Raw genomic sequence first — 57,671 nt, forward strand, 5'->3', positions numbered from 1 at the left:
TTAACCCAATCTCTGTTTCCTTGCAAAAGGGTTTCGTAACTGATGTTCTCTGTCTCTATTGTTTTTGCGCACATGGCTGTTATTTATTAATATCCTCTACTACTTTGTTGGTTAATTTCGGTACAGTATAATGTTTCTGTACGTTCTCTAATGTGACAATAATACCCTTGGTAAAGGCATTATGCTTGTAATTAAAAATGGTTTCCAAAACATCCGGGTCGATGTATCTGGCGTTTGAACCATCAATTATTACATTTGTTTCGCGAGGAATATTCGTTAAAACTACTTGTATCGCTGCTTTATTTAAGAAAGAGACTTCTTCTGCCAGTTTAATTCTGATGTTCTTTTTATCGCCTTCGTTGGTAATTCTGTAGAAGAAAGGATTACGCATGTTTGTACGCAACAGATAAAAGATCGACACCAACATGCCTATCGCAACACCTTTTAGCAAATCAGTAAACAATACGGCCACAACCGTAACTACGAAAGGCACAAACTGGTCCCATCCTTTGTGGTACATGTGTTTAAATAAACCGATTCTGGTGAGTTTATAACCCGTTACCAATAGAATTGCCGCCAGGCATGACAGGGGAATCATATTGATAACTTTCGGAATAAACAGCAATGAAAGCAGCAGCCAAACGCCATGAAAAATTGCAGACATTTTAGTTCTGCCGCCAGAGTTTACATTTGCAGAACTTCTCACAATTACGGAAGTCATTGGTAGACCACCAACCATACCGCTGGTAATATTGCCAATTCCCTGAGCAATTAACTCTCTGTTTGTTGGAGATACACGTTTAATGGGGTCAATTTTATCTACCGCCTCTATACTCAGCAGCGTCTCCAAACTGGCTACCACCGCAATCGTTAATGCCACAATGTAAACATTTTTGTTGCCTAGCTGATTAAAATCGGGCATGGTAAACAAACCTAAAAATCCGTTGAAACCATCTATCACTGGGATTTTAACCATCTGATCAGCCCTTAACGGATACGCAGTACCAGCAAAAATCATGGTTCCTATTACGCCGATTATTACTACAATTAACGGTGCAGGTACAATGGCCAGTTGCCTTATTTTCGGCCAGATGATTAGTATGGCAATGGACAATAAACTGATGGCAACCGCAGCGAGACTAAAATGACTGATTGCTGCTGATATAGCAGAAAATGTATTTTCGTGATCTTGCTGAAAAAAACCTTCATCACCACTGAAATCGGTATCAACACCCAAAGCATGCGGAAGCTGTTTTAAAATTAAAATTAAACCGATAGCGGCCAGCATTCCTTCGATAACACTTGAAGGAAAATAATTGCCGATGGTACCTGCTTTTATTAATCCTAAAATTAACTGGAAAACACCAGCGAGCACAACGGCTAAAAGGAATGTTGGATATGGCCCCAAAGAGGTGATGGCTCCAAAAACGATTACGGTTAAACCAGCGGCTGGTCCGCTTACGCTAAGCTGAGATCCACTAACAGAAGCAACAATAATCCCTCCGATTATACCGGTAATAAGGCCGGCAAATAACGGTGCACCTGAGGCTAGTGCGATACCTAAGCAAAGTGGCAATGCCACCAAAAAAACAACAATACTCGATGGAAGATCTTTCTTTAAATTCTTGGCAAGAAAATATTTCTTCACGTCCGAACCTGAAAAGGCCGGGTTAAACTTTTGCATAACGATATAATTATCTAGTAAATTTTAACGAATAAATCGCGGGGAGAGGTGTTGTTGAACCTGTTGAGTATTTGCTCAGCAGCTTAAACATGTTTGTATATTAAACCTATCCCAAGAAGAAAAAACTAGATAAAATTTGGTGGCGGTGTTGGAACTGCAGGGTGATATGGATCTACATACCGCTTGAAATGCTCAATAAAACTGCTCTTCAAAAAGAAATGACTGGAAGAGAACTCGTAAGAAAAGATGGGATGGTTTAGCTCGATAAGCTTGAAATCGGAGAATTTTGCAATGTCTTTGGCGGAGTCTTTACCGCCTTCATGCTCTAACTCGATTTGCATGATTACTGCGTTCATAATTTCTTTATCGATACTGGAACAAAACACAGGCGCACCAGAAATAGCCATCTTCGCGGAGAAGATAAGCATAAATGCTGCAACGATTGTGTATTTGTATTTCCTCAAAAACATTTGTTCTAATCTTATTCTAATGTTGTTTGCAAAAATAAACGGATAATTGGTTTTTCAAGCACAATGGGTTGTAAAATATTTGTAATACAACAATTTATTCGCTGATAAAACCCATATTCTTCTGATATTCAATTTAGTAAAATATTTTTGAAGCATCAAGCTAATGAGTCTTTACTTAAATTGCCCGGTTTAAAGAGCGCTTTATGTATGCTGTTAAAATTGGTTGCTTGCGCTATATTACTACAAAGAAATAAAAGTTTCCTCAGTTTTCGTTTTATAAACATTTAACTACAAGTGGAAACGTTAAGATCACTCTCCCACAAACTTCTCCAATTAAGCTTGCATTACCGTTGTTAATTTTTAATTTTAAATCCACATATTATCAGCAATGGATAAGAAAATAGCATTACTTCAAGATAAAATTAATCAGGCAAAGCTTGGTGGCGGTCAGGCTCGAATAGATAGCCAACACAAAAAAGGTAAACTTACTGCCCGGGAACGCATTCACTTTTTAATGGATGAAGGTAGTTTTGAAGAAATTGGTATGCTCGTTACCCATCGCAGTACGGATTTCGGAATGGAACGCGAAAAATTTCTGGGAGACGGTGTAGTCACTGGCTATGGAACCATTAACGGCAGGCTTACCTATGTGTTCTCTCAAGATTTTACTGTTTTTGGAGGATCGCTTTCTGAAACGCATGCCGAAAAAATTTGCAAGTTAATGGATTTGGCCATGAAAAATGGTGCACCTTTAATTGGCTTAAACGACAGCGGAGGTGCCCGAATTCAAGAAGGAGTAGTTTCTTTAGGCGGTTATGCTGATATCTTTTATAAAAATGTTCAGGCCTCGGGGGTTATCCCGCAGCTTTCTGCTATTATGGGGCCATGTGCCGGAGGTGCGGTGTACTCCCCTGCCATTACCGATTTCATTTTGATGGTAGAGAATACTTCCTACATGTTTGTAACCGGGCCAAATGTAGTGAAGACGGTAACGCATGAAGAGGTAACATCGGAAGAATTGGGTGGTGCAACTACGCATGCCACAAAATCGGGTGTGACACATTTTGCCTGCACCAATGAAATTGAAGCCATTAACCATGTTAAGCAACTCCTAAGTTATATGCCTCAAAATTGCGAGGAAATACCTACTCAACTTCATTACGAAAGTAGCGACGAAAGCAGAACTGCGTTAGATACTTTTATGCCTCAAAATGCCTCTCAACCTTATGACATTCGCGAAATTATAGCAGAGGTTACTGATCAAGATAGTTTTCTGGAAGTTCATAAAGACTTTGCGGAAAATATTGTGGTTGGTTTTGCCCGTTTGGCTGGACGAAGCATTGGCATTGTAGCCAATCAGCCTGCTTATCTGGCAGGCGTTTTAGATAGTAATTCTTCTACAAAAGCGGCTCGTTTTGTTCGTTTCTGCGATTGTTTTAATATTCCTTTACTGGTTTTTGAAGATGTTCCAGGTTTTTTACCAGGAACCGATCAGGAATGGAACGGTATTATTACCAACGGCGCAAAATTGCTTTATGCTTTTAGCGAGGCTACTGTACCGCGAATTACCGTAATTACCAGGAAAGCTTATGGCGGTGCTTACGATGTGATGAACAGCAAGCACATTGGCGCTGATATGAATTACGCCTGGCCAAGTGCTGAAATTGCGGTAATGGGCGCAAAAGGAGCTGCAGAAATTATCTTTAAAAAGGAAATTACTACTGCAGAGAACCCTAATGAGAAATGGCTGGAAAAAGAAAAACTGTATTCGGATATCTTTGCCAACCCTTACCGGGCCGCCGAACGTGGCTTTATTGATGAGGTAATTGAGCCTTCGCAAACCCGGATAAAACTGATTAAAGCTTTTAAGATGTTGGAAAACAAAGTGGTCAACAGTCCTCGTAAAAAACATGGAAATATACCTTTATAAGAGGAGTAAAGATAAAAGAGCAAACATTAACCTTTAGCTACCTTCGTCCCCCACACTTTGAACTTTTTACTTCGAACTTCTCCTTAACATGCTAAAACGCATAGACATCCTCCTGATGGCCTTCTGTACCGGCCTCATTGTTGCCAATATTTATTATTGCCAACCATTAGTTATTTTAATTGCAGAAGAGTTTAAGTTAACCGAAACTTATGCAGGTAGAATTACCTACACCACTCAGATTGGTTACGCTTTGGGTTTGTTTTTACTTGTGCCGCTGGGCGATATGTTTGAGCGCAAAAAGCAGATTTTGATTATAACAGCTATGGCTATTTTGGCGCTGTTAACAGCAGCCGTTTCACATTCTTTTTTCTTATTGGAAATCGCCTCTCTGCTGATTGGCATCTGCTCCATTGTACCTCAATTAATACTGCCTTTAGCCGCCAACCTGAGTACCGATGAAAATCGTGGCGCCAACATTGGCATGATTATGAGCGGTTTGCTGGTAGGTATTCTGGCCTCTCGAGCAGTAAGCGGAAGTATTGGTTTCTGGCTTGGCTGGAGGGCGGTTTATTATATTGCTGCAGGCATTTGTTTGTTACTTATTGCCTTAATGGCGAAACGCTTTCCTCAAAGCTTTCCGGCTTTTAAGGGAAGTTACAAGCAATTAATGGGCTCGATGTTTAGCTATATTAAATCTCAACCAGTGCTCCGCGAAACTTCCATTATCAACTTTTTGGCCTTCGCTATTATTAGTGCTTTCTGGACAACCATGGTTTTGTTTTTAGCCAATCCCCCGTTTAATTTTCAAACCTTGCAAATTGGTTTGTTTGGCATTGCCGGCGCTGCTGGTGCTTTAGCTGCGCCGCTTGTAGGGAAGTTAAGCGATGGCAACAACCCTCGTAAAAACTTAATGATCGGGTTTATCCTGCAACTCATCAGTGTAGCCTTATTTTACTTCACTGGCAACCACTTATACCTTTTTGTGATTGGCATTGTACTCATCGATATCGGTCAGCAAGCCATTCACGTGACCAACCAAACCCGAATCTACACCCTCATACCAGAGGCGAGAAACCGCTTAAATACTATTTTTATGTCGGTTAGTTTTATTGGCGCCAGTTGCGGTTCGGCCTTAGGCTTATGGCTTTGGGCACAAGGCGGCTGGGCCATTTTTTGCTACGGCATGACGGCAATTATCATCATCAATATTTTAATTTATCTATTCTACGGCAGAAAAAAATTATCTAAATCAATACTCAATACATGACATCTAAAAACGCAATCAAACTTACACTAGCTATTTTAATTTGTAGCTTATCTATTTCTAAATCTAAAGCCCAAGATAGTAAAAAGGTTACGCAACCGATAGAAGTAGTTTCTTTGAATAAAATAAGGCTATCGCTACTTGGTCTTAATTTCGAAAGAGAACAAAAAGTAGGCAAAACAACATCAGTTTACTTTGGTGGCGGTGCAGAGGGAACTTTTATCTATCAAACAGATATATTTTTCGATAACAATTTTAATTTCACCACTAATACAAAATCCGATTTTAAGATTTACCCAGTTTTGAATGCAGGATTTAGGCATTATTACAACTTCGAGAAAAGAGTAAAAAAGGGCAGAAAAACAATAAACAACAACGCCGGTTATCTAGGCTTGGATGTTTTAGGCGTTATTCCAACGGAAAGCGATACCATTTACGGCTATCAAATTAACGTAATGCCACAATGGGGTTTTCAAACCTGTATAGGCAGAAAAATAAATTTCGAATTAGCGCTTGGTCCATTGGTATCACTAACAAAAGTAGATACCTATTTCAATGTCGGGGGAAAGCTAGGATTCAACTTTCTACTTTAATTATGGCATTAGTACAAATCGAACAAATATTCCCTTCGCTAACCTGGCGTATCCGTCATGAAGTGATGTATCCGGAACTTCCCTTTGAATCTGTCAAACTTCATGAGGATTTTGATGGACTTCACTTTGGCTTATACGCTGATCACAAATTAACTGGCGTGGTTTCATTATTTCATGATGGCGATGTTTATCAATTTAGAAAACTCGCTATTTCAAACGAAGCACAAAAATCTGGTTATGGATCGCAATTAATGGATTATATCTTGGATTTTTGTAAAATTCAGAAAGCAAGCAAGCTCTGGTGCAATGCAAGGGTAAATGCTAAGGAATTTTATTATAAATTTGGATTCCATGAAACGGAAAAAACATTTTTTAAAGATGGTTATGATTTCGTAGTAATGGAGAAAGAATTTTAGATTGTAGATTGACGAATGACGATTTAACACCTCGCCTATTCGAATTTGTAAAGCTAAAATCATAAATATAATCTGATTGATGACTGGGGCTGCTACCCGCAAATCCGAAATTGTGAATCTAACATCATAAATAAATATGGCTAAGAAAAAAGAAGACGCTAACCTGCCAAAAACGCAGGATAAGAAAAAACATGTAACCGTTGTGACCAAAAAATCGTTACAATTTTTAGAAGAATACATTAACAATCCTGCTCCAACAGGTTACGAATGGGAAGGCCAGAAATTATGGCTAAACTATTTAAAACCATACATTGATGAGCATTTTGTAGATAACTACGGAACAGCAGTCGGTGTAATTAACCCAAAAGCCCCTTACAAAGTGGTAATAGAAGCCCATGCCGATGAAATTTCATGGTATGTAAACTATATTACCAGTGATGGTTTAATTTATGTCATCCGTAATGGTGGTTCTGACCATCAAATTGCGCCATCAAAACGCGTAAATATCCATACCGAGAAAGGCTTGGTTAAAGCAGTTTTCGGCTGGCCAGCTATCCATACCCGTCATGGCGAAAAAGAACAGGCACCAGAATTGAAAAATATTTTTCTGGATTGCGGTTGCACTACAAAAGAAGAAGTAGAAACATTGGGCATCCATGTAGGCTGCGTAATCACCTACGAAGATGAATTCATGGTATTAAACGATCGCTATTACGTTGGTCGTGCTTTAGATAACCGCGTTGGTGGTTTCATGATTGCCGAAGTTGCCCGTTTGTTGAAAGAAAACAAGAAAAAACTTCCATTCGGTTTATACATTGTAAACTCTGTACAGGAAGAAATTGGCTTACGTGGAGCAGAAATGATTGCGCAACGCATTAAACCAAATGTGGCCATTGTAACTGATGTTACCCACGATACAACCACACCAATGATCAACAAGAATACGCAAGGTGACTTATCAGCAGGTAAAGGTCCGGTGGTTTCTTACGCTCCGGCAGTCCAAACCAATTTGAATAAATTACTAATCAAAACGGCTGAGAAAAACGAAATCCCATTCCAACGTCAAGCTTCTTCACGCTCAACGGGAACGGACACTGATGCATTTGCTTACTCAAACGGCGGGGTTCCTTCGGCATTGATATCTTTGCCTTTACGCTACATGCATACCACAGTAGAAATGGTGCACAAAGAAGATGTTGATAATGTGATCAGCTTAATTTACGAAAGCTTGTTGAACATTAAAGACGGGCAGGATTTCAGAGAATTTAAATAATCCAAACAATCTTCATTGTCTTTTCCTCCGTGATGGGGAGAACCTAGCAAAGTAGCAATCTATTTCATAAAATATGGTCTAGGATTAATTTCTTAGACCTTTTTTTTATTTATACCGCAACTGCCTGTTTAAAATATTGTTGTGATGACACAATTTCCCTAACCTTTACTACATCACCTATTACAATAATGGCTGGATAAGATAACCCTTCTTTCAGCGCCATTTCCTGAATATCTTTAATTTCACAAGTTCCTTGTTTTTGATGAGGCAATGTAGCATGCTGAATAATTGCCGCAGGTGTTGATCCTAAACCGGCTAACTTATATGCCGCAGAAATTTCAGCGAGTTTTTTCATTCCCATATAAATCACTACGGTAGCCGAGGTTTTCATAGCACAAGCCAAATCTTTAGAAAGGCTTCCATCTTTTTTTGTGGCGGTAATAATCCAAACACTCTCACTAATTCCGCGGTGGGTTAAAGGCACATCAATAAAACCTAAGCCCTGCATGCTACTAATTCCTGGTATGTAATGCGATTTGATCCCATGTGCTTCAGCATACAAAGTTTCTTCAAAACCTCTACCGAATATAAAAGGGTCGCCACCTTTTAACCTCACCACAACTCGCTTTAGTTTGGCGTATTTAACAATTAATTCGTTAATTTTTTCTTGAGGCGTACATTTTTCATAAGGTTTTTTACCCACGTACACCATTTCGCAGCCTTTGGGCGCAATTTCGAGCAATTTTTGATTACTTAAATTATCATAAAGCACAACTTCTGCCCTTTTGAGCACATTATATGCTTTCATTGTCAATAATTCTGGGTCACCAGGACCTGCACCCATTATAAAAAGTCCAAATTCAGCCATTTTTTTGTCTGTTATTTTAATGATTTAATTATTAAGATATAAAAGTGATGATAAATTATTAAAAATCACAAAATTTTATGACAAAAATCATATTTAATAAACTTTTTACCAAAAAAAATCTATATTTGAATATAAAAAATCATATTAATTACAAAATGTACATAGAATTTTATAGTTAATTAAAAATTTATATGCCGAATTGAACTGTTTGAACATAAAATTTACAAAAACCAACCCTTAAAATCATCAATAAACTAAAATCACCTTAAATCATGAATAAATTAAAGATAATTATAATCGGAAATGGAATGGTTGGATATAAGTTCTGTGAAAAACTCAAATCCAAATCAGATTCGTTCAAACTAATTATTTTTGGAGAAGAGCCGCGCAGGGCTTACGACCGTGTTCATTTAAGTGAGTATTTTAACGGTAAAACAGCAGAAGACCTTTCTATGTCTACGGCCAGTTGGTATGAAGAACAGGAAATTGATTTACACCTTAACAATCCCGTTGTCGAGGTAGATAGAGCGGCGAAAACAGTTTCCACCTCATCTGGCGAAGTTTATCGTTACGATTTTTTGGTTTTCGCCACGGGCTCTTCTGCATTTGTACCTCATATAAAAGGCATAGAGAAAGAGGGTGTTTTTGTTTACCGCACCATTGATGATCTTGATCTTATCGCCGGCTACGCCAAAAACGCAAAAAAAGCTTCGGTAATTGGTGGCGGCTTACTAGGCCTCGAAGCCGCAAAAGCTTTAATTGATTTAGGAATTGAGGAAACCAGCATTATTGAATTTGCACCGCGATTGATGCCAAGACAAATCGACATGGCCGGAAGTGAAATGTTGAAATCGATGTTAGCAGATTTGGGCCTTCAGATCTACTTGAACAAAAACACCAGCAGCATTGAAGGCGAAACTAATATTGGCGGATTAAAATTTAGCGATGGTAGTGAACTGGCCACCGATATATTGGTTATTTCTGCCGGGATTAAACCCAGGGATGAGTTAGCTAGAAAGTGTGGAATAGATGTGGGACCAAGAGGGGGAATTATAGTGGATGCCGAAATGCAAACCAATGATCCCTGCATTTTCGCCATCGGAGAATGTGCCCTGTTCGAAGAAATGATTTATGGACTTATAGCTCCAGGTTACGAAATGGCTGAAGTGCTGGCTTCTAATCTATGTGCTCAATCGAAATCATTTAAAAGCTTTGATATGAGCACCAAACTTAAATTAATCGGCATTGATGTAGCCAGTTTCGGCGATCCTTTTATTAATGAGCCAGATTGCAGAACCATTGTTTTTGAAAATAAACACAAAGGAATTTATAAAAGAATAAACATTAGTAATGACGGGCAATACCTTTTGGGAGGTATTTTAATTGGCGACGCAACAGCATATAATATGCTGTTGCAAACCAGTGTTAACCAAATCTTGTTACCTGCAGATCCTGAAGAATTAATATTGGGTAGCCGCGGTGGAGAGCAAGTTGGAGCAGGGATTGAAAGCTTACCAGATGCAGCTTTAATTTGCAGTTGTGAGGGCGTAACAAAAGGGGGGATCTGCAGTTCAATAATCGATCAGGGCTGCGAAACTTTAGATGACATAAAAAAATGTACCAAAGCAGGAACAGGCTGTGGTGGTTGCATGCCGATGGTTAAAGATTTAATGCTTCACACCTTAAAAGCACAAGGTAAATATGTAAGGAATGTAATCTGCGAACATTTTAACTACAGCCGACAAGAGCTTTACGACCTGATTCACATCCATAATTTAAAAAATTATGATGATGTATTGAATGAATTTGGTCAATCTGATGGTTGTGAGGTTTGTAAACCATTGGTTTCATCGCTATTGGCTAGCCTTTGGAATGAAATGATCCTTAAAAAAGGAAATGACACTGCACAAGATAGTAACGATCGTTTCCTGGCCAACATTCAAAAAGGCGGATCATATTCGGTAGTACCACGCGTTCCAGGCGGGGAAATTACACCTGATAAATTAATTGTTATTGGCGAAGTAGCTAAAAAATACAACCTGTACACCAAAATAACGGGTGGACAAAGAATCGATATGTTTGGCGCTCACCTGAATGATCTTCCAATCATTTGGGAGGAACTGATTGCCGCTGGTTTCGAAAGCGGACATGCTTACGGCAAAGGACTGCGTACCGTAAAAAGCTGTGTTGGAAGCACCTGGTGCCGGTTTGGCTTACACGACAGTGTCAGTTTTGCCATTAGAATTGAAGAGAGATACCGCGGAATCCGAGCGCCGCATAAATTTAAATCGGCCGTAAGCGGTTGCATTAGAGAATGTGCAGAAGCCCAAAGCAAGGATTTTGGAATCATCGCGACAGAAAAAGGCTGGAACCTCTACGTTTGCGGAAATGGCGGAAGCAAACCGCAACATGCTTTATTGTTGGCTGCCGATTTGGACAGCGAAACCTGCATAAAATATATCGATCGCTTTTTGATGTTTTACATCCGGACAGCCGATCCATTAACCAGAACAGCAACCTGGTTAAACAAAATGGAAGGCGGAATGGAATATTTACGCAATGTTGTTATCAACGATAGCCTGGGAATGGCTGAAAAATGGGAAGCAGAAATAGAAAATCTGGTTTCAACCTACCAGTGTGAATGGAAAGAAGCGGTGGAGAATCCAGCTATTAGAAAGCGTTTTTCTCACTTCGTTAATGCACCAGAGGATAAAGACCCAACGATTGAGTTTGTAGAGATGCGTGGGCAGAAAAAAACTCCTGAATGGAAAAAAGTCTAACCAAATATAATCAACCAACAAATCATCAAACCCTAAACTAAAGATTATGACAGAAACAACAACTAATTGGTTAGCTGCATGCCGTGTGGAGGATGCAGTGGAAAATGGAGGTGTGTGCGTAAAATATGGAGAGGAGCAAATTGCACTCTTCTATTTTACCAGAAGAAACGAGTGGTATGCCACGCAGAATGAATGCCCGCACAAAAAACAAATGGCTTTAAGCCGAGGCATGATTGGAACCATTACAGACGAACCTAAAGTAGCATGCCCTTTTCATAAAATGAACTTTTCACTAAAAACAGGCGAATGTTTAAGTGGCGATGAATGCGCCATAAAAACTTATCCTGTAAAAATTGAAGATGGAACTGTATATATCGCGGTTAACTAAGATGAACCACAAAATCATCATTTGTAAACACTCTTAAAGCAAAAAATAGATAATGAAAATTAAGAAATATGTGGCTTTTTTAAGCTGCCCGGCCATAGCTATGCTTTCATTTCAGGGTAAAGCTCAAACCAAATTAGCACTATTTGATGGGATAATCGTAGCCGGATATGTAGATAAAAGCGCTTATATCAATTGCGTGGGGCCGAATATTAAATTTGTTAAGAAACCCTATTCCATAGCAGCAGGATTGCTGCCGAGTTTAAGAATCAAAGAAGATAAAGTAAATCCGGGAGCACCAAAAAATAGTTTGCTTACTCCCAATCTGGGCTTCGGCCTAACCGCAGTTTTTCATCATCTGGCCATTCAGGTGCCCTTATATTATAATGCAAAAACGGCTGTAAAAGATGGCGAATGGAATGTTGGTGCCGGAATCGGCTATAAATTTTAATAAGAACGAATTAAATCTAGACCCTTATGACAGCTCAAACTATAAATAAACCCCTAGAGAAACTTAATATCTTTTCGTTGAAAGGAGTACAGATGAAAACCTTTCATATTACCTGGCTCACCTTCTTCTTTTGCTTTTTTGCATGGTTCGGGATGGCACCATTAATGAAAATAGCAAGAGAACAACTACACCTCACCAAAGATGAGGTTGGCAACATTCAAATTGCATCCGTATCTGCAACCATTGTCGCCCGTTTATTAATTGGCAGGTTAATCGATAAATTTGGACCGAAAATTATATACACGTGGCTCTTAGTGCTTTGTGCCATTCCGGTCCTCTTAATCGGCACTAGCCAATCTTACACTTCTTTCTTGCTTTTCCGGTTAGCCATTGGCGTTATAGGCGCATCATTCGTCATTACCCAATTCCATACCTCTATCATGTTTGCGCCAAACGTTAAAGGGACAGCAAACGCTACTGCAGGAGGTTTTGGTAATGCTGGTGGTGGAGCTGCTAACGTATTTATGCCATTACTTGCATCAGCCTTAACTGCTTTAGGTTTTTGTAGCTCAGCAGATAGTTGGCGTTATGCCATGATTTTCCCTGGGATAATGCTATTAGTATGCGCATTTTTATATCATCGATATACACAGGATAGTCCACAGGGGGATTATAAAAATCTTAAAGACGAAATCATAAAAACCAGTAAAAACACATTTTTAATCGCTGCAAAAGATTACCGCACCTGGATTTTAACCATTGCTTACGCCGCCTGTTTTGGTGTGGAAATAACGGTTGATAATTTTGCGCCAATCTTTTTTACTGATTCTTTCGGAGCCACCATTGCCATTGCCGGTTTAGTAGCAGGAATTTTTGGATGGATTAACATTTTTGCCAGACCATTAGGTGGCATTTTCGCTGATAAAATTGGTAAAATATGGGGTTTTGACGGGAAAACACTTCTGTTATCGGTGCTTTTACTTATTGAAGGAATCGGTTTAATCTGGTTTGCTAAATCTGGCGACATCGGAATGGCTATCATTATGATGTTTGTTTTCGGTTTGAGCTTGAAAATGGCCAATGGCGCCACCTACAGCTTGGTTCCCTTCATCAATCCAGTGGCAGTTGGCAGTGTTGCTGGCATTGTTGGTGCCGGCGGAAACATTGGCGCCATGCTGATCGCTTTCCTGTTTAAATCGGAAGCCAGCCACTTAACCAAAAATGTTATCGAAAACGGGCAAACCATTCAAAAAGATTTAATCGATTATACTTCAGCATTTACGCTTCTTGGCTATATCATTCTCGTAATTGGTATCGCTGTGTTCATTTTCCGAACAGTGATGGCAAAAAAGAAATCTACAGTAGAAACCATGATACTCGCTGCAGGAAATTAAATTTATAATCCATTATTTGAGGCTTAGCAATTGAAAGAGAAATCGAACATTCCGGATAACAACACCACTACCTGCTGCTATTGCGGGGTTGGCTGCGGTATTGTGCTTGGCAAGGATAACCAACAACGGATTACAGTTGAGGGAGATAAAGATCATCCGGTAAATAAAGGAATGTTATGTAGCAAAGGGATGAATTTGCATTACACTGCGAATGATAAGAGCGATAGATTGCTTTATCCCGCTATGCGATACCATAAAAGTATGCCCTTACAACGCGTAAGCTGGGATACTGCTTTGGAGCGGACAGCGATGGTTTTTAAGGCGTTAATTGCTAAACATGGGCCTGATAGTGTTGCGTTTTATGCCAGCGGCCAATGTTTAACGGAAGAATATTATGTTGTTAATAAATTAATTAAAGGTTTTATCGGCAGTAATAACATCGATACCAATAGCCGTTTATGTATGAGCAGTGCAGTTGTGGGTTACAAGATGAGTTTGGGCGAAGATACCGTACCCATTAGTTATGATGATATTGAAATTGCCGATTGTATTTTCGTGGCTGGTGCAAACCCTGCCTGGTGCCATCCTATTTTATGGCGCCGGGTAGAGGCCGCAAAAGAAAAAAATCCAAACCTGAAAATTATCGTGAGTGACCCCAGGAAAACGCAAACCTGTGCGCTTGCCGATGTTCATTTACAGGTAAATCCAGGTACGGATATTACCTTGCATCACGCCTTGGGGAGATGTTTAATAGAAAACGGAAAAATAGATCAAGAATTTATCTCTTCACATACCAATGGATTTGAAGCCTATCGAACCACTGTCTTCGAGACTTCCCTGGCACAGGCGGCATTAATTTGTGGACTTGAAGAAAGCGATATTCGTTTGGCAGCCTCCTACATCGGCAATGCGAAAGGTTTTATTGCCATGTGGACCATGGGCCTTAACCAAAGTGTGGTGGGTACAAACAAAAACTTATCGCTCATTAATCTCAACCTGATTACCGGCCACATCGGTAAACCTGGAAGTGGTCCTTTTTCCCTAACCGGGCAACCCAATGCCATGGGCGGTAGAGAAGTTGGCGGCTTGAGTAACCTTTTGCCTGCTCATCGAAATCTGGCTAATAAAAACCATCGCAATGAAGTAGAAAAATTCTGGCAAATCCCTTTAGGAAGTATCCAGGCAAAACCTGGGTTAACTGCAACAGAAATGTTTGATGAACTGAATACCGGAAAGCTGAAAGCAATATGGATTTTGTGCACGAACCCATTAATTAGCCTTCCAGATGTACGTAAAGCGGAAGAAGGACTTAAAAGAGCGAAATTCGTAGTCGTACAAGACATCAGCAACAAAATAGAAACCTTGGAATATGCAGATGTAGTTTTGCCCGCCGCAGCATGGGCCGAAAAAGAAGGCACAATGACCAATGCTGGTCGATACATCTCTCACTTGAGCAAAGTTTTAGAAGCTCCTGGTGAAGCACTGCCTGACGCAGAAATCATCTGTCGCTTTGCAGAAAAAATGGGTTTCAAAGGCTTCTCTTTTAAAGATTCTGCTGCAATTTACAATGAACATGCTGCACTTACAGCGGGCACTAACATCGATATCAGCGGGTTAAATTATGCTATCCTAAAAGCGAAAAGAGCTGTTCAGTGGCCATACCCAAAAGACGGCAAAACCTTTGGAACTGCCAGGTTATTTACAGATCATCAGTTCTACACAGCCGATAAAAAGGCCAATATTGTTTCTTTTAATGATGAGAATCAATCGGAAGCGCTTACGCCCGAACATCCTCTTATTTTAACCACAGGCAGAATAAGAGACCAATGGCATACCCGAAGCAAAACTGGAAAAGTAAACAAACTCAACCAACATATCAGCGAATCGTTTTTAGAAATTCATCCCGCAGATGCGGAAAAAAGAAAGATCAAAAACAATGATGTAGTAGAAATGAACAGTTTGAGGGGAAATGTAAGATTGAAAGCAAAACTCTCTGACGATATTAAAGAAGGCGTGGTTTTTATGCCTATGCACTGGGGCAAAATTTTAAAAAACGATTTAAACCGGGCAAATAATGTTACCCATAATCTTATAGACCCATTAAGTAAGGAACCCGATTTCAAATATACTGCCGTCGAGGTAAGACGTTATCAAAAACAGCAGCAAAAAATTATTGTAGTAGGTGCGGGTGCAGGCGCTTGCGGTTTCGTAAAAAGCTACCGGGCACTAAATGCTGAAGACGATATTGCAATTTTTAGCAGGGAAAATTTGCCATTCTACAATCGGGTTTTGTTGCCCGATTACATTACTGGCACATTGCCCTGGCACAACCTGGTTAAAATGACCGATAATGAAGAAATTGATCTTCGCATTAAACTACACCGCGGAGTAGGCATAGAAAAAATTAATAAAGCTGAAAAAACTGTTGTAGATAGCAATGGCCAAATTCATTATTACGATGTGTTGCTTTTAGCTACCGGAAGCAGGGCCTTTATGTTGAAAGACCTTCCGCAGTTAAACGGAATTTTTACCATGAGAAGCCGCAATGATGCAGACCGTTTTACGCAACATGCCCATGTAGCAAGAGGAAAAGTGGTGATTGTTGGTGGAGGTTTGCTGGGTATTGAAATGGCCGCTTCACTGGCAGAGAAAGGCTCGCAGGTGGCTATTATTCAAAGAATTTCAAGGTTAATGGGGCGCCAGTTAGATGCCACAGGCAGTGAGCTGCTTCATGAAGAACTGATCAGCAAGGGTATTGAAATCTTTTATAACGATGAAATTGAAAGGGTAATCGGAGAAAGGAATGTTTCAGGGGTGCGTTTAAAAGGCGGATTGATGATCGATTGCGAATCGTTGATTATTGCCATAGGAACCGTTCCCAATGTTGAATTGGTTAAGAATGCGGGTATTGATTGCAAAAGAGGCGTTGTTGTAGACGAGTACTTGAGAACGAGTGAAGAGAACATTTACGCCGTTGGTGAGATAGCCGAATTTGATGGCCAAATGTATGGCATCACCGCAGCGGCAGAGCAGCAGGCCGAAATCGTAGCAAGATACCTTTGCGGTGATATTGCTAAATTTTATCAGGGCAGTTTGTTAATGAATATTTTAAAGATGCATAGCCTGGAATTATGCTCTTTGGGCCTGGCCGAAATACCTGGCAATGACCCAACTTTTGAGGAAATTATTTTTATTGATAAGGCAAAACGTTACTATAAAAAGTGTATTGTACAGAATGATAAATTGGTTGGCGCAATCTTAATTGGAGATAAAAGCGAATTTTTGGAGTTTAAAAATCTTATCGAAAATAAGATGGAGCTGAGCGAAAAAAGACTTCAGCTTTTAAGAAGTGGAAAAACAGCAGAATCCATTATTGGCAAAACAGTTTGCAGCTGTAATAATGTTGGTGAAGGCAATTTGATTAACAAGATAAAAGATGGATGCAAAGATCACCTGCAATTGTGCCAACTTACCGGTGCTGGTATGGGCTGTGGCAGTTGCAGGCCAGAAGTAAAGGCTATTTTAGATTCTTTTGTAAACATACCGAAAACCATACCTGAGGTTATTTTAGCATAAATTTTAATGATGATTAATGTAATAACAAGGCCCTCAGAATTTAAACACCTACAGGGCATCGAATATTTCGATTTTGAAGAAGATTTTATGGAAGAAAATATTCGTTGCATCCCGATGGTGGTTCGCTTTAAAATGGATTTGGCAGGCATTAAACTCAAACTCGGCGAATGGAGAAGATTCCATCCAGCTGAGCGGGTGGAACTGGCCTTGCTGCCAACTTCATCCTCTGAAGAAATTAAATATTATCGAAAAAATCTAATCCGGTTAATTACGAAGCATACCGGAAAAGAAGCTACCTCCATGCCAGTAGATAATCAGCCAGCCTGGCAAAACTTAACTGAAATTCCGAAAATACTCGAAGAAAAATTAAGTGAAGATAAGCTTGAAATTTCCATATCTCAATGGCACGTTTTAACAGACATCCAACGGTTTGCACTTTTAAAACTCTGTAGACCGGGGCACGAGAATAAGAATTTCTCGAAGGCCATGGTAGAATTCGGACTTATAAACCAGTAGAGATGGATCAAACAGTTATCATCAACTTTCCGGGCGGAATAATTTCTCCGGGCAACCTGTATAATATTCTGGTTGCTGCAACGAAAGTCAAGATCTCATTTGTACGTTTTGGCCTTCGGCAACAGCTGTTGGTTGATGCAGCGACGTATAATTTGGCAACATTTACCGGCGAACTGGATATGATTGGTATTGAGTACGAGGTTGGCAAAAACCAATTTCCGAACATTATTAGCTCCTATCCTGCTGAAGAAATATTCATTAGAAATACCTGGGTAACCGGTGGTGTTTATAAAGATATTTTAGATGATATTGATTTTAAGCCCCGTGTTAAAGTGAATATTTGCGATGGCAATCAGAGCTTTACCCCTATGCTTACGGGTAACATTAACTGGGTAGCCTCTGTACAGGCAGAACATTATTGGCATTTGATTATCCGTTTCCCTAAAACCAACGTAATTTATGAATGGAAAAAACTGGGTTATACCACACAAATTGCTAAGCTTACCAAAGCAATAGAAAAAATTATCATGGCCCATCCATCACTCTTTATCGACAATGAAATGGCCAAAGGAGAAGATCTTTTTGATTTGCTGGACGAGGATAACTTCGTTTTAAAAATAGCCGAACAGCCTGTGATTTTATCCAATTTTAACCTACCCTATTATGAAGGCTTAAATCGTTACAATAACAAATACTGGTTGGGGATTTACCGTAGAGATGAGTTATTCAGCATTGCTTTTTTGAAAAAATTATGCAAACTATGCCTGGATACCAAACTTGGACAGTTGTGCTGTACCTCCTGGAAAACGATTATGATAAAGGGAATTGAAGAAAGTGATAAATTAAATTGGAACAATTTACTGGAGGAATTTGAGCTGAATATGCGGCATGCGGCTAATGAACTTAATTTCCAGGTAGAAGATAACTGCATTGAAGGCCTTGAGCTGAAAAACTATTTGGTAAGGCATTTAAGCATAAACGATACCCGCACATTTGGAATTTGTTTTGGCATAAAAACCCGCAAAAAAAGTGAAATTTTTAGCAGCATATTAATCCGGAAACGTTATTTATTAAACCTTCTTTTTTTTAGATTATTCCCGGTATATGATATCCTTTGCGCACAAGGTTTCAACCCCAACGAGCGTACCGGAGAAATATTTAGTCGCAGTAATCCGAAAGCAATATTGCCCGAGCAAATTAGGCGAGCCATTTATAAGTTTTATAAACACAGGCAAATTTCCCTGAATACTCCTGAAAAAATGATCCAGCCAAAGGCTGAAGAAAGCAAACAAGCAGCCGCTAGCTTCTTTTACCAGTGTAACAGTTGCTTAACCATTTATGATGAGGAAATTGGCGAAATCCAAAATAACATTCCGCCCGGAAGAAAATTTATAAACCTACCCGAAGATTATTGTTGTGTACTTTGTGATGGAGAAAAAAGCAATTTTTCAAAAATTAATCAGGCTGCGTTACAAACATTATAACCCGTTTATTTCTGCATGCGAATTAAAATTATCGAAGCAGTGATAGTCATTATGCTCCACTTTAATTTCAAAAACTTTTAATTGAGAAAGTACAAATTTCATGCTGTGCCTGGTTAATGTGCCTGTTTGCAACATATGCAATACTTTCTGCAAACCGGCAGCACTGTAAATGCCACATAAAGGCTCTCTCTCACCGTCCTTTTGAAAAACATAGGCTTCAAAAGAATGAACAGCTGTATAAGCTTTCATCACCTTATCTAAAACACGGGGTTCCATTAACAATAAATCGCAGGCCAAAAGAAATAAATCGGCTGTTGGATTTTCTAAATGTGTGGATAAAATGCCCAACAGTGGCCCTTGAATATCCAACATGGCATGATCAACAATAAGCTTCTCCCCATTAAAATAAGCTACATACTTTTTTTGTTGATCAGCATTGACCGAAAATTTTACATTTAAACCAATTGAAATAAGTTTCTCTTTGGTTAATTGTGCCCATAGTTTATCCTGATGGATCAACAAAGCTTTGTCGGTACCCATGCGTATACTTTTGCCTCCACATAAAACAAGTCCCAACATAAAATTATCTTATCTATTACTTAAATCCAGTAGTTTAGCTTCATCTAAAATACCAATCATTTTATCTTGAACATGAATAAGTTTTTCGGCAAGCAATTCATTCATCGTTCTAAAAACGGTTTCATAAGTAGCACCGGTAAATGCCGCCAAATCTTGGCGACTTATTGTTAAATTTAAAAAACCATTGTCATTTAATCCAAACTGATCGCGAAGGCTTAAGATAGCTACGGCTAATCTCCCCTTTACCGACATGAGTGCTAAATCTCTCATCTTCTTTTCTGACGCTTGAAGTTCATCAGCATAAAACATGAGTAACGCATAGGCAAAATCATGATTAACCCTTATCGTGCTTTTAAAAAAATCAATATCAACAAAACAAAGCGAGGTGGTTTCTAAAGCGGTAGCAGATATGGGGTATGCCGAATGATTCGAACTAATGCCACGATGGCCAATAATGGCCCCGCTGTTAGCAAAGCGCAGAATAAGCTCTTTATCTCCCCATTGTTTATGCACCTTCACATTGCCAGATGTTACAAAGTAAACACCAGTAACTGCATCACCCTCTTTTATGATTTCCTCGCCTTTCTTGGCAATAAAATTTCGCTTGTGGCTATTTATTGCTGCATGCCACTCGGGTAAAGTGTGCTTACACATAAAGCAAGTTTGAAGATCGCAGCTGCTATTTTTTTTCATGATATAATGACTGTTGTAAAAATAGTAAATCATTATACTTTGAAAAGAACTAAATAACTGGTTTCCGTGTAAAAACAAAAGCGCTACAAATGTTTCCATAAGCAGCGCCTTGTCATTGATGAGAAACGTAAAAAAATTACTTGATATTCAAGTCGGTTGCCCCCTTAACGTCGGTAGATATTTCCCCAAGAATGCCAGCGTTTACATTTTGCGCTGTGTAAACTTTAACAAAATCAATTGTACTTAAGCTAACCTTTTTACCTGCGGCATCAACCGCCCAAGCGATATCGAAACTATTGTACAATTTGGTTTTATAATCATCGCCAGTTGAATAGCTATCGGTGTATCCCCAATCGAAGGCAGCATTGGTAACAATACCCGAAGTATTTAGTGTGGACGGCAGTAATGTTCCTTTGAAGGTAATCTTATCTTGATTGAAAGCAAACAAAGGATAAAAATTGATGCGTTTAGCACTGTTATTTACAACACCACTATTGCCTTGGTTATCTGTCCAAGCTACATTTGCAGCAGTTTTTGGGTTGGTGTAAGTAATTTCATAGTTTTTAATAGTAGTTGTCTTTTCGTACTCGCTTCCAGCCAGTTCAAACCATTCATCATCTGGCAAACCATTACCATTTTTATCCTGACTTACCATTACAATACCAGGCTCTGCAAAAGCATACGGCGGACCGAAAGGGTTTCCGTAAATGGCCAAATCTGAGCCGTTTTGGTTAACAACAGAATGATCGAAACCGAAAATAATGTAACCGCCAAAACCACCCAAAGAAACCATGTTGTTTGTACTTCCAACCAATTTTTGCGCTTGTTCTGGCGAGCCTAAACTTGCATTGTTAATGTGCTGACCAGGTGCTGGTGCATACTCGAAAACTTTACTGATAAATTTGCTGCTGGTTGGCGTTGCCGCAACTACAGGCACTGGAACACTAATCGTATAGGTATGCGAAAAACTGCCTGCCCCATTATAACCTTTGTATTCGACAACATATGTGCCAGAAGTAGTGGGCGTAAAAGCGAAATTATAAGCGGTACTTACTATTTTTCCATCCAGTTTCCATTCGTGCTGAAAGCCTCTGCCGTCATTCGAAACTGCATATAGTTCTGTTTTCGCATTCACTTTTCCAGTGAGGGAATTTTCAGTGATCCCCATTTTTCCATCAGGAGCAGTTTCTGCATCTTTTTTGCAACCGAAAAATAGTGTTGCAACCATTAATACTGCAACTAGGTAATTGTTAATTTTCATTATTAGATATTGATTATTAAATTATTTAGTGTAGAAAACCAGGTGAGCTGGAATATCTCCTGTGGATACAGAAAACTTCTTTTTACCATTTTTATCAATGGAATATAATGTTCCTGGCGTAACATAGTCCTTTGCATCGGTGATGTAAACGCCAGATGAGATGGGATCAACTGCAATTCCGTAAGGCATTACTATTTCTTTCTCAGTGCCATCACTAATGAAGCCGCCTGGAATAATGGTTTCATCTTTCACATTGACTTTTGAATAAGAAATTATGTTAGACATGGTTGCATTGCTCCAGGCGGTGCTAATGATGTAAGCAAAATCTTTATCAATTGCGAAATTGCTTGCTTCAATATCGAACTTCTTTTTTACCGCTTCCGTCTTCGTATCAACCACATACAAATTCGATTTTATATCACCATAATTTCCTCTGGAAGTAACATATAAATCACCATATTGATCTGCTTTTACACGGTGAAGGTTGATGGCAACATCAATGCGCTTGATTTCCTTATTGGTTGCCAGATCAACAACAGACAAAGTTCGCTCGTAATTGCTGCTGGTATAACCTCCAGAATTGGCTACATAAAGTCTATCGCCGACAACTGCCATCTCTTCTGGCTCACGTCCTACTGTAATTTTAGCATCCAATTTATAAGTTGCCGTATCAACAACAGCAACAAAACCCTCGTAAGCAGTTACATATGCTTTGTTTTTATAAAATGTAAGATACCTACAGTTCGGAATATCTACCTGAGCTAATTTTTTTGCAGTTTTAACATCAAGGATTTCCAATTTTCCAGATCCATTTACAATTACATAAAGCTTAGAACCATAAATTTTGATATCATTCCCTACATCGCCCAAACCTAATGTTACAAATGGGTTTGCTTGCCCGTAAATATTTTTCCTATAAACGCCCGTAGCATAATCATAATAATCTATTGAGGCTTTATTCGAACCCCAATTTCCTTCGTTTAAAACATATAGCCCATTTACAGCTGTAATGTCCTGCCCAGGAAGTTGGGTTTGTTCTTCAGGGGTAACGCCTTTATCTTTCCTGCAAGACCACAAAATTGTAGTGAGGCAAACTGCAGTTAATACTTTAATTGATAGCAATTTTTTCATTTTATGTTAATTAAATTTGGTGATGAGTGTGATCCTGAAATTTCTTCCAGGCATAGGGTAATTGAGTACCACATCGTAGTATTGATTAAATACATTATTCACTTCTGCAGCAATACTATAATTTACTTTTGCGTAATCGAAAGCAAACCTGACAGCCAAATCATGTGTGTACCATGGCTCTACATAGTTTACCGGGATGTTTGCCTTTTGGCTATAACGTTCGCCGGTGTAGATGTAACTGTAATTGAAACTGATATTTTTATAGTCTAAGCCCAGCATTAACGCGCCGCTATTCAATGGGATGTAAGGAATCTGCTGACCGTAAACTGTACTGTTCTTAGTAATATCGATGGCCTTTTCATAGGTATAATTAAATTTCGTATTCAAAACGAAACCATTAAAATTCCAGTTGCTTTGGATGTTGGTTTCCAAACCTTTGATTTCTACTTTACCAAGGTTAACCATACTCCACCTGAAGGGACTGAGCGTAGGAATGGCAATAATTTTATCGCGTACGGTGTTGTAATAAATATCTGTTTGGATAGAAACTTGAGTGAGTTTAACGGCCTCAAAAAACCTGGAATAAGTGAAACCTAAATCGTATTGCTTGGTATATTCAGGACTCAAATTACTGTTCCCAATCAGCGTGTAGTACAAATCATTAAAGGTTGGCATCCTAAAAATAGATTTGTAAAAAGCCCTTAGTCGGAAATCGTTGTTTTTAAAAGGCTGCCACGAAGCCATAATTGTGGGTGTATATTCTGTTTTATCGCCAGCTGAGAAATTGGTTTTCACCTGATCATTAACCAACGTTGCCAACACGTTACCTTGGATACTGAGGCGTTGCCAGTTTAATTTTGAAGCAAGAGCGATTAAAGCAGTCTGCCTTTTAGGATAGGCAAAGTTTTCCAGATTGGCATCTAACTGCTGATAACTGTAATCGGTTGATAAGGAAATATCCCAAAATTTAAGAATCTGATATTGATTGGCTAACGAGAAGTATATTTCTTGCTGGGCATAACGATTATCTAAAGCGCCAAAGAGTGAAACCCGCTCCGGATCCAGATACCGGATAAAATCGTAAGCATATTTTGCATTTGCCAGGAATTGAAATCTTTGATCTGTTTTGCTTTGATAGGAGGATTGAACAAAGAAATTATCATCCCATTGACGCTGGCTAAAATCAAACTTATTGGCCACAATAGCGCCGGACAAACCCCTCTCGCTATTGTAATTATAAATCCTTAGTTGCCATTTGCTGCTATCGGCGGTATTACCAAACACGGATGCTTCAAATCTTTTGGCAACAATATCACCGTTATGCCTTACTACTGTAGTATCATAAACACTATTGGTGTACCGATATTTGTATTTTCCATCCGCATGAATCAACTCTGCGTTTAGGCTTAACGATAAACGGTCGGTTAAACGTTGATGAAAAACAACCGATGGATCGAACAAGCCAAAGGAGCCGCCCTTTAAACTTAACTTTAAACCTCGGCGCTGGCCAATATCGAATACAGGACTTTGCGTTTTTAAATAAAGCGAACTGGCAGATGCGAATGCTTTTGCTGGCATTAGCATGTCACTTTTCTGACCGCTGTAAAGCGAAACTTCTTCGAGGTTATCCAAAGAATATTTACCCAAATCTACCTGCCCGTTTTGTGCATTTCCTAATTGTATCCCATCATAAAAAACCGCTGTATGGTTGCTACCCATGCTGCGAACGTTAATGGTTTTTAAGCCGCCAATGCCACCGTAATCTTTTAATTGTACTCCAGAAAAGTATCTGATGGCATCAGCAACAGAGAGCGCATTTAATTTTCTTAATGCCGTTCCGCTTAATATTTGCAAGGGTGTTGGGGAAATATTTGATAGTAATTTTCGCTGGTGCCGAATCTCGACCTCTTTTAAAATATTTGCCTTTAACGAGTCAGTTTGAGCAAGAGCAGATTGAGGCATAAGAATGCCTGTCCAGAAAATGAACGGTAGGAAAAGATAATACTTGATGCCGTTGAAGGCATGTAGAAACCTAAACATTTTGTTGTGAGTTTAATCCCCACAGCAAACAGAATTACAAGAAATGAAAATACGGAATACCGAAAGTACCTCATCTCTAGCTTCAATCCCCGAAAGCTATGAAATATTGCAAGAGGCAGGTCTTCTGACTTACTCCCGGTTTTCTTGCCTTCCCACCTCGAAATCCGGGCAGTGGCTTAAAGAATAGAAAATCCGTTAATGGAGCTTACAGCTGCGGGACAGTTTTGGATTTACACCAAATTCCCTTTTAATTCCGGGTGTTAACCGGAAACCAAAAGCATGGCAAAGGTAGCCAAATTTTGAAAAGATTTTAGAAAAGTTTAGTCGCTGTTTAAATTTCTCAGATAGTAAATATTTCTTGCGGTTGTTGGGAACCAACTATCTCGAGGCACTAGCGTTTGATGCCCGCATAAAATTTGAACTTTTAAGTTTGTTAATTAATCAATTTTAACAAGCTCAAAAATTCGGAAAGCTACTTTGCAGACGCTTATTTTTCTACATCACTAATTTCGATCCATACCGGGCAGTGATCGCTTGTTTTTTCCCAGCCCCGAACATGCTTATCTACTCCCGCACTTAAAAGTTTACTTTCTAATTGTGGACTCAGAAGAAAATGATCAATGCGTAAACCGGCGTTACGGCCGTAGGCATTTCTGAAATAATCGAAAAATGTATAGATCACATCTTTGGGATAGAGCTTTCTAATGGCGTCTGTCCAACCCTGTGCTACCAAGTTATGGAAAGCTTCACGCACTTCTGGCCTGAAAAGTGCATCATCAACCCATCGTTCGGGTTTATAAACGTCCAATTCAGTCGGCATCACATTGTAATCTCCTGCAAGCACTACGGGTAAATTAAATTCTAAGAGTTTCGCTGCATGGAGTTTTAACCGTTCAAACCAAGCCAATTTATAGTCAAATTTTGGCCCTGGCGCAGGATTTCCATTTGGCAAATACAAGCAGCCTACCACAACCCCATTGATCATGGCTTCAATATATCTACTGTGCAAATCTTCAGGATCACCAGGCAAACCCCGTTTAAGTTCCTTTATTTCATGTCCACGAGATAAAATAGCCACCCCATTCCAGCTTTTTTGTCCATGCCAGATAGCGTTATAGCCGGCTTCGAGGATAGCCTCTTCGGGAAATTTCTCATCAGGCGCTTTTAATTCTTGTAAGCAAACTACATCAGGCTTCGTTTCTTCGAGCCATTTTAATAAAACTGGTAAGCGCCCATTTACGCCGTTTACATTGTAGGTTGCTATTCTCATCGCTATAAAAAATTGGTGAGGCTAAATTAATGAACAAATTTTTTCCCACAATTTAAAACGGAATTAAAATTTAACTTATTCTGACTTTAAAACATCTAAAAATCACGAAAAACTGATTAATTTTTTATTAATTGAAAGCATTTCTAATTTTTGCGCTTATCTTGCAATTATATTTAATCACTCCCGTTAGTAAATGTCTGAAGTTGCGATAAACATCCCAAAAGGTAACCAGAAGGATATTCATCAGTTATATGATAAGTATGCTGGAATGCTTTTAGGTTTTATAAGAGGTACGGTTCAAGATCATCGAAGATCAGAAGAAATTTTAGTTAAAATTATCTCTGCATTTGTATTGGAAACAAATGGCCAGCCTACTTCCTGGTTGCAGTTAAGGCAATTTGCAAGATTTAAATTGCCCGAATTTTCTTCTCTAAATAATGAAAAACTAAACGGTAATCCCACGAATAATGAGTATTTAAATCTGCTGGATGAGGAGGAGCAATATATCTTCCAAATGGTTTATTATCAAGGAAAGTCTATCAATCAACTTGCAGATTTGTTAAATAAGAGTGAAAATATATTGCGTACCCAGTTGAAATCATCAATAGATAAAATCAGGAAAGCTCGTGGAAATTAAACAATTGATAGATAGCGGCCTAATGGAAACCTATGTTATGGGAGTGGCTACCGACGATGAAATTCAGCAGGTTTTGCGGGCAAAAAAACAGTTTCCAGAATTTGCCGAAGCGTTAACAAAGTTAGAAATGGATATGGAAATCCTTGCGCAAAGTATGGCTGTTCCGCCTCCAGCCAACGTATTATCCAAAATTGAACAAGAAGTAAATGAGATTATACTTCGCGAGCAGAATTTAAAGCTATATACTGAAACTGAAAGCAAATTTAAGCATGCGGAACAAGAAAAAGTTAAGCAAGACCGCTATATAGAAGTTGAGTCCGAATCGAACCAGATGCGCATCAGCAAAGCCTGGCGTTGGGTTTTCGCGGCTGTTTTTGTTTTAGGCAAGATATTTTTAGGCTTCGCGATTTACTTTTATCTCGAAAACAGACAGGCACAAGAACAGATTAAAGATTTGAAATTAGAGATCAACCAAATCAAAACAGTTAAGTAATCTATATTGATAAAATAGTATTTCCTAAAACGATAACAGGGTTTGCTGGTTATAGTCAATATAATTTAGCAATATGAACAATCAGTTATCAGAAAACGGAAATCCCAAGTTATATATGTTACTGTTGGGCTCAAAAGCGCCTAAAAGAAATGTGGAGCAACACGACTATTTCTTCGGCATTGCCACCTCATTAAAAGAATTGGTGCCAGAAATAAAAGCATTTTGGCCTGAGGCTGGCAATAGTATTCATATAGACGGCTGGCGTGAGGTAAACCAGGTTGACGGTTTTCGAATTGAAGTTAAACCTCGAACGGCTAAAAATTCATCCACTCCGCATAAACTATTTTTTATCAACCTCGGTGGTTATCAATCCGGAAAGTTAGAAGAACAACATTATATCGTTCTTGGCGTACAAGATGATCGGGCCTCGGCCATTCAAGACGCAAAAAAAACTGTTTTTTTCAAGACTAATTCGGTTAAAGGCGCTAACTCCCATATTGATGAAAAATATGGTATCGACATTGATGACATTTACCGGGTTGAGGATATTTTAAGTCCGCAGCATAAAGAAAAATACCATATTGAGATTATACCAGACGCTACCCTTCCTGATGATGAGATCCATTTAGGCTATTTTAAACTGGATAAGATCTAGAAATACGTACTCCTTAAATATCTATGCTAAACCTTTCTAAGTAAAACATGTTATTAGTTTACAACAAAAACCAATAATATGAAAAAGTTAGTTTATTTGATGGCCGTATCCGTTTCGGCCTTAGCATTTCAAGCATGTGGCGGTGGAAATAAAGACGCCAAAGAAACAGCTGATAGCTTAAACATGAGTAAAGATACGACAAGCAACGCGGCTGCAACTGGTGGCATATCAGTTGACAATGAAGATGCAAAATTTGCAACACAGGCAGCAGTAGGCGGAATGGCAGAAGTTGAATTGGGCAAACTTGCCCTACAAAAAAGCAGCAATGCACAAGTAAAAGAGTTTGCTACCATGATGGTAAATGATCATGGAAAAGCCAATACCGAATTAATGGAAATCGCGGCTGCTAAAAATATCACTTTACCATCTACTGTTGATGATGACCACAAAAAGAAAATGGACGATTTGAGTAAAAAGTCAGGATCTGATTTTGATAAAGCTTATGTTGATGCCATGGTTGATGGACATAAATCGACTTTAAAATTGATGGAAGATGAATCGAAAGATGGCGCTGATGCAGAACTTAAAGCTTTTGCTACCAAAACGGCTCCGGTAGTACAAACGCATTTAACCATGATCAATAAAATTAAAGATGGAATGAAATAAATTTCCATTCCAATAAAAAAATCGAGGCAAATGCCTCGATTTTTTTATGCGCTTAGTTTTTTCATTACCTGTTCTGATGCTGCTTCGCAAAAGTCAATCCCCGAATAATCAGGATTATAGCCACCTATGTAAGGAACAGCCAAGATATAAACACGTTCACTGGCAGTACCATCTTTATCCACTACCTGAAAATAATCGTTAATGGTTATCCCTGGGACACGGAGAGAGAAATGCCCACTCTCAGTTTTCTCCACTAATTTATTTCCTTTTTTGTAAGCTTCATTTCCTTTCTTTATATCCTTAAAGTTCAATTTTGCAGGGCTAACAATACCCGCATCAATTAAACCCTGAAAAGGAAAATCTTCAAACGATAAATGAGGCTGCCCTACACAATCGACAAACATTTTATAATTCTCGGCAATCCGTTTGCCATTTTCGTCTTCGTAATAGTAAGTAGCACCTCCTTTAGCATTTGGCTCTACCCTGCTATCTTCGCCTACAGATACAATATCGAGCACCCCGGCATCGTGAAGCGCCATTAAATCTCGACAAGAACTTTGAGGAACAAATGCAATTACAATTGAAATGAGTGGCATTAATACTTTTTGAAGCCTTTGCATATCTTCAGCAGGAAGATATTTTGCAGGGTAATTCATGGCAAAGCTCAAAACTGCCAAAACTTCTTTCCAATAAATTGATTCTCTTTTTTCGATCGATTTTTCTGCTTCCGCATATTCTTTCTTGAACAAATCGAATGGCGGCAATTTCTCCCGATAATCCATCATGGCCTCTACGAATGTTTCAAGATCCAAATCTTTTATCCGTTCGTAAAACTTCGGCTCTTTCTTTTTAAATTGTCGTTTGAAGTTTTGGTCAAAAACAAAATCCAGAGAAATAAAACCTCCATTTTTCTTGATATGATCTCGTACCTGCTTTTTAGTGAGCGTATTATCTTTTCCCAAATGGCTATCCTCCAAATGAAAGCGAATGGCTGGTAAAAGGCCATTTCTAGAGTGCATGATAATTTTAAATTTACTGCTATCAGCATCTAATTTGAAAAAATATGTTCCGTCATCATTCTGTGTAAACGTGCCATTGCTACGAGCAAGTGTTCGTATCGCGTCAACCGCGGTAAGAGATGATCCTTTAAGTGCGATAGGGTGGTTATAACGTAAAGCCAACTTTTTTGGTGGGTATGGCGAATCGAAATAATCCGGAATTTTCCCTTCATGTTTTTTGGGCCAATTGTGGCCGGTACAAATTATAATTTCATCAAAAATTCCATCCTCTTTTCCATCTACTTTTACCGTAACTTTTTTTGTGCCTTTATCATCCAGAACATCAGTTATTGTGGTGTTTAAATGAATTTTTGTAACAATTGATTTCTTTACTGCTTGTTTGATCAGCAGATCGAATTGTGCAGAAAGGTATTCTCCAAAAAATAATCGAGGCAAAACCTTGTATTCATTAAATTTTTCAGAATCGATGTCGAACTTTTTTAAAATACTTTTTGGGGCAATTTTAACCCAATCTTCAATAGAATTAAAAATAATGGGTATTTCATTATCAGATACATTTGTAATATGTTCTACTTCTGCACCTTCACTACTGTAAGGCATACCGGAGCCAAGATGTGCTTTCCGTTCAAAAATTTCTATCTCCAGATTTTTTAGTTCAGACTCAATAAGTCTCTTATACATAAAAAGGCCACTGGGGCCTCCACCAAGTATAGCAATTCTTTTTTTAGTAGTTTTTAGGCTCATTTAATGATGTAAAAAGGCGATATAAATAAAACGTTTCTTCTAATTATAAAGAAACCTTTCTTACAATCAATAAAAGCGAAAATTGTTTTGATGCTATGTTAAAAACCAGCTCGCTTAGCGCATCACCTTTGACGGTTTTCTCGATGTAAAACCTCATTAATTGCAGTCTGAAGTTTAGAAAACATCACCGGCTTCACTAGAAACTTGTCTCCATTAGCTCCAAAGGCCTCTAAGCGTATTGATCGTAGAAGGTTACAAAAAATATAAACCTCACTTTATCGCGAAGCACCTTGGCAACATCCAGCCCACTGATATCCATTTTTATATCTAAAAATAAAAAGTCGATCTTATCTTCAACTTTAATGTTGATAATAGCTTGAATTGGTTCGGTATAAGTTTCGGCTACATGCAGTCCTGGTATTTGATCTAGGAAGTTGGCAAGAACATCTATGATGAGTTGATCATCATCAACGATTACACATTTATATAAAGTAGTTTTTGAGTAGTCCATTTAGATTTTTTTACGATAGGAGGCAAACCATAAGCCAAATATTGCGTTACAACCTATAGTTTTTTGGCTACATCATTTTTTTCAATCCTTTATTATCAAAAACCTTCTTGATTAATTAGTGTTATAAAAAGAGATAATGAGCTATGGAACGATTAGAAAGATTTCTGTCGGCGCAGGAAAACGACCATGAACTAGCGCTTTCAGAAATAAAAAAAGGAAAGAAAACCAGCCATTGGATGTGGTATATATTTCCTCAGATTATGGGACTAGGCCACAGTGAAACCTCTAAATTTTATGCGCTACGCGATCTAAAGGAAGCGCAAGATTTTTTTGAGCATCCATTATTAGGAAAAAGACTAATAGAAATTACAGCGGAAGTGATCAAACATAAAAACAAAACTGCCCATGAAATTTTTGGATCTCCTGACGATTTGAAATTTCACTCATCGATGACATTATTTTCTATGATACCTGGAAGCGATGCATTATTTAATACCGCATTGCAGACTTTTTTCAACGGCAGGCCAGATGTAAAAACAATTGAAATTTGCACACAATAATTTGGATAGATTAAAACCAATGTGCTAATTTGCTGTTTCAATTATAATTCATTCATGTTTGAGCGCATGTTTGGGTTTAGATATGGGATAGGCTTAATGCCTATCCTTTTTTGTTCAGTCTACGACAAATAAAATATTGGACCCTCTGCAGACTTCAATTTCTATACATTTTCACTATATAAAACTGATGCAAGATTAGCCATACTCGCTAGTAGATATTTGAGACTGGCCTTTAAGTTATCAACATTTATTTCGTTTTGTGTAAAATTATTTTTTTCAACCAAACTAACATTTCACTAAATTGTTTTCCATAAACAAGAGACAAAAAAAGTCCTGTGAGCGGGTGATCCGCGGAGGGCAGGCACACCATAAAAAGGTAAATCCTTTAAAAAACAAGATAGCCACTTATTTCAAGATGAGTGGCTATTCGTATTTCTACTGATTTAAGTCGTTTAGCCTATATACTTCAATGTTTAATAGTTGATTATCAAAAGCGTAAAAATTATTTTGAAATCGTTTATTAAATTCATCCTTCAATTATATTATATAGATGGCACCCAACAAAACGACCAAAAAAACAATTTAAGTGACTGGCTTTTTAAATACAATAGAAAACAACTTAACAAAGCAAGACAGTATTTCACTCTGCACTATTATGAATGAAACAAGCGGTTACGAAGCAAAAATGTGGGGCACGGCAATTATTGGTTTTGGGAGCTACCATTATAAATACGATAGCGGAAGAGCAGGAGACGCACCTTTGGTTGGTTTCTCTCCCGGTAAAAATGAAATTTCCTTATACCTTTCTTCTGATTTTACTGATAAAGAAGATCTGCTTTCGAAACTTGGAAAACATAAAGCGGCCAAATCCTGCGTTTATGTAAAAAACTGGAAGATATTAATATAGAAGTATTAAAACTAGTTATAAAAAACTCCATAACTGCTATCCAAAATCAGTATTCGTCGTTAACGAAATAAACATAGTTGTAAATAAGAAGTTACGCGTAGTAAAATTAAATTTTCCAATATTTGAACTTGTCATATTTCAACTAAAACCAAGGAAATGATTAAAAAACTACGATTTTATTTTTTACTAACAGGATTGTGCATTTCAGTCCATGCAAATTCGCAAGATGCTATTAGTTATCAAACACCCCCAAAAGAAATAGCCGATTTATTACTGGCAAAACCTACTCCGGGTGTAAGTATAGATGGTAAAGCCGAGTGGATATTATTTAGCGAACGCAATTCTTATCCTTCTGTTGAAGAGTTGGCGATGCCAGAATATCGTATTGCGGGATTAAGGCTAAACCCCAACAACTATTCGCTAAGCAGACAGAATTATATAAACAATTTCAGTGTGAAGAACATCAAGTCAAACCAAACTTTTCAGGTTACCGGCTTGCCAAGTCCGCTATATGCAGGCAACATAAGCTGGAATCCGGCGGAGAATAAAATCGCTTTTACAAACACTACACAGAAAGGTGTTGATTTATACATGATTGATATGGCGACAAAAAAAGCCATGAAAATTAACAAAGCATTTTTAAACGTCGTTTTAGGAAGTGGATTAACTTGGTTAAATGATAATACCATTGTTTATCGCACGGTTACTAAACCAGCAAGCGCAGCACCAACAAAACCATTGATGCCAAAAGGCCCAACCATCCAACAAAACTTAGGAAAGGCTGCTCCAAGTGCTACCTACCAGGATTTGATTAAATCTCCTTTTGATGAGCAACTGTTCGAATTCTTTGCGACTTCGCAGCTGGTTAAAAATACTGCTGGGGTAGAAACACCTATTGGTAAACCAGCCATTTATCAACGCGTAAATATTTCTCCAGATAAAAACTACATGATGGTAGAAACCATTCGCAAACCTTTCTCTTACCTGGTTTCGGCTTTTGGCTTTCCATCAACAGTAACCATTACCGATTTGACAGGAAAACCGGTAAAAGTTATTGCCGAATTACCATCATCAGAAGGAACGCCATCAGGTTACGACAACACACAAAATGTAGCTCGCGGCTTTGATTGGAGAGATGATGAGCCTGCAACAATCGTTTGGGCAAAACCGCTTGACAGCGGCTTAATTAAAAAAAATGTACCGTTTCATGATGCAGTTTATGCTTTAAGTGCACCATTTACCGGAACAGAAAAAGAATTGTTTAAAACGCAAACTCGTTTCCGTGGTGTACAGTGGGGTGATGCAAACCTGGCCTTAATTATGGAAGGCTTGAGAAGCAAACAAACTTCGAAAGTGAGTAGATACAACCCAGCAACAGGGGTTGTTGAAGAATTATATAGCCGCAACCAAACCGATGCTTACGGAAATCCAGGTTCGCCTGTTATGGTAAAAAATAAGTATGGTCGCCAGGTGATTAAAACTGTTGATAACGGCACAAAATTATTGATGAACAATCCTGTAGGCTCATCAGAAAAAGGTGATTTACCTTTCTTAGCTAAATTTGATTTATCGACCAAAAAGAATGAAATCATTTGGCGCAGCGCAGAAGGAACTTTCGAATATGTGAGTGACGTAATTAATCCTGATAAATTGGTTTTACTTACCCGTAAGGAAAGTCAGAAATTGGTCCCTAATTATTTTATAAAAAATTTAATGCTTCGGATAGCAGATCAGCCGATCACTGATTTTGCAAACCCATATCCTTCGTTAGATGGCATCATCAAAGAAAAAATATCTTACAAACGTGCCGATGGTGTAGATTTAACTGGCGATTTATATTTACCAAAAGGTTATAACAAAGATAAAGACGGACCTTTACCAACATTGATTTGGGCTTACCCACGTGAGTTTAATTCTGCAGCAGATGCAGCTCAAATCCGAGGTTCCAAAGATAAATTTACCGCCATTAGTTGGGGTTCACCAATTTATTGGGTAACTCGTGGATATGCCATTTTAGATAATGCAGAAATGCCAATCGTAGCAAAAGATGGTAAAAAGCCTAACGATACTTTTATAGAACAGTTAAAGTTAAATGCAGACGCTGCAATAAAAAAGCTATCTGATTTAGGTGTTGGAGATAAAAAACGGATGGCTGTAGGCGGCCATAGTTATGGCGCGTTTATGACCGCTAATTTATTAGCCCACACCGATCTTTTTGCAGCAGGAATTGCCCGCAGTGGTGCTTACAACCGAACTTTGACGCCATTTGGCTTCCAAAATGAGGAACGCACATACTGGCAGGCACCACAATTGTATTATGAGATGAGTCCTTTTAGTTATGCAAACAAGATAAAAACACCGCTTCTATTAATTCACGGTGATTCTGATGATAACCCAGGAACATTCCCAATTAACAGTGAGCGTTTGTTCAATGCAATAAAAGGTGCAGGCGGAACTACACGTTTTGTATTCTTGCCTTATGAAGCGCATGGATACCGTGGTAAAGAAAATATCCTACACACCCTTTGGGAAGAAGATCAGTGGTTAGAAAAATATGTTAAAGGCAAAAAATAATTTCGCTTTATCGTTATCACCAAAAGCTCCGAAATTTCTCGGAGCTTTTTTTATGTCTAGCGAATAATGAATCATTTTTATTTCAAAAATTCTGTCATTTAGGCTTACATTTATCTCATCAAAATTGAACATTACAACTACTTATTTGTTTAAATGCCATGGACTATATCGATTACTATAAAATCCTTGATTTAAAAAAAAATGCCTCAACTGATGATATCAAAAAAGCATATCGAAAGTTAGCCAGAAAACATCATCCTGATTTAAATCCAAATAATGAAGAAGCCAACAAAAAATTTCAGCAGATAAATGAGGCCAATGAAGTTTTAAGTGATCCTGATAAGCGAAAAAAATACGATAAGTATGGAAAAGATTGGCAGCACGCTGATCAGCTAGATGCAAAGGAACAACAGCGCCGGCAATATCAGTCTCCAAGTGGTGGCTACGATGGTGGTAGCAGTTACTCTGGCGGTTTTGGCGGAGAAGACTTCTCTGATTTTTTCTCGTCGATGTTTGGCGGCGGTGGCGGTCGCAGCAGTCGAAATTCTCCATTTAAAGGGCAAGATTATAATGCCGATTTACAGCTTAATTTGGTAGATGCTTACACTACTCACAAGCAAACCTTAGCGGTTAACGGCAAACAAGTCCGTATCAATATTCCAGCTGGAGTAGAAAATGGACAAAAAATTAAATTGGCAGGATATGGAGCGCCAGGCGTAAATAATGGTCCTCCCGGAGATTTATACATCAAATTTAATATCAGCGATCATCCCCGATTTAAAAGAAAGGGCAATGATGTTTACATACAGGAAGAGGTAGATTTATACACTGCAATTTTAGGAGGAGAAAAAATTGTTGAAACCCTTAATGGAAAGGTGAAATTAAAAATACCCGAAGGTACCCAACCAGATACCACCTTACGTTTAAAAGGAAAAGGTTTCCCTATCTACAAAAAAGAAGATCAATTCGGTGATTTATATGTAAAGTGGCAGGTTAAGTTACCGACCAATCTTAATGCTGAACAAAAAGAATTATTCGAAAAACTTTCCAAAAGCTAACCAATATGGAAAACAATCTGATATCAATTGAGGATGTTTGTGTACATCATCAGATACAAATAAATTTTATTCAGTCTTTAGAAGACTTTGGTTTGATTCACACTACAGTAATCAAAAAAAGCATTTGGCTGGATAGTGATGAACTTTCAAAGCTAGAAAAATACCTGCGCTTGAGCCACGATTTAGACATCAACCTGGAAGGATTGCATGCTGTTGCTCATTTATTAACTCAGTTAAACGATATGCAGGAAGAGATTCTATCTCTCAGAAACGAACTAAATTATTTTAAGCAAATCAATTAAATAGCAAAGACAATCGTTTGTGCAAAAATTTGCCGTAAAAGCAGTGGCCAAAACGCATTCTTTTTAAGATTAGTTTCTTAAATTGGCAATCTAATTTTTGAAAAATGAGTGATTTGTCTTCCAAGTTCATCGAAAAAATAAAATTATCTTACGCACCAACTGGCTCTTACATTTATTTAGGGGCAGGAATGTTAGATGGGCAAGTTTACGGAGATGCAGAAGTAAACCTGTCTTTAAAGATGATGAATAGACATGGGCTCATTGCTGGTGCAACCGGTACCGGAAAAACAAGGACACTGCAATTACTTGCCGAGCAACTGTCAGATGCGGGTGTCCCAGTTTTCATGTTGGATGTAAAGGGTGACTTATCGGGATTGAACCAGGCGGGAACCATCAATCCAAAAATTGAAGAACGATCTCAACAGCTGAATAAAGTTTTTTCTCCTTCGGGATTTCCGTTAGAAATATATTCTTTGTCTGGCAAAATGGGTGCTCAAATGAGGGCTACCGTTTTGGAGTTTGGGCCTACCCTTTTATCAAAGGTGTTGGATTTAAATGATACGCAGTCGGGCGTAATGGCAGTAATTTTTAAATATGCTGACGACAATAAAATGCCGATTATCGATTTAAATGATTTGAAAAAGCTGGTTTCTTATCTATCGGAAGGTGCTGGTGCAGCAGAAATTAAGGAAAGTTACGGCAGCATTTCTACCTCAACATCTGGCACCATTCTTCGGAAAATTGTGGCCATTGAGCAGCAGGGTTTAGGCGGAATGTTTGGAGAAAAATCATTTGATATCCAGGATTTATTTGAACGTGTAGATGGAAAAGGAATAATTAGTCTGTTAAATATTTCAGATGTTCAAAACCAACCCGTTTTATACTCCACATTTTTATTGAGTTTATTAGCAGAGTTATTTAATACAATGCCTGAGGTTGGCGATTTAGATAAACCAAAACTCGTGTTCTTTTTCGATGAAGCCCATTTATTATTTAAGAATTCATCGAAGGCTTTTTTAGAGCAAATCGAAACCATAATCAGATTAATCAGATCAAAAGGAATTGGTGTTTTCTTTTGTACACAAGCGCCAACAGATGTACCTGAAAGTGTTTTAGGACAGTTAGGCAACCGAGTGCAACATGCTTTGAGAGCATTTACACCAAACGATGTTGATGCACTTAAGAAAACGGTAAACACTTATCCAAAATCTGAATTTTATGAAATTGATAAGGTATTAACTTCTCTTGGTACTGGCCAGGCATTGATTACGGTACTGAATGAAAAAGGAATCCCTACAGAAGTTTCGGCAACCATGCTTACCCCACCCCGGGCATTGATGGGTCCGTTGACTACGGCAGATTTCGATAAAGTGATTCAATCAAGTCAGATGTATGCGAAGTACAAAGACGCGATTGACCCGGAAAGTGCTTATGATATTTTAACCAAACGAATTAACGAACAAACTGCCGCGGCAGAACAAGAGAAACAAGAGGTTGAGACAAAAAAACAAGAGGAAGCCGAAAATAAACCAAAGCCTGGCGAAAAAAGTATTGTTGAACAGGTAATGGGCGCTACAATTACACGCCAAATTGGTAAAGAAATTGTAAGAGGAATTTTCGGTATGCTAACAGGAAAAAAAACAAGGAGTAAAAGCGGTGGCTTCTTTGGTTTTTAAGATAAATTTAATGCAATAGCACAAAACACCTATATAATAATTAACGCTCAAAAGAGTATTTTCGCGATGTAATGTTCTCTAGCTACTGATATCAATTGTAGCGAAATAGATTGATTAGATCATAAAAAAAGATAAAGAATGAAACCTACCTTATTAATACTGGCAGCTGGAATGGCAAGCCGTTATGGAAGTATGAAACAAATTGATGGCTTTGGTCCGAATGGCGAAACCATTATCGATTATTCAATCTACGATGCTATTAACGCTGGCTTTGGTAAAGTTGTATTTATCATTAAAGAAGAATTTGTAGAAAATTTCAAAGCTATTTTTGAACCTAAACTCCAAGGAAAAATTGAAACAGACTATGTTTTTCAAAACTTCGATTTAAAGCAATTTGGTATCGAGGAAGAAATTTACAGAGAAAAGCCTTGGGGAACAGCACATGCTATTTTATCTGGCAGAGAAGCGGTTAAAGAGCCGTTTTGCGTAATTAACGCTGATGATTATTATGGTTTTGATGCTTTCAAAAAAATGGCTGACTTTTTAAATACCGAAGCTACAGATAGCAATTTCTCAATCATTGGCTATGAAATAGGAAAAACACTTTCTGAGTTTGGAGCCGTATCAAGAGGGGTTTGTAAAGTAGATGAATCGGGCAACTTAACCGAAATTGTGGAACGTACAAAAGTTTATCCTAAAGATGGAAAAATTTTCTATGAGGAAGATGGAGAAGAATTTCCATTAGATTTTAGCACACCAGTTTCGATGAACTTCTGGGGCTTTACTCCTGCTGTTTTCAAAATTACTGAAGAATTATTTGTTGAGTTTGCAAAGGCAAATAAAGATAAACCTAAAGCAGAATTTTTTATTCCTTTGATTGGCGAAAACCTGGTTAAAAGTAATACCGCAACTTTTAAAGTAGTACCAACTTCTAACAAATGGTTTGGTGTAACCTATAAGGAAGATAAACCCTTTGTTCAGGATTCGATTGATCAATTGGTTAAAAACGGAACATATCCGACTAAATTATGGAGCTAGATTTAGACTCCGAAGTTTTAAGCGCATACGGATATACCAAAGAAAATATTCAAATAACACAAATAGGTACGGGTTTAATTAACCGTACTTATTTGCTTTCGCCCCTATTGGAAGACAAAAAGTATATTCTTCAGAACATTAACACTTCTGTTTTTAAAAATCCACAAGCAATTGCCAATAATCTCAAAGCAATAGCTGATTATTTATCAAAAAATTACAAAAATTATCTATTTATTAAACCTATTTCTACCTTAAACGGCGAAGAAATGGCTTTGATTCAGAACGAATATTGGAGGATGCTGCCATTCGTTTCTGATACAGTTTCGCTGGACGTGTTAAGTGATCCAAAACAAGCTTATGAAGCAGCAAAACAATTTGGAAAATTAAGCAGGTTATTAAATAATTTCAATACCACTTCACTAAAGCATACCATACCAGGCTTTCATGATTTGGGCTTGCGTTATGAGCAATTTATGCTGGCTTTAAAGCAAACTAGCAAACAACTTAAAGGCTTGGCGAAGCTAGAAATTGACAATGCACTTGATCACCGCTATATTCTTAAGTATTACAATTCATATACTCATCGTGCCGATTTTCCTGATCGTGTAATGCACCACGATACTAAAATCACGAACGTACTTCTAAACGCCGAAACTTATATCGGCGTCTGCGTAATCGACCTCGATACCATTATGCCTGGGAAATTCATTTCCGACTTAGGCGATATGATGCGTACTTATCTTTGTGCTTATTCGGAAAATGAAACTGATCTAAGCAGAATCAAAATTAGGCTCCCTTATTTTGAAGCTATGGTTAAGGGTTATTTATCAGAAATGAAAACCATCCTTACTGAGACTGAGAAAGAACTCATTTTATTTTCAGGAAAGTACATTATATACATGCAAGCCCTCAGATTTTTGACCGACTACCTCAATGGAAACGTATATTATCCTATCTCATACCCTACACAAAACTTAGATAGAACAAAAAATCAATTTAAGCTATTAAGCGAATTATCGCTAAACGAGAAAGAGTTACAAGATATTATTGAAGAAAATTTAGTTTAGGCTGCAAGCAAACCATCCATTGTACACCCGAAAACAGCGAAAATACTTTTTAATTCAGCAACGCTGAATAAACTGTCAATGCTGAGGCACAAAGCATGACAGAAGTTTAAAAAGATTGCAGCGAATGGCGGGATTACAACTTCCGAAAAGCACCCAGCCGTTCATTTTCAAATTCACTTAAACCATATAATACATTCCAGCAACATATAAGCTCAAAGTCTTATATTTCCTTGCATTCTCCTTATATGGTGAATCCTTAAAATGAAAAAAGCGCTTCTGAACTTAATCAGAAACGCTTTAATTTTATACTCCCAAGACTTTCGACTCAGGACTGAAGACTCAAAGACTTATTTCTCTTCTTTTACTTCTTCGAAATCAACATCAGTAACGTTATCACCGCCACCTTGAGGCTGACCATCAGCTTGTGGTTGCTCACCACCTTGAGGCTGACCGCCATCTTTGTACATTTCTTCAGAAGCTACGTTCCATGCTGCTTGCAATTCAGCAGAAGCTGCATCGATATCTGCGAAGTTACGAGATAAGTGTGCTGCTTTTAATTTCTCTAAACCAGCTTCGATTGGCGCTTTTTTATCAGCAGATAATTTATCACCAAACTCTTTCAATTGTTTCTCAGTAGAGAAGATTAAAGCATCAGCACCGTTGATTTTATCAGCTTCTTCTTTTTGCTTAGCATCATCTGCTGCATTAGCTTCAGCTTCTTCTTTCATTTTTTTGATCTCAGCATCAGTTAAACCTGAAGATGCTTCGATACGGATTTTTTGCTCTTTACCAGTAGCTTTATCTTTTGCACTTACGTGTAAAATACCGTTCGCATCAATATCAAAGGATACTTCTACTTGAGGCACACCACGAGGTGCTGGTGGAATTCCATCTAAAATGAAACGACCAATTGTACGGTTTTGACCAGCCATTGGGCGCTCACCTTGTAAAATGTGGATTTCTACTGAAGGCTGGTTATCAGCTGCCGTTGAGAAAGTCTCCGATTTTTTAGTTGGGATGGTTGTGTTCGACTCGATTAATTTAGTCATTACACCACCCATAGTTTCGATACCTAATGATAAAGGTGTAACGTCTAATAACAATACATCTTTTACATCACCAGTTAATACACCACCTTGAATAGCGGCACCGATTGCTACAACCTCATCAGGGTTAACACCTTTACTTGGCTCTTTACCGAAGAAAGCTTTAACAGCATCCTGAATTGCAGGAATACGAGTTGAACCACCTACTAAGATAATTTCATCAATATCGCTTGTGCTTAAACCAGCATTTTTCAAAGCAGATTTACAAGGCTCGATAGTACGTTTGATTAAGCTATCAGCTAATTGCTCAAATTTAGCACGAGATAATGTACGTACTAAGTGTTTAGGGCCGCTAGCATCAGCAGTAATATATGGCAAGTTAATTTCAGTAGAAGTAGTGCTTGATAATTCAATTTTAGCTTTCTCAGCAGCTTCTTTTAAACGTTGTAATGCCATTGGATCTTTCGCAAGGTCCATGCTGTTTTCTGATTTAAACTCTTCAGTTAACCAATCTATAATGATGTGGTCAAAGTCATCACCACCTAAGTGTGTATCACCATCAGTAGATTTTACTTCGAAAACGCCATCACCTAATTCTAAAACAGAAACGTCATGTGTACCACCACCGCAATCGAACACAACAATTTTCATGTCTTTGTGTGCTTTATCTAAACCATAAGCTAAAGCAGCTGCAGTTGGCTCGTTAATAATACGTTTTACAGTTAAACCTGCAATTTCGCCTGCTTCTTTCGTAGCCTGACGTTGTGCATCATTAAAGTAAGCTGGTACAGTAATAACTGCTTCAGTAACTTCCTGACCCAAGAAATCTTCAGCAGTTTTTTTCATTTTTTGTAGAATCATCGCAGAAATCTCCTGTGGAGTATATTTTCTGTCGTCGATTTCTACACGAGGTGTGTTGTTATCACCTTTAACAACTTTATAAGGTACACGTCCAGCTTCTTTCGCACTTTCGTCGTAGCTGTTACCCATAAAGCGTTTAATCGAATATATCGTTTTTGTTGGGTTGGTTATAGCCTGACGTTTAGCAGGCTCGCCAACTTTACGCTCACCGTTTTCTGCAAAAGCAACAATAGACGGTGTAGTACGTTTACCCTCACTGTTCGCGATAACTACAGGCTCATTGCCCTCCATTACGCTCACGCAAGAGTTTGTTGTTCCTAAGTCTATTCCAATAATTTTTCCCATTGTATTTTTGTTTTCTCTTTTTAAAGTATTATAATTTCTACAGCTATTAAACAATGCTTGTGCCAATTGGGTTTTGGCAGAAATTATTGCTAAAAGACTGATAAAATGTAAAAAATGATGTCTTTTATTACTGACAGCATGACAGAAAGAAGACTAAAGGTTAAAGTTGAAAGACTCAAGTGAAAGGCAATTAAATAATTTGAAAATGAACAGTAGTAGTCCTTCGGAAGCACCTCCCCCCGTGCCAAAGGCACTCCTTTGGAGCTGGACGTTTCAATCTTTTATTTGTAGAGTTAACAACTTTATTTCTAATCCGCTATTAAAGTTCTCAACTATCAAAACAAATAAAAGTATTTTCACTCCTATCGGGTTTATGTACAAAGATTCTTGCTTGTAGCACACTTCCCCGTACCACAAACTTTCAAAGTAGCGAGGACTGGCATCAGAAGATTTGAAAGTCAACACCAATAAATCTTTGTTGCAGTTTCATTTCATAAACCAATGAAACAAGAAATCCTACGAGTGTTGCATAAATTTTCAATTACAACAAACATTCACACGGCTTAGGATTACGCCTAAAGATTTGTTGAGGATTTACGACAAAGCTTCGCAAGCTTTGATTATTCATTAGTGTCTATTTTTTTAACGGTATTCATGAGCTCGCAGAAACCTCCCGATGAAAATCAGCATAAGCTATACTAATTATCAAATCAAAATCCGTTGGTTGAAACCAACGCCAATGAAGATAAATAACCCAAATTTATTGTACCTTCAATTACCAAATCAAATTATCATGCAATTAGCAGCACAAATCATCATTGGCCTGGTGGCCGCCATTCACATTTATATTCTATGGTTGGAAATGTTCGCCTGGACAACCAAAGCCCCAAAAGTTTTCAAAAGCATCCCTGAAGAATTATTCCCAAAAACAAAAACCTTGGCAGCAAACCAAGGCTTATACAACGGCTTTTTGGCGGCTGGTTTAATTTGGTCGCTCTGCATTACCGATCATCACTGGAGACTATATGTTGCTATATTCTTCTTAACCTGTGTAATCATTGCAGGCATTTATGGCGCCACAACAGCGAGTAAGAAAATTCTTTATGTACAATCTATCCCAGCATTGGTAGCTATGATTCTATTGCATTTGAGATAATTTAATAACAACAACAATATCTAACCATATAAGATATTTAAGTTCCATTTAAGTGCTCGCCTTATATTTTCTCACATTTCTTATATATGGTCTTTTTTTTGAACAAACTCTTGAATAAAAAGTTCGTTGAAACGGCCGTCAATTGGGAGGCACTAAGCAATCTTGCTACTACGGGTTTCAATAGCGAATGCATTACTATTGCTTCGTGCCTTGCAATGACGAAGTCGGTAAATCCTATAGATTTAAAAGTCGTTCCAAATGATGATAACCAATTCCGAAATACTCTTTACTCGCCTTTATTTTTTGTAAAATCACTTCTTGCTCTTCACTGATCTGACTTCCGACTGAAGACTTCGGACTTTTTTTTATCCCAACAACCAGTACATTCTTAGGCGTGTGTGCATCAGAAATAAATTCGAAAACTTTAGTTTTATAACCGAAGTATTCCAAAATTAAAGCACGAATACCATCGGTCACCATTTCAGCCTGACGTTCTAAGAAGATGCCGTATTTAGTTAAAAATGAAACATCGTTTTTCACTTTATTTTGTTCAATTTCTCTTCTGATTTGTTTATGGCAACATGGTGCAACAACAATTAATTCTGCATTGGCTTTGATGCCTTTATATATCGCATCATCCGTGGCGGTATCACAAGCATGGAGTGCAATGAGTAAATTCACAGTTTCAGCGTTGTAATCTTCAATGGTTCCCTGAGCAAATTTAAGCCGATCGAAAGCAGATTTCTTGGCAACTGAATTACACAAATCAACCATATCCTGGCGATACTCCACCCCTACAACTTCAGAATTTAACTTTAAAACTGAATGCAAATAATCATACAAGGCAAAAGTTAAATAACCTTTACCCGAGCCCATATCAGCAACTTTTTTAATGGTTCCCTCAGGTAGTTCCTTAATTAACGAACTTAAAATTTCAACGTAATGGTTAATCTGACGGAACTTGTCCTGTGCATTTTTAAAAACCTTTCCATCAGTATCAGTAATCTTTAGTTCTGTAAAATAAGGTTTTGACTCCGATTTTATCAATCTCGATTTCTCTTTATCATGATTCTCTGTCGGAACTTCTTTAGTTGAAGGTTTTGTTTCTCTCAAAACAATTTTACCATTATTCAACTCTTCAAGAATTAAGTCTCTCTCGGTGGTAAAAAGCGTTCCGATTTTAAAACCAGTTATCAGGTATTCAGAAATTAAATTAATACCTTCATTCAAATTGAGATTCTTCACCACATCACGGGTTTTGTACCGAAATGTGAAAGCCAATTTACTTTCTCGTTTAATCAAAACCTGGCGAACCAGAATTTGCTTTAGCGCCTCTTCATTTCCTTTGTAATTACCCAGGGAAACTTTCACAAAGTTTTTAGAAGATAAGCTTAAATCTAAAGCGGAAGTAAATTGTTCAATCTGTTCTGAAAATATCATCTATAATTAATAAACCCCAAAGATAATTCATTTTATTTGGAGATTAACGAGATCCAAATAATGTAACAATGAAGCGACTATTTTAGCTTACTACTTCGTTAAATGATTAAGTATGATATCAAATATCCGTCTCTAATCAAATGAAGCAAAACATTTTCCTAATACGATTTAGTTTATACTAAAATGAAGTTTAATGACAAATCATCTAAATTCAATAATTGCTTTTTTTTCCTAAAAATTAGCTTTAGATTAGGATATCATTTAATTCTAACCAAAACAAATGAGTGAATTTCAAATAAAAAAATCGCCAACAGTGTATGATGCTATTATTGTAGGATCTGGAGCTGGTGGTGGGATGGCGGCATACGTTTTAGCCAATGCTGGACAAAAAGTTTTAATGCTTGAGGCGGGGCAATATTTCGATCCTAGGATAGATGCCCATCAACTTAAGTGGCCTTGGGAATCTCCACGAAGAGGAGCAAGTACGGTCCGTCCATTTGGCGATTTTGATGCCTCATATGGCGGCTGGGAATTAGAAGGGGAACCCTACACTACCAAAGATAAAACGGAATTTGAATGGTTCAGATCTCGAATGCTTGGCGGCAGAACCAATCACTGGGGAAGAATATCGCTCAGAATGGGTCCTCTGGATTTTCAGGCAAAAGATGGTTTAACAGATGATTGGCCAATTACCTACGATGATGTGAAACCGTTTTACGATAAAGTTGATCGTTTGATTGGCATTTATGGTACTAAAGAAGGATTGCCAAATGAGCCCGATGGAATCTTCTTGAAACCACCAAAGCCAAGGTTAACAGAACTTTTTATCAAAAAAGGAGCTGATAAAGCAGGCGTTAAAGTGATTGCTGGTCGTGGATCGGTATTAACAGAACCATTACCCAATAACAGCGACAGGGCACCTTGTTTTTATTGTGGCCAATGTGGAAGAAGCTGTAAGGTTTACGGTGATTTCTCTTCTTCTTCTTGTTTGGTTATCCCGGCTGTAAAAACTGGAAATTTAACGGTCATTACTGATGCAATGGTTCGTGAGGTGATTACTGATAAAGATGGATCGGCGAAAGGTGTTTCTTATGTAAACAGAAAAGATTTACAAGAATATCAGGTAAATGGAAAAATGGTCATTCTCGGTGCCAGTGCCTGCGAATCTGCCCGTATTTTATTGAATTCGAAATCTCCGTCACATCCTAATGGCTTGGCAAACAGCAGTGGCATTGTGGGTAAGTATTTACATGATTCTACCGGAGTAAGTGTTTCAGGTTTCCTCCCACAGTTAATGGATAGAAAACGTTACAATGAGGATGGTTTGGGAAGTGTACACATCTATTCGCCATGGTGGCTGGATAATAAAAAACTCAATTTTCCTCGGGGATATCACATCGAGTATTGGGGCGGCATGGGTATGCCAGCTTACGGTTTTGGTGGTGGCGTAACGCAAATGAATGGCATGGTTCCAGGTAGGGATGGAAAAATGAAAGATGCAGGTGGCTACGGAAAATCATTAAAAGATGATTACCGTCGTTTTTATGGCACCACCGTCGGTATGGCAGGCCGCGGAACTGCCATTGCCCGGGAAGATAACTATTGCGAAATTGATCCAAATGCGGTTGACAAATTCGGAATTCCTGTTCTCAGGTTTCACTATAAATGGGCTAAAGAAGAAATTCTACAGGCTAAACACATGCAGGATACTTTCCTCCACATGATGAAAGAAATGGGTGGCGTGGTTACGTCAGAAATCCAGGGACCAGAAACCAACTATGGTTTATTACCTCCTGGAAAAATCATTCACGAAGTGGGTACTATCCGCATGGGCGATGACCCGAAAAAATCAGCACTGAACAAGTATTGCCAGGCACACGACTGCAAAAATCTTTTTGTTGTTGATGCAGGTCCATTTGTACAACAAGGTGATAAAAACGCAACCTGGACTATCCTTGCGCTCTCCATGCGCACGGCAGAATACATTTTAGCACAAAAGAAAAAACAAAACATTTAAAGAATTACAACATGAACAGACGTGATTCCCTAAAAGCAATTGGCTTAACAGCAGTAAGTAGTGCAGTGTTATTAGAAGCCTGCAAGCAACCCGAAAACACCAACGACAAACCTATTCCAGAAGAAACCAAAGCAGAGGCTGGACGTGAACAGTGGGAAATAGACCGGGATAAAGAACTAAAAGCGGAAACTTATTTCAGTAAACATGAAATGGCAACCATAACCGTTCTAGCAGATATTATTATTCCTAAAGATGATGTCTCTGGAAGTGCCTCTGATGCCAAAGTACCAGAGTTTATTGAATTTATTGTAAAAGATATCCCCGAACATAAAGTGCCTATGCGTGGTGGCTTAAAATGGTTGGACGTTTATTGCTTCAATAAATTTAGCAGATCTTTTGTAGATGCTTCTCCAGACCAGCAAATTTCAATTATTGATGAAATTGCTTATCCAAAAAAGGCGAAACCTGAAGTTCGGGCAGGCGTTACTTTTTTTAGCCGAATGAGAAGCTTAACCGCTTCTGGTTTCTATACTACAGAAATCGGCATAAAAGATATTGGTTATGCAGGAAACGCACCAAACCAGTGGACTGGTGTACCAGCTGATGTATTGAAGCAATATGGAATGGAAAATGTAAAAGTTTAATTCTTCTCTTAAGTGGAGCCAGAAAACCAATTCTGGCTTCTTTAATTTAATACGCTAATAACCTCAATCAAAAAATGAAAAAATTAACCCTGTTATCTTTCCTTGTGTGCATAACTTACAGTGTATTTGCACAGAATAATCCTAGCCAACACGCCAACTATTTTAATGATTTCCAACGCACAAAAGATACAAATCCTGATTCAGCGATTTACTTTCTCACCAATTTGGCTATGCTTGAATCAAATGCAACTGATGATTTGTTGCACAACAGTTTTGCTCAAAGTTTTATGCTCGGATCAAGGGAAGAGTTATTGAAAGATCCCGAATTCCTTGCTCACCTCAAAAAATCCAACATTACTTTAGATTCTGCCCGACGTAAGTTTGCTGAACAGCAATCTAATGCTTACATCATTCTCGACAAAACAAAAAACAGTGTAAATAAGCAGATCAAGGAAAATATCTATCCTATTTGGAAATGGGTTGAAGCCATGAAAAATAAAGACAATGCCATCGAACTACAAAAAATAGGTAACGAATATCTATCCTACCTAAATGAAGATTCTGATTTTTACAGTCAAAGGAAAGCTAGATACGGTTTGATGATTTCGGGTATAATGAATAAGAGTGATCAGCTGAAGCCTCTGGCGGTTAAATTACAAGATTTGATTTACGATAATCTAAACCAATATATCAGTGCTCACTCTACACAAAACGAGCTGTCGCGAGAAGAGAAAATGGACCGAGCATGGTATAGATACATGTTTGCCGCCATAAATTTTATTTCTGCAGGCAACTCGATAGAGAACGCCGATCAAAATAAGTTCTTAAAATTGGCATCTGAATTCAGCCCTGATGCGATAGACAACACCGTTAAATATGCCTATTTTTACGATATGTTTTTTCTTTTTAACAAAGAGAAATATTCTTTCGAAGAAGACTATTTAGCTACGATAGCAAGCGATGACGACAAGCTTAAAATGGTTATGGCCATGTCTATGAAAGATCCAAAATATAAAGCAAGTGCCAAGGCCTTATACAAAGAACCTGGCAAGTTTGGTGAATATTGGTTAACTGAATTTAATAAATACGGCAAAATCGCTCCCTTAATATCCTTGGCGAAATTGGATGGAAGTATATATCAGATGGTAAACAACAGTAATCGATGGACATTGGTAGACTTTTGGGGTACTTGGTGTTCGCCATGTAGGAAAGAGCATCCCGATTTGCAAAGCACTTACCAAAAAACTCAAGATGGCAAATTGCCGAACCTAAATATTATCACTATTGCAAGTAATGACAACGAACAGGCTGTTAGGGCTTACATGAAAGAGTTTAGTTATACCTTTCCGGTTGCTATGTCATATAATCAAATAGAAAGTGCGTACAAAGTCGCTTCATGGCCATCGAAATTTTTGGTTAGTCCGCAAGGAAAATATGTGGTAATCCCCTTTGGTGTAGATTGGCAAAAATATATAGCTGATTATATTAATTGATCATGGTCTACCTTTTTTAGAGAAAAGTTGAGAGTCTATTACCTCCCTTTTATAGGCTTTAAATCTTTTCTCTAATTTTTTCTTCCCGTCTTTAATATCCATTGGTGATACTAATATGGTAAAATCAAAAACCAATATTTCGCCTTTCTTACACTTCACTAATCCTGTAGAGAAATCAGTAAGCATTGAACTTCCCTTAATATTAATTTGCAATACATCTTTATCTTCATTTCTCCAGCCAATTCTAACATGTAGACTATCTGCATTTTTATACTGATCAAAACTTAGAAATAGCGCCGCATTATCATTTCCGATTAAAACTTCTGGCTTAACTTTATCGACCATTTTCCAGCTCCATTTTACAGTATCTGGTCTTATATTTCCGCCGTTTCCAAATCCCACTAAGTACTTTGAGGCATTTTTTTCAAATGGAATATGGAAGTTAATATTTGAAAAGCTAATATCATTTAAAGCTTTCAGTTCTACATGAAACTTAGCAATGCTATTTGCATTCATTAGCCCCTGTACATGCTGCAACATATTGGTAGAAGAGCTTGTAGCATCCCAGGAGATGGAATTTGCACTTTCGGATAATATGTTAAATGAGCCCGCAACTAGCTTCTCCTGTATTTTAGAAGATGTAAACAGATGAAAATGTATGGGCTCATAAAGCAGATTGGTAGATTTATCACCGAAAGCTTTTAAATCAGAATCATAGTAGGATTGGATTTGCTTTGGAAAACCATCAGCATTAATTTCTAATTTTCTACCGGAAATAGATATTACTTTATCAGCAACAGAAAACACTTTCTGCTGAGCGATACTTGAAAAGCTCAAAAAAAGTAGAATAACGAAGAATGACCTGCTCATTTTAGGGATTAAATTAAAATCCAATATAAACAAAAAAGTCCTGCTCTTTCGAACAGGACCTTTTAAAATTTAAAAGCAGAATGAACTATTCTCCTTTTGGTTCTTCAGTAGCAGGAGCTTCTTCAGTAGTAGCTTCTGGAGCAACTTCTTCAGCAGTTTCAGCTTTCGCTTCAGCAGCTTTAGGAGCAGCAGCAGTTTTACTTCTACCACGACGAGTAGTTTTCTTCTCTTCTTTAGCCTCTACATCTTTACCGTAAACTTCGTTATAATCTACCAATTCAATTAAAGCCATCTCAGCGTTATCACCTAAACGGTTGTTTAATTTAATGATACGAGTGTAACCACCTGGACGGTTTGCAACTTTCTCAGCAATTTCGCGGAATAAAATAGTTACTACCTCTTTATCTTGTAAGTAAGCGAATACAGTACGACGTGAGTGAGTAGTATCATTTTTTGATTTAGTGATAATTGGCTCAACATAAGTACGTAAAGCTTTTGCTTTAGCTAAAGTTGTTGTAATTCTTTTGTGCAAAATAAGTGATGATGCCATATTGGCTAACATCGCTTTTCTGTGACTTGCAGTTCTACCTAAGTGGTTTACTTTTTTACCGTGTCTCATTGTTTTTTTATAAAGTGTATACCGTCTCTGTCTCAGAGGGAATTATACACAGTGAATATTATTATATTTATAGAAGAGTTTGGATTCAAGACTAATGACTCCGAACTCTAAACTATTTTTTATTCTTCGTCTAATTTAAATTTAGACAGGTTCATACCGAAAGACAAACCTTTTGATTTTACCAGTTCTTGAATCTCTGTTAAAGATTTTTTACCGAAGTTTCTGAATTTTAACATATCAGCAACATCGTAAGAAACCAAATCAGCTAAAGTACGGATATCAGCAGCTTTTAAGCAGTTTAATGCTCTAACTGAAAGATCCATATCTACTAATTCAGTTTTAAGTATTTTACGCATGTGTAAAATTTCCTCATCAACTTCTTTAGTTTCTTCTTTTGCCTGAGATTCTAATACCAAGTTCTCATCAGAGAATAACATAAAGTGTTGGATAAGAATCTTAGCCGCTTCTTTTAATGCTTCTTCTGGATGAATTGAACCATCGGTTGAAATATCTAATACCAATTTCTCATAATCCGTTTTTTGTTCAACACGGAAGTTTTCAATTGTGTATTTAACGTTTTTCATTGGTGTGTAGATCGAATCGATAGCGATAACACCTACAACAGCATCAGCAACTTTATTTTCTTCAGCAGGTACATAACCACGTCCTTTATTGATGGTTAATTCCACTTCTAAAGTTACAGATTTGTCCATGTTGCAAATAACATGCTCAGGATTTAAAACTGTAAAGTTATTTGAGAATTTAGTGATATCACCAGCTTTGAATTGATCTTGGCCGTTAACAATGATGAATACTTTTTCAGCATCACCAGAATCACCAGTTTTCTTAAAACGAACTTGTTTTAAGTTTAAGATGATATCAGTTAAATCTTCTACAACACCTTTCATGGTAGAAAACTCATGCGAAACGCCTGAAAAACGAATAGTAGTAATAGCATAACCTTCTAACGAAGAAAGTAATATTCTTCTTAAGGCATTACCAATTGTTACACCGAAACCGGGCTCTAAAGGACGAAATTCAAATGTGCCATCGAAATCTGTTGATTTCTGCATGATCACTTTATCAGGTTTCTGAAATGCTAAAATTGCCATTTATAATTTTTTAAATTCGTTATTGAATATATAGTAACAAGAAAAAAGTTAATTACCCTTTCCAGGTAATTAACTATCTTATTTATTACTTTGAGTATAACTCGATGATTAAGTTTTCCTTAATGTTTTCGGGAATTTCATCACGTTGTGGGTAGGTTAAGAATTTACCAGTTAATTCACCAGCATTCCACTCTAACCAAGAGAACTTATTAATTGTTCTACCTGCAACTGAGTTACTAATTGATTCTAATGATTTTGATTTCTCACGAACCGCAACAACATCACCAGCTTTTAACTGATATGAAGGGATATTTACAACTTCACCATTCACGGTTACGTGTTTATGGCTAACTAACTGGCGTGCACCAGAACGGGTTGTTGCAATACCTAAACGGTAAACTGTGTTATCTAAACGTGCTTCTAATAATTGAAGTAAGTTATCACCTGTAATACCAGCACGCGAAGATGCTTTTTTAAACAAGTTACTGAACTGCTTTTCTAATACACCATAAGTATATTTTACTTTTTGTTTCTCCATTAACTGGATTGCATACTCAGATTGTTTTCCTCTTCTTTTTGAAACGCCATGTTGGCCAGGAGGATAATTTTTTCTGTCTAACACCTTATCAGGACCGAAGATTGGTTCTCTGAATTTACGGGCGATTTTTGATTTTGGGCCTGTATATCTTGCCATTTTTTTCTGTTTTTAAAGTACCATTCAGCCTGTAACTGAAGATTCTTAGCTTTAAAATTAATTAAACTCTTCTCTTTTTAGGAGGACGACATCCATTGTGAGGAAGTGGAGTAATATCTTTGATAGATGTTACTTCGATACCTGCTACTTGCAAAGTTCTGATTGCAGATTCACGACCTGAACCAGGACCTTTTACAAAAACTTCAACTTTACGTAAACCTAAATCAAATGCAACTTTACCGCAATCTGAAGCTGCTTGACCAGCTGCATAAGGTGTGTTCTTTTTAGAACCTTTAAAGCCCATTTTACCAGCAGAAGACCATGAAATAGTCTGTCCGTTGTTGTTGGTTAACGTAACGATGATGTTGTTGAAAGTAGCATTGATATGCGCCTGACCAACAGGCTCAATTACAACGATACGTTTTTTTGTTACTTTTTTACTCTTAGCCATGTTATCTTTTAGATTTTAGATATGAGACTTGAGATATGAGACTTTCTCTACCCCGATACTCAGTATCCTACTTTTTATCTTTTGTTCCAGATTTGAGCAGATTAAATAGACATGATGCTCACATCTAAAACCTCACATCCCCTATCTATCTATTACTTAGTAGCTTTTTTCTTGTTAGCAACTGTTTTTCTCTTACCCTTACGAGTACGTGAGTTGTTTTTAGTACGCTGACCACGAGAAGGTAAACCTTTTCTGTGACGTAAACCACGGTAACAACCAATATCCATTAAACGCTTAATGTTTAATTGAACCTCTGATCTTAAAGCACCTTCTACTTTAATTTCATCGTTAATCATTGTACGGATTGCTGATAACTCATCATCAGACCAATCTTGCACTTTCTTGTTTAGATCGATACCTGCAGTAGTTAAGATACGTTGTGCAGTAGTTCTTCCAATACCATAGATATAAGTTAAACCAATCTCTCCTCTTTTGTTTCTTGGTAAATCAATACCTGAAATCCTTGCCATATTTAGTTATCTTTTGAAGTAATTCCGAACGGCGGGCCACCGTTGTGCGGTACATTACAATGTTTTTTAATTACCCTTGACGTTGCTTGTATTTAGGATTTTTCTTGTTAATAACGTAAAGTTTACCTTTACGGCGAATAATCTTGCAATCAGCGCTACGTTTTTTAATTGATGATCTAACTTTCATTTTATTTGTATCTATAGGTTATGCGCCCTTTTGTTAAATCATAAGGCGACATTTCCAGTTTTACTTTGTCACCAGGAAGAATTTTGATGTAGTGCATCCGCATCTTTCCTGAAATATGAGCAATAATCTCGTGTCCGTTCTCAAGTTCTACTCGGAACATCGCATTAGATAATGCTTCTCTTATTACTCCGTCTTGTTCAATTGAGGCTTGTTTAGCCATATTTTGTTGATTGTTACTTAATTAGCTGCTTCTAAACAGGGTTGCAAAATTAAATAAAAAATTTTAATTATTTATTTTTTTTGTTGTAAAACTTCTTCAATTAATGAAAACGTTGATAAAACGTCTGCTTGGCCCTTTTTTATCGCAACCGTGTGTTCGAAATGTGCTGAAGGTTTATTGTCTTTACTAGTCACCGTCCATCCATCATTGTGAAACATTACTCCAGCAACACCGGCATTGATCATTGGTTCAATAGCAATCACTAACCCTTCTTCCAGTTTCGGACCAACACCGCGTTTCCCATAATTTGGAACCTCTGGTTTTTCGTGAAGTTTCACCCCAACACCATGTCCTACTAACTCCCGTACCACACCAAAACCGTTAGCTTCTGCATGTTGCTGAACGGCAAAGCCGATATCGCCAACACGCATTCCACTTACCGCCTTATCAATTGCTAAATCAAGGCAATGTTTGGTTACCTCAACTAACTTTTGTTTTTCGGCATCAACTTCTCCAATAGAAAATGTATAAGCCGAATCGCCAAAGTATCCGTTTTTGATCACACCACAATCAACCGAAATTAAATCACCCTCTCGCATGATGTATTCGCTCGGGAAACCATGAACAACTTGTTCATTTGGAGATATGCATAAAGAGTAAGGAAAGCCATTATAATTTAAAAATGCAGGTATCGCACCATGATCATTAATAAACTCAAATGCCAGCTTATCTAAGGTTAAAGTAGTGATGCCTGCTTTGATTACCTTTGCCACTTCAGCCAAGGTTTTTGAAACAAGCATTGAACTTTCTCTTATTAACTCAATCTCTTCAAGAGACTTGTAATAGATTTTAGACATTCATTTTAAGTTTCGAATGCGTAAATTGTAAATGAGTGAAGAGCTGATGGGCCATTCACTCATTCTATCATTCAAAATTTTTATAATCAATTTTGCCCAGCCTACAAAGCTGCGTTGCTACTTGCAGCAGGAACGCCTGTTCTGCCGGTAACTCTACCAGTTTTCATTAATCCATCGTAATGACGCATCAATAAATAACTTTCAATTTGTTGTAGTGTATCTAAAACAACACCCACTAAAATCAATAGTGATGTACCCCCAAAGAAATGAGCAAATTCTTGTTTAATACCAAACTTTACTGCAATTGAAGGTAGTATAGCAATAATTGCTAAAAATACCGCCCCTGGAAAAGTGATTTTAGAAATTACATCGTCAATGAAAGTTGACGTTGCAAAACCTGGCTTAACACCCGGAATAAAACCACCATTTTTCTTCATATCGTCACTCATTTGAGTTGGATTTACTGTAATAGCAGTATAGAAGAAAGTAAACGCGATAATTAAAAATGCGAAAGTTAAGCTATAAGCTAATGAAGTAGTATTGCTAAACTGAATTAACCATGAACCTTGCAATGAAGGGACGAATTGTGTTAGAGCACCTGGAATAAACATCAAAGCCTGAGCAAAAATGATTGGCATAACACCAGCAGCATTTACTTTTAATGGAATATATTGACGAACACCACCAAACTGGCGGTTACCAACAATTTTCTTTGCGTATTGCACTGGTACCTTACGTACACCTTGCACAATTAGAATGGTAAACATTACCACTGCAAACAAGGCAACAATCTCTAATACTAAAGCCACCGGGCCTCCACCTTCACTGGCAGAACCTACACGTGCACTAAACTCTTGAGAAATTGCAATAGGTAAACGAGCAATAATACCAACCATAATGATTAGTGAAGTACCGTTACCAATACCTTTATCAGTTATTTTTTCACCTAACCACATTACAAATAATGTACCTGCTGTTAAAACAAACGTAGATAACACTAAAAACAAAGTATTTGGTAATAAAATAGCTTCTGCCGGAACCTGCGTTTTAACGTAACCTACAGATTGAACGATTGTAATCGCTACCGTAAGGTAACGAGTGATCTGGTTCATTTTCTTTCTACCACTTTCGCCTTCTTTCTGCATTTTTTGGAAAGAAGGAACAGCAATACCCAATAGTTGCACCACAATGGATGCAGAGATATAAGGCATTACCCCCAATGCTAAAATAGACACACGAGAGAACGAACCTCCGGCAAACATATCCAGAATGCCTAAAAGTCCTGATTTTTCGTTGGCGCCTAAAGCAGTTGGATCTACACCTGGTAAAACCACGTGAGATACAAAACGGTATACCAAAAGAATTAAGAGCGTAAACAATATACGCTCTTTTAATTCTTCAATTTTCCAGATATTACTTAAAGTAGTAAATAGCTTCTTCATTTAATAATTACAATTTTACAATTGAACCACCTGCAGCTTCAATAGCTTTTTGTGCGGTTGCAGAAAACGCATGTGCAGTTATTTCTAATTTTGCTTTTACTTCACCACGACCTAAAATTTTAACTAAGTCGTTTTTTGAAGCTAAACCATGCGCTTGTAAAGCAGCGAAATCAATAGTTGTCAAGTTATGTTTTTCGGCTAATGCTTGTAAAACATCTAAGTTAACACCAACGTATTCGGTACGGTTAATTGGTTTGAAACCAACCTTAGGCACACGACGTTGTAAAGGCATTTGACCACCTTCAAAACCGATTTTGGTTTTGTGACCAGAACGAGAACCCGCACCTTTGTGACCACGGGTTGAAGTACCACCACGACCAGAACCTGTACCACGACCAATTCTTTTGTTGTTTTTTGTAGAACCTACTGCAGGTTTTAAATTACTTAAATTCATTTTTTTGAATTTGTGTTGCCCTTCGCTTTCACTAAACAGGTACAACGATAAATAAATAACGATTGAATTTTGAATGATTGAATGTTAGCAATTTGCCTATTCATTCGCTCAAAACTCATTCGTTTGATAATTGTCTTAAATTGCTTCGATAGCTACTAAGTGGTTCACTTTGCGAACCATACCAATAATTTGTGGTGTAGCTTCTACCTCAACACTTTGATTCATTTTAGATAAACCTAAAGCTTGAACGGTTCTTTTTTGGCGCTCGCTTCTGTCGATAACGCTTTTTACTTGTGTTATTTTGATCTTAGCCATGATATTATCCGTTAAATACTTTGTTTAAATCTATACCACGAGTTTGAGCTACTGTATAAGCATCACGCATCTTTGTTAATGCATCAACAGTCGCTTTTACCACGTTGTGTGGGTTTGATGAACCTTTAGATTTTGCTAATACGTTATGAACGCCAGCACTCTCTAATACAGCACGCATCGCACCACCAGCAATTACTCCGGTACCTACTGCAGCTGGTTTGATTAAAACAAAACCACCTGAGAATTTACCGATCTGCTCGTGAGGAACTGTACCGTGTAAAATTGGAACTTTAACTAAGTTCTTTTTAGCATCATCCACACCCTTAGCGATTGCTTCAGTTACTTCTTTCGCTTTACCTAAACCGAAACCAACAACACCGTTCTCATCTCCAACAACAACAATTGCTGAGAAGCTGAAAGTACGACCACCTTTGGTTACTTTGGCAACACGTTGTATACTAACCAGACGATCCTTTAATTCGATATCGGTGGTTTTAACTCTTTTTATATTGATAGTTGACATCTTACTTTTTCTTCAGATTAAAATACTAAACCAGCTTCGCGGGCACCCTCTGCCAACGATTTTACACGACCGTGGTATAAATAGCCATTTCTATCGAAAACAACTTCTTTAACACCAGCAGCGATTGCTTTTTCAGCAACTAATTTTCCTACTGCAACTGATTGGTCGCTTTTGTTACCTGTTCCAGAAAAATCTTTTGATAAAGATGATGCTGAAGCTATTGTAGTACCGGTTACATCGTTAATTACCTGCGCATAAATCCCTTTATTGCTTCTATATACAGATAACCTTGGACGCTCTTCCGAACCGGTAAGTCTTTTTCTGATCCCTTTTTTAATACGATCTCTTCTTGATAATTTTTTACCTGCCATGATTACTATTTTTTAGACGCTGATTTACCTGCTTTTCTTCTTAACACTTCACCTACAAA

General features: G+C 37.9%; 57 protein-coding genes and 1 riboswitch (2 of these 58 only partly in view). Of the genes, 28 read left to right on the forward strand and 29 right to left on the reverse strand.

Annotation, left to right across the window (positions count from 1 at the left end; all coding sequences use genetic code 11):
* From OQZ33_RS10505 to OQZ33_RS10515, 3 genes are all read right to left on the reverse strand, one after another.
* On the reverse strand, positions 1 to 74 hold the 5' end (the start) of the coding sequence (locus OQZ33_RS10505) for a carbonic anhydrase (RefSeq protein WP_265799003.1). The gene continues 583 nt to the left of window position 1, outside the view; only the first 74 of its 657 coding nucleotides appear in the window; the start codon lies at positions 72 to 74; the stop codon falls past the left edge of the window.
* A gap of 5 nt (positions 75 to 79) precedes the next feature.
* Complete coding sequence (locus OQZ33_RS10510) at positions 80 to 1,684, reverse strand: SulP family inorganic anion transporter (RefSeq protein WP_265799005.1); 1,605 nt, start codon at positions 1,682 to 1,684, stop codon at positions 80 to 82.
* 125 nt (positions 1,685 to 1,809) lie between these two features.
* Entirely contained in the window at positions 1,810 to 2,112 is a 303-nt protein-coding gene (locus OQZ33_RS10515; RefSeq protein WP_265799006.1) for a hypothetical protein, read from the reverse strand.
* Between the two features lie 430 nt (positions 2,113 to 2,542).
* Here OQZ33_RS10515 and OQZ33_RS10520 point away from each other — a divergent pair, with 430 nt between their 5' ends.
* From OQZ33_RS10520 to OQZ33_RS10540, 5 genes are all read left to right on the forward strand, one after another.
* A complete protein-coding gene (locus OQZ33_RS10520) occupies positions 2,543 to 4,084 on the forward strand; it encodes an acyl-CoA carboxylase subunit beta (RefSeq protein WP_265799008.1) in 1,542 nt (513 codons plus the stop codon).
* An 88-nt stretch (positions 4,085 to 4,172) separates the two neighbouring features.
* On the forward strand, positions 4,173 to 5,351 hold the full coding sequence (locus OQZ33_RS10525; protein ID WP_265799009.1) for an MFS transporter: 1,179 nt from the start codon (positions 4,173 to 4,175) through the stop codon (positions 5,349 to 5,351).
* Positions 5,348 to 5,941 (forward strand): hypothetical protein, encoded by a 594-nt coding sequence (locus OQZ33_RS10530; protein WP_265799011.1) that lies wholly within the window; start codon positions 5,348 to 5,350, stop codon positions 5,939 to 5,941. Before OQZ33_RS10525 ends, OQZ33_RS10530 begins: the two co-directional genes overlap by 4 nt.
* Before the next feature lie 2 nt (positions 5,942 to 5,943).
* Positions 5,944 to 6,357, forward strand: a complete 414-nt coding sequence (locus OQZ33_RS10535; protein ID WP_265799012.1) for a GNAT family N-acetyltransferase — start codon at positions 5,944 to 5,946, stop codon at positions 6,355 to 6,357.
* 136 nt (positions 6,358 to 6,493) lie between these two features.
* Positions 6,494 to 7,630 carry a M42 family metallopeptidase gene (locus tag OQZ33_RS10540; protein ID WP_265799014.1) on the forward strand — a complete coding sequence of 379 codons (1,137 nt, stop codon included), beginning with the start codon at positions 6,494 to 6,496 and terminating at the stop codon, positions 7,628 to 7,630.
* Positions 7,631 to 7,739: 109 nt separating this feature from the next.
* Here the strand turns inward: OQZ33_RS10540 and cobA are convergent, their stop codons facing one another.
* Positions 7,740 to 8,498, reverse strand: coding sequence for a uroporphyrinogen-III C-methyltransferase (cobA, locus tag OQZ33_RS10545; RefSeq protein ID WP_265799015.1), 759 nt, complete (start codon positions 8,496 to 8,498; stop codon positions 7,740 to 7,742).
* Between the two features lie 272 nt (positions 8,499 to 8,770).
* On the opposite strand from cobA, the gene nirB reads away from it, so the two are divergent.
* The 7 genes from nirB (at position 8,771) to OQZ33_RS10580 (ending at position 19,084) form a co-directional block, all read left to right on the forward strand.
* Positions 8,771 to 11,278, forward strand: coding sequence for a nitrite reductase large subunit NirB (gene nirB / locus OQZ33_RS10550; protein WP_265799016.1), 2,508 nt, complete (start codon positions 8,771 to 8,773; stop codon positions 11,276 to 11,278).
* 46 nt (positions 11,279 to 11,324) lie between these two features.
* Entirely contained in the window at positions 11,325 to 11,666 is a 342-nt protein-coding gene (nirD, locus tag OQZ33_RS10555) for a nitrite reductase small subunit NirD (protein WP_265799017.1), read from the forward strand.
* A 52-nt stretch (positions 11,667 to 11,718) separates the two neighbouring features.
* Positions 11,719 to 12,114: a hypothetical protein gene (locus tag OQZ33_RS10560; protein ID WP_265799019.1), complete on the forward strand. Its 396-nt coding sequence runs from the start codon at positions 11,719 to 11,721 to the stop codon at positions 12,112 to 12,114.
* 92 nt (positions 12,115 to 12,206) lie between these two features.
* Positions 12,207 to 13,508 (forward strand): MFS transporter, encoded by a 1,302-nt coding sequence (locus tag OQZ33_RS10565; RefSeq protein ID WP_265799020.1) that lies wholly within the window; start codon positions 12,207 to 12,209, stop codon positions 13,506 to 13,508.
* A gap of 30 nt (positions 13,509 to 13,538) precedes the next feature.
* The gene (locus OQZ33_RS10570; protein ID WP_265799021.1) at positions 13,539 to 17,084 is read left to right on the forward strand and encodes a nitrate reductase; all 3,546 of its coding nucleotides are present in this window, start codon (positions 13,539 to 13,541) and stop codon (positions 17,082 to 17,084) included.
* A 9-nt stretch (positions 17,085 to 17,093) separates the two neighbouring features.
* Entirely contained in the window at positions 17,094 to 17,600 is a 507-nt protein-coding gene (locus OQZ33_RS10575) for a nitrate reductase associated protein (protein WP_265799022.1), read from the forward strand.
* Between the two features lie 2 nt (positions 17,601 to 17,602).
* Positions 17,603 to 19,084 (forward strand): rubredoxin, encoded by a 1,482-nt coding sequence (locus OQZ33_RS10580; protein ID WP_265799023.1) that lies wholly within the window; start codon positions 17,603 to 17,605, stop codon positions 19,082 to 19,084.
* Here OQZ33_RS10580 and OQZ33_RS10585 read toward each other — a convergent pair.
* From OQZ33_RS10585 to xth, 6 genes are all read right to left on the reverse strand, one after another.
* A complete protein-coding gene (locus OQZ33_RS10585) occupies positions 19,079 to 19,663 on the reverse strand; it encodes an NTP transferase domain-containing protein (protein WP_265799024.1) in 585 nt (194 codons plus the stop codon). The genes OQZ33_RS10580 and OQZ33_RS10585 overlap by 6 nt on opposite strands.
* A 9-nt stretch (positions 19,664 to 19,672) precedes the next feature.
* Positions 19,673 to 20,317 carry a Crp/Fnr family transcriptional regulator gene (locus OQZ33_RS10590; protein WP_265799025.1) on the reverse strand — a complete coding sequence of 215 codons (645 nt, stop codon included), beginning with the start codon at positions 20,315 to 20,317 and terminating at the stop codon, positions 19,673 to 19,675.
* A gap of 175 nt (positions 20,318 to 20,492) precedes the next feature.
* On the reverse strand, positions 20,493 to 21,617 hold the full coding sequence (locus tag OQZ33_RS10595) for a PKD domain-containing protein (RefSeq protein WP_265799026.1): 1,125 nt from the start codon (positions 21,615 to 21,617) through the stop codon (positions 20,493 to 20,495).
* Positions 21,618 to 21,638: 21 nt separating this feature from the next.
* Positions 21,639 to 22,748: a YncE family protein gene (locus tag OQZ33_RS10600; protein WP_265799027.1), complete on the reverse strand. Its 1,110-nt coding sequence runs from the start codon at positions 22,746 to 22,748 to the stop codon at positions 21,639 to 21,641.
* A gap of 6 nt (positions 22,749 to 22,754) precedes the next feature.
* The gene (locus tag OQZ33_RS10605) at positions 22,755 to 24,788 is read right to left on the reverse strand and encodes a TonB-dependent receptor plug domain-containing protein (RefSeq protein WP_265799028.1); all 2,034 of its coding nucleotides are present in this window, start codon (positions 24,786 to 24,788) and stop codon (positions 22,755 to 22,757) included.
* Positions 24,789 to 24,884: 96 nt separating this feature from the next.
* A riboswitch (cobalamin riboswitch) is annotated at positions 24,885 to 25,079 on the reverse strand.
* 196 nt (positions 25,080 to 25,275) lie between these two features.
* Positions 25,276 to 26,058 carry an exodeoxyribonuclease III gene (gene xth, locus OQZ33_RS10610; RefSeq protein WP_265799029.1) on the reverse strand — a complete coding sequence of 261 codons (783 nt, stop codon included), beginning with the start codon at positions 26,056 to 26,058 and terminating at the stop codon, positions 25,276 to 25,278.
* A 193-nt stretch (positions 26,059 to 26,251) separates the two neighbouring features.
* On the opposite strand from xth, the gene OQZ33_RS10615 reads away from it, so the two are divergent.
* The 4 genes from OQZ33_RS10615 (at position 26,252) to OQZ33_RS10630 (ending at position 28,509) form a co-directional block, all read left to right on the forward strand.
* Positions 26,252 to 26,695, forward strand: coding sequence for an RNA polymerase sigma factor (locus OQZ33_RS10615; protein WP_265799030.1), 444 nt, complete (start codon positions 26,252 to 26,254; stop codon positions 26,693 to 26,695).
* Positions 26,685 to 27,188: a hypothetical protein gene (locus tag OQZ33_RS10620; RefSeq protein ID WP_265799031.1), complete on the forward strand. Its 504-nt coding sequence runs from the start codon at positions 26,685 to 26,687 to the stop codon at positions 27,186 to 27,188. The genes OQZ33_RS10615 and OQZ33_RS10620 overlap by 11 nt, the downstream gene beginning before the upstream one ends.
* 73 nt (positions 27,189 to 27,261) lie before the next feature.
* Complete coding sequence (locus tag OQZ33_RS10625; protein WP_265799032.1) at positions 27,262 to 27,843, forward strand: DUF1543 domain-containing protein; 582 nt, start codon at positions 27,262 to 27,264, stop codon at positions 27,841 to 27,843.
* A 78-nt stretch (positions 27,844 to 27,921) separates the two neighbouring features.
* Positions 27,922 to 28,509 (forward strand): DUF4142 domain-containing protein, encoded by a 588-nt coding sequence (locus OQZ33_RS10630; RefSeq protein WP_056848555.1) that lies wholly within the window; start codon positions 27,922 to 27,924, stop codon positions 28,507 to 28,509.
* 44 nt (positions 28,510 to 28,553) lie between these two features.
* Here the strand turns inward: OQZ33_RS10630 and OQZ33_RS10635 are convergent, their stop codons facing one another.
* Together OQZ33_RS10635 and OQZ33_RS10640 are read right to left on the reverse strand one after the other, a co-directional pair.
* Positions 28,554 to 30,272 (reverse strand): FAD/NAD(P)-binding protein, encoded by a 1,719-nt coding sequence (locus OQZ33_RS10635; RefSeq protein WP_265799033.1) that lies wholly within the window; start codon positions 30,270 to 30,272, stop codon positions 28,554 to 28,556.
* 229 nt (positions 30,273 to 30,501) lie between these two features.
* Positions 30,502 to 30,783 (reverse strand): LytR/AlgR family response regulator transcription factor, encoded by a 282-nt coding sequence (locus OQZ33_RS10640; protein WP_265799034.1) that lies wholly within the window; start codon positions 30,781 to 30,783, stop codon positions 30,502 to 30,504.
* A 143-nt stretch (positions 30,784 to 30,926) separates the two neighbouring features.
* Between OQZ33_RS10640 and OQZ33_RS10645 the strand changes: the two genes are divergently transcribed.
* The 8 genes from OQZ33_RS10645 to OQZ33_RS10680 all read left to right on the forward strand — a co-directional run bounded on the left by OQZ33_RS10645 (position 30,927) and on the right by OQZ33_RS10680 (position 39,965).
* Positions 30,927 to 31,343 (forward strand): DUF1810 domain-containing protein, encoded by a 417-nt coding sequence (locus OQZ33_RS10645; protein WP_265799035.1) that lies wholly within the window; start codon positions 30,927 to 30,929, stop codon positions 31,341 to 31,343.
* 586 nt (positions 31,344 to 31,929) lie between these two features.
* On the forward strand, positions 31,930 to 32,250 hold the full coding sequence (locus OQZ33_RS10650; protein ID WP_265799036.1) for a DUF1801 domain-containing protein: 321 nt from the start codon (positions 31,930 to 31,932) through the stop codon (positions 32,248 to 32,250).
* A gap of 156 nt (positions 32,251 to 32,406) precedes the next feature.
* Positions 32,407 to 34,824 carry an alpha/beta hydrolase family protein gene (locus OQZ33_RS10655; protein ID WP_265799037.1) on the forward strand — a complete coding sequence of 806 codons (2,418 nt, stop codon included), beginning with the start codon at positions 32,407 to 32,409 and terminating at the stop codon, positions 34,822 to 34,824.
* Positions 34,825 to 34,982: 158 nt separating this feature from the next.
* Positions 34,983 to 35,882 (forward strand): J domain-containing protein, encoded by a 900-nt coding sequence (locus OQZ33_RS10660; RefSeq protein WP_265799038.1) that lies wholly within the window; start codon positions 34,983 to 34,985, stop codon positions 35,880 to 35,882.
* Between the two features lie 5 nt (positions 35,883 to 35,887).
* Positions 35,888 to 36,184 carry a chaperone modulator CbpM gene (locus OQZ33_RS10665; RefSeq protein WP_265799039.1) on the forward strand — a complete coding sequence of 99 codons (297 nt, stop codon included), beginning with the start codon at positions 35,888 to 35,890 and terminating at the stop codon, positions 36,182 to 36,184.
* A gap of 104 nt (positions 36,185 to 36,288) precedes the next feature.
* A complete protein-coding gene (locus OQZ33_RS10670; RefSeq protein ID WP_265799040.1) occupies positions 36,289 to 37,860 on the forward strand; it encodes a helicase HerA-like domain-containing protein in 1,572 nt (523 codons plus the stop codon).
* A 138-nt stretch (positions 37,861 to 37,998) separates the two neighbouring features.
* Positions 37,999 to 38,898: a nucleotidyltransferase family protein gene (locus OQZ33_RS10675; RefSeq protein WP_056848545.1), complete on the forward strand. Its 900-nt coding sequence runs from the start codon at positions 37,999 to 38,001 to the stop codon at positions 38,896 to 38,898.
* Positions 38,889 to 39,965 (forward strand): phosphotransferase enzyme family protein, encoded by a 1,077-nt coding sequence (locus tag OQZ33_RS10680; protein ID WP_265799041.1) that lies wholly within the window; start codon positions 38,889 to 38,891, stop codon positions 39,963 to 39,965. The genes OQZ33_RS10675 and OQZ33_RS10680 overlap by 10 nt, the downstream gene beginning before the upstream one ends.
* Before the next feature lie 347 nt (positions 39,966 to 40,312).
* Here OQZ33_RS10680 and dnaK read toward each other — a convergent pair whose 3' ends face one another.
* Entirely contained in the window at positions 40,313 to 42,217 is a 1,905-nt protein-coding gene (dnaK, locus tag OQZ33_RS10685; RefSeq protein WP_056848543.1) for a molecular chaperone DnaK, read from the reverse strand.
* A 739-nt stretch (positions 42,218 to 42,956) separates the two neighbouring features.
* Here dnaK and OQZ33_RS10690 point away from each other — a divergent pair.
* Positions 42,957 to 43,373 carry a DUF1304 domain-containing protein gene (locus tag OQZ33_RS10690; protein WP_265799042.1) on the forward strand — a complete coding sequence of 139 codons (417 nt, stop codon included), beginning with the start codon at positions 42,957 to 42,959 and terminating at the stop codon, positions 43,371 to 43,373.
* A gap of 234 nt (positions 43,374 to 43,607) precedes the next feature.
* Here the strand turns inward: OQZ33_RS10690 and OQZ33_RS10695 are convergent, their stop codons facing one another.
* On the reverse strand, positions 43,608 to 44,813 hold the full coding sequence (locus OQZ33_RS10695; RefSeq protein ID WP_265799043.1) for a class I SAM-dependent methyltransferase: 1,206 nt from the start codon (positions 44,811 to 44,813) through the stop codon (positions 43,608 to 43,610).
* Positions 44,814 to 45,093: 280 nt separating this feature from the next.
* Between OQZ33_RS10695 and OQZ33_RS10700 the strand changes: the two genes are divergently transcribed.
* From OQZ33_RS10700 to OQZ33_RS10710, 3 genes are all read left to right on the forward strand, one after another.
* On the forward strand, positions 45,094 to 46,830 hold the full coding sequence (locus tag OQZ33_RS10700) for a GMC oxidoreductase (RefSeq protein WP_265799044.1): 1,737 nt from the start codon (positions 45,094 to 45,096) through the stop codon (positions 46,828 to 46,830).
* Between the two features lie 11 nt (positions 46,831 to 46,841).
* Positions 46,842 to 47,474 carry a gluconate 2-dehydrogenase subunit 3 family protein gene (locus tag OQZ33_RS10705; protein ID WP_265799045.1) on the forward strand — a complete coding sequence of 211 codons (633 nt, stop codon included), beginning with the start codon at positions 46,842 to 46,844 and terminating at the stop codon, positions 47,472 to 47,474.
* Positions 47,475 to 47,548: 74 nt separating this feature from the next.
* A complete protein-coding gene (locus OQZ33_RS10710; RefSeq protein WP_265799046.1) occupies positions 47,549 to 48,967 on the forward strand; it encodes a TlpA family protein disulfide reductase in 1,419 nt (472 codons plus the stop codon).
* Here the strand turns inward: OQZ33_RS10710 and OQZ33_RS10715 are convergent, their stop codons facing one another.
* The 15 genes from OQZ33_RS10715 to rplF all read right to left on the reverse strand — a co-directional run.
* Positions 48,968 to 49,837, reverse strand: a complete 870-nt coding sequence (locus tag OQZ33_RS10715) for a glycoside hydrolase domain-containing protein (RefSeq protein ID WP_265799047.1) — start codon at positions 49,835 to 49,837, stop codon at positions 48,968 to 48,970.
* An 85-nt stretch (positions 49,838 to 49,922) separates the two neighbouring features.
* Positions 49,923 to 50,456, reverse strand: coding sequence for a 50S ribosomal protein L17 (rplQ, locus tag OQZ33_RS10720; protein ID WP_265799048.1), 534 nt, complete (start codon positions 50,454 to 50,456; stop codon positions 49,923 to 49,925).
* A gap of 119 nt (positions 50,457 to 50,575) precedes the next feature.
* Complete coding sequence (locus OQZ33_RS10725; RefSeq protein WP_056848536.1) at positions 50,576 to 51,568, reverse strand: DNA-directed RNA polymerase subunit alpha; 993 nt, start codon at positions 51,566 to 51,568, stop codon at positions 50,576 to 50,578.
* A gap of 85 nt (positions 51,569 to 51,653) precedes the next feature.
* Positions 51,654 to 52,262 carry a 30S ribosomal protein S4 gene (rpsD, locus tag OQZ33_RS10730; RefSeq protein ID WP_056848535.1) on the reverse strand — a complete coding sequence of 203 codons (609 nt, stop codon included), beginning with the start codon at positions 52,260 to 52,262 and terminating at the stop codon, positions 51,654 to 51,656.
* Positions 52,263 to 52,323: 61 nt separating this feature from the next.
* Complete coding sequence (gene rpsK, locus OQZ33_RS10735) at positions 52,324 to 52,713, reverse strand: 30S ribosomal protein S11 (protein WP_010599885.1); 390 nt, start codon at positions 52,711 to 52,713, stop codon at positions 52,324 to 52,326.
* A gap of 152 nt (positions 52,714 to 52,865) precedes the next feature.
* Positions 52,866 to 53,243 carry a 30S ribosomal protein S13 gene (gene rpsM, locus OQZ33_RS10740; RefSeq protein ID WP_010599886.1) on the reverse strand — a complete coding sequence of 126 codons (378 nt, stop codon included), beginning with the start codon at positions 53,241 to 53,243 and terminating at the stop codon, positions 52,866 to 52,868.
* Between the two features lie 70 nt (positions 53,244 to 53,313).
* A complete protein-coding gene (gene rpmJ, locus OQZ33_RS24300) occupies positions 53,314 to 53,430 on the reverse strand; it encodes a 50S ribosomal protein L36 (protein ID WP_010599887.1) in 117 nt (38 codons plus the stop codon).
* 1 nt (position 53,431) lies between these two features.
* Complete coding sequence (gene infA / locus OQZ33_RS10750; RefSeq protein ID WP_010599888.1) at positions 53,432 to 53,650, reverse strand: translation initiation factor IF-1; 219 nt, start codon at positions 53,648 to 53,650, stop codon at positions 53,432 to 53,434.
* Between the two features lie 71 nt (positions 53,651 to 53,721).
* On the reverse strand, positions 53,722 to 54,507 hold the full coding sequence (gene map / locus OQZ33_RS10755) for a type I methionyl aminopeptidase (RefSeq protein ID WP_265799049.1): 786 nt from the start codon (positions 54,505 to 54,507) through the stop codon (positions 53,722 to 53,724).
* Between the two features lie 101 nt (positions 54,508 to 54,608).
* The gene (gene secY / locus OQZ33_RS10760; RefSeq protein WP_056848533.1) at positions 54,609 to 55,949 is read right to left on the reverse strand and encodes a preprotein translocase subunit SecY; all 1,341 of its coding nucleotides are present in this window, start codon (positions 55,947 to 55,949) and stop codon (positions 54,609 to 54,611) included.
* Positions 55,950 to 55,956: 7 nt separating this feature from the next.
* Complete coding sequence (gene rplO, locus OQZ33_RS10765) at positions 55,957 to 56,403, reverse strand: 50S ribosomal protein L15 (RefSeq protein WP_056849255.1); 447 nt, start codon at positions 56,401 to 56,403, stop codon at positions 55,957 to 55,959.
* 135 nt (positions 56,404 to 56,538) lie between these two features.
* Positions 56,539 to 56,718: a 50S ribosomal protein L30 gene (gene rpmD, locus OQZ33_RS10770; RefSeq protein WP_010599892.1), complete on the reverse strand. Its 180-nt coding sequence runs from the start codon at positions 56,716 to 56,718 to the stop codon at positions 56,539 to 56,541.
* 4 nt (positions 56,719 to 56,722) lie between these two features.
* Positions 56,723 to 57,241, reverse strand: coding sequence for a 30S ribosomal protein S5 (gene rpsE / locus OQZ33_RS10775; RefSeq protein ID WP_056848532.1), 519 nt, complete (start codon positions 57,239 to 57,241; stop codon positions 56,723 to 56,725).
* A gap of 17 nt (positions 57,242 to 57,258) precedes the next feature.
* Entirely contained in the window at positions 57,259 to 57,612 is a 354-nt protein-coding gene (gene rplR / locus OQZ33_RS10780) for a 50S ribosomal protein L18 (protein WP_025145211.1), read from the reverse strand.
* Between the two features lie 5 nt (positions 57,613 to 57,617).
* Positions 57,618 to 57,671, reverse strand: partial view of a 50S ribosomal protein L6 gene (gene rplF / locus OQZ33_RS10785; RefSeq protein ID WP_265799050.1) — the 3' portion only. 504 nt of this gene lie beyond the right edge of the window; only the last 54 of its 558 coding nucleotides appear in the window; its start codon lies beyond the right edge, outside the window — the gene reads right to left on this strand; the stop codon is at positions 57,618 to 57,620.

This window comes from Pedobacter sp. MC2016-05 (assembly GCF_026239735.1).
In the GTDB taxonomy this organism is placed as follows: domain Bacteria; phylum Bacteroidota; class Bacteroidia; order Sphingobacteriales; family Sphingobacteriaceae; genus Pedobacter.

Excerpts from the sequence above, each read along its gene's own strand:
- OQZ33_RS10640 (WP_265799034.1), bottom strand. The coding sequence starts at position 30,783 with ATGGACTACTCAAAAACTACTTTATATAAATGTGTAATCGTTGATGAT.
- OQZ33_RS10540 (WP_265799014.1), top strand. The coding sequence starts at position 6,494 with ATGGCTAAGAAAAAAGAAGACGCTAACCTGCCAAAAACGCAGGATAAG.
- OQZ33_RS10630 (WP_056848555.1), top strand. The coding sequence starts at position 27,922 with ATGAAAAAGTTAGTTTATTTGATGGCCGTATCCGTTTCGGCCTTAGCA.
- OQZ33_RS10565 (WP_265799020.1), top strand. The coding sequence starts at position 12,207 with ATGAAAACCTTTCATATTACCTGGCTCACCTTCTTCTTTTGCTTTTTT.
- rplR (WP_025145211.1), bottom strand. The coding sequence starts at position 57,612 with ATGGCAGGTAAAAAATTATCAAGAAGAGATCGTATTAAAAAAGGGATC.
- xth (WP_265799029.1), bottom strand. The coding sequence starts at position 26,058 with ATGAGAATAGCAACCTACAATGTAAACGGCGTAAATGGGCGCTTACCA.
- map (WP_265799049.1), bottom strand. The coding sequence starts at position 54,507 with ATGTCTAAAATCTATTACAAGTCTCTTGAAGAGATTGAGTTAATAAGA.
- cobA (WP_265799015.1), bottom strand. The coding sequence starts at position 8,498 with ATGGCTGAATTTGGACTTTTTATAATGGGTGCAGGTCCTGGTGACCCA.
- OQZ33_RS10645 (WP_265799035.1), top strand. The coding sequence starts at position 30,927 with ATGGAACGATTAGAAAGATTTCTGTCGGCGCAGGAAAACGACCATGAA.
- OQZ33_RS10530 (WP_265799011.1), top strand. The coding sequence starts at position 5,348 with ATGACATCTAAAAACGCAATCAAACTTACACTAGCTATTTTAATTTGT.
- OQZ33_RS10635 (WP_265799033.1), bottom strand. The coding sequence starts at position 30,272 with ATGAGCCTAAAAACTACTAAAAAAAGAATTGCTATACTTGGTGGAGGC.
- OQZ33_RS10585 (WP_265799024.1), bottom strand. The coding sequence starts at position 19,663 with ATGTTGGGACTTGTTTTATGTGGAGGCAAAAGTATACGCATGGGTACC.
- rpsK (WP_010599885.1), bottom strand. The coding sequence starts at position 52,713 with ATGGCTAAGAGTAAAAAAGTAACAAAAAAACGTATCGTTGTAATTGAG.
- OQZ33_RS10655 (WP_265799037.1), top strand. The coding sequence starts at position 32,407 with ATGATTAAAAAACTACGATTTTATTTTTTACTAACAGGATTGTGCATT.
- OQZ33_RS10695 (WP_265799043.1), bottom strand. The coding sequence starts at position 44,813 with ATGATATTTTCAGAACAGATTGAACAATTTACTTCCGCTTTAGATTTA.
- secY (WP_056848533.1), bottom strand. The coding sequence starts at position 55,949 with ATGAAGAAGCTATTTACTACTTTAAGTAATATCTGGAAAATTGAAGAA.
- OQZ33_RS10580 (WP_265799023.1), top strand. The coding sequence starts at position 17,603 with ATGGATCAAACAGTTATCATCAACTTTCCGGGCGGAATAATTTCTCCG.
- OQZ33_RS10520 (WP_265799008.1), top strand. The coding sequence starts at position 2,543 with ATGGATAAGAAAATAGCATTACTTCAAGATAAAATTAATCAGGCAAAG.
- OQZ33_RS10615 (WP_265799030.1), top strand. The coding sequence starts at position 26,252 with ATGTCTGAAGTTGCGATAAACATCCCAAAAGGTAACCAGAAGGATATT.
- OQZ33_RS10560 (WP_265799019.1), top strand. The coding sequence starts at position 11,719 with ATGAAAATTAAGAAATATGTGGCTTTTTTAAGCTGCCCGGCCATAGCT.
- OQZ33_RS10725 (WP_056848536.1), bottom strand. The coding sequence starts at position 51,568 with ATGGCAATTTTAGCATTTCAGAAACCTGATAAAGTGATCATGCAGAAA.
- nirD (WP_265799017.1), top strand. The coding sequence starts at position 11,325 with ATGACAGAAACAACAACTAATTGGTTAGCTGCATGCCGTGTGGAGGAT.
- rpmD (WP_010599892.1), bottom strand. The coding sequence starts at position 56,718 with ATGGCTAAGATCAAAATAACACAAGTAAAAAGCGTTATCGACAGAAGC.
- OQZ33_RS10525 (WP_265799009.1), top strand. The coding sequence starts at position 4,173 with ATGCTAAAACGCATAGACATCCTCCTGATGGCCTTCTGTACCGGCCTC.
- OQZ33_RS10590 (WP_265799025.1), bottom strand. The coding sequence starts at position 20,317 with ATGTGTAAGCACACTTTACCCGAGTGGCATGCAGCAATAAATAGCCAC.
- OQZ33_RS10625 (WP_265799032.1), top strand. The coding sequence starts at position 27,262 with ATGAACAATCAGTTATCAGAAAACGGAAATCCCAAGTTATATATGTTA.
- rplQ (WP_265799048.1), bottom strand. The coding sequence starts at position 50,456 with ATGAGACACGGTAAAAAAGTAAACCACTTAGGTAGAACTGCAAGTCAC.
- rplO (WP_056849255.1), bottom strand. The coding sequence starts at position 56,403 with ATGAATTTAAGTAATTTAAAACCTGCAGTAGGTTCTACAAAAAACAAC.
- dnaK (WP_056848543.1), bottom strand. The coding sequence starts at position 42,217 with ATGGGAAAAATTATTGGAATAGACTTAGGAACAACAAACTCTTGCGTG.
- OQZ33_RS10675 (WP_056848545.1), top strand. The coding sequence starts at position 37,999 with ATGAAACCTACCTTATTAATACTGGCAGCTGGAATGGCAAGCCGTTAT.
- rpsD (WP_056848535.1), bottom strand. The coding sequence starts at position 52,262 with ATGGCAAGATATACAGGCCCAAAATCAAAAATCGCCCGTAAATTCAGA.
- OQZ33_RS10660 (WP_265799038.1), top strand. The coding sequence starts at position 34,983 with ATGGACTATATCGATTACTATAAAATCCTTGATTTAAAAAAAAATGCC.
- OQZ33_RS10535 (WP_265799012.1), top strand. The coding sequence starts at position 5,944 with ATGGCATTAGTACAAATCGAACAAATATTCCCTTCGCTAACCTGGCGT.
- OQZ33_RS10670 (WP_265799040.1), top strand. The coding sequence starts at position 36,289 with ATGAGTGATTTGTCTTCCAAGTTCATCGAAAAAATAAAATTATCTTAC.
- OQZ33_RS10665 (WP_265799039.1), top strand. The coding sequence starts at position 35,888 with ATGGAAAACAATCTGATATCAATTGAGGATGTTTGTGTACATCATCAG.
- OQZ33_RS10710 (WP_265799046.1), top strand. The coding sequence starts at position 47,549 with ATGAAAAAATTAACCCTGTTATCTTTCCTTGTGTGCATAACTTACAGT.
- OQZ33_RS10700 (WP_265799044.1), top strand. The coding sequence starts at position 45,094 with ATGAGTGAATTTCAAATAAAAAAATCGCCAACAGTGTATGATGCTATT.
- OQZ33_RS10515 (WP_265799006.1), bottom strand. The coding sequence starts at position 2,112 with ATGCTTATCTTCTCCGCGAAGATGGCTATTTCTGGTGCGCCTGTGTTT.
- OQZ33_RS10595 (WP_265799026.1), bottom strand. The coding sequence starts at position 21,617 with ATGAAAATTAACAATTACCTAGTTGCAGTATTAATGGTTGCAACACTA.
- rpmJ (WP_010599887.1), bottom strand. The coding sequence starts at position 53,430 with ATGAAAGTTAGATCATCAATTAAAAAACGTAGCGCTGATTGCAAGATT.
- OQZ33_RS10600 (WP_265799027.1), bottom strand. The coding sequence starts at position 22,748 with ATGAAAAAATTGCTATCAATTAAAGTATTAACTGCAGTTTGCCTCACT.
- OQZ33_RS10575 (WP_265799022.1), top strand. The coding sequence starts at position 17,094 with ATGATTAATGTAATAACAAGGCCCTCAGAATTTAAACACCTACAGGGC.
- OQZ33_RS10690 (WP_265799042.1), top strand. The coding sequence starts at position 42,957 with ATGAAGATAAATAACCCAAATTTATTGTACCTTCAATTACCAAATCAA.
- OQZ33_RS10705 (WP_265799045.1), top strand. The coding sequence starts at position 46,842 with ATGAACAGACGTGATTCCCTAAAAGCAATTGGCTTAACAGCAGTAAGT.
- rpsE (WP_056848532.1), bottom strand. The coding sequence starts at position 57,241 with ATGTCAACTATCAATATAAAAAGAGTTAAAACCACCGATATCGAATTA.
- OQZ33_RS10680 (WP_265799041.1), top strand. The coding sequence starts at position 38,889 with ATGGAGCTAGATTTAGACTCCGAAGTTTTAAGCGCATACGGATATACC.
- OQZ33_RS10715 (WP_265799047.1), bottom strand. The coding sequence starts at position 49,837 with ATGAGCAGGTCATTCTTCGTTATTCTACTTTTTTTGAGCTTTTCAAGT.
- OQZ33_RS10605 (WP_265799028.1), bottom strand. The coding sequence starts at position 24,788 with ATGTTTAGGTTTCTACATGCCTTCAACGGCATCAAGTATTATCTTTTC.
- rpsM (WP_010599886.1), bottom strand. The coding sequence starts at position 53,243 with ATGGCAAGGATTTCAGGTATTGATTTACCAAGAAACAAAAGAGGAGAG.
- OQZ33_RS10510 (WP_265799005.1), bottom strand. The coding sequence starts at position 1,684 with ATGCAAAAGTTTAACCCGGCCTTTTCAGGTTCGGACGTGAAGAAATAT.
- infA (WP_010599888.1), bottom strand. The coding sequence starts at position 53,650 with ATGGCTAAACAAGCCTCAATTGAACAAGACGGAGTAATAAGAGAAGCA.
- nirB (WP_265799016.1), top strand. The coding sequence starts at position 8,771 with ATGAATAAATTAAAGATAATTATAATCGGAAATGGAATGGTTGGATAT.